The 54,641-nt window shown below is 67.2% G+C and carries 57 protein-coding genes, 1 tRNA gene and 1 pseudogene (2 of these 59 cut by a window edge); 33 read left to right on the plus strand and 26 right to left on the minus strand.

The window, feature by feature from the left end; translation table 11 throughout:
* Together PJ250_RS11515 and PJ250_RS11520 are read right to left on the minus strand one after the other, a co-directional pair.
* On the minus strand, nt 1-562 hold the 5' portion of the coding sequence (locus PJ250_RS11515) for an aldo/keto reductase (RefSeq protein WP_271644692.1). 266 nt of this gene lie to the left of the window's left edge; the window shows 562 of its 828 coding nt (coding positions 1-562); its start codon is at nt 560-562; its stop codon lies beyond the left edge, outside the window.
* A 145-nt stretch (nt 563-707) separates the two neighbouring features.
* A complete protein-coding gene (locus tag PJ250_RS11520; RefSeq protein WP_271644693.1) occupies nt 708-2,603 on the minus strand; it encodes an ATP-binding cassette domain-containing protein in 1,896 nt (631 codons plus the stop codon).
* A 44-nt stretch (nt 2,604-2,647) separates the two neighbouring features.
* Between PJ250_RS11520 and PJ250_RS11525 the strand changes: the two genes are divergently transcribed.
* Together PJ250_RS11525 and PJ250_RS11530 are read left to right on the plus strand one after the other, a co-directional pair.
* A complete protein-coding gene (locus PJ250_RS11525) occupies nt 2,648-3,163 on the plus strand; it encodes a hypothetical protein (RefSeq protein WP_271644694.1) in 516 nt (171 codons plus the stop codon).
* Nucleotides 3,160-4,482 carry a DUF6056 family protein gene (locus PJ250_RS11530; RefSeq protein WP_271644695.1) on the plus strand — a complete coding sequence of 441 codons (1,323 nt, stop codon included), beginning with the start codon at nt 3,160-3,162 and terminating at the stop codon, nt 4,480-4,482. The genes PJ250_RS11525 and PJ250_RS11530 overlap by 4 nt, the downstream gene beginning before the upstream one ends.
* An 18-nt stretch (nt 4,483-4,500) precedes the next feature.
* Here the strand turns inward: PJ250_RS11530 and PJ250_RS11535 are convergent, their stop codons facing one another.
* The 5 genes from PJ250_RS11535 to PJ250_RS11555 form a co-directional block, all read right to left on the minus strand.
* Nucleotides 4,501-5,403, minus strand: coding sequence for a phosphatidate cytidylyltransferase (locus PJ250_RS11535; RefSeq protein WP_333909524.1), 903 nt, complete (start codon nt 5,401-5,403; stop codon nt 4,501-4,503).
* A 92-nt stretch (nt 5,404-5,495) separates the two neighbouring features.
* Complete coding sequence (locus PJ250_RS11540; protein WP_271644697.1) at nt 5,496-6,101, minus strand: lysophospholipid acyltransferase family protein; 606 nt, start codon at nt 6,099-6,101, stop codon at nt 5,496-5,498.
* Nucleotides 6,098-6,730, minus strand: coding sequence for a CDP-alcohol phosphatidyltransferase family protein (locus PJ250_RS11545; protein WP_271644698.1), 633 nt, complete (start codon nt 6,728-6,730; stop codon nt 6,098-6,100). The genes PJ250_RS11540 and PJ250_RS11545 overlap by 4 nt, the downstream gene beginning before the upstream one ends.
* 86 nt (nt 6,731-6,816) lie before the next feature.
* The gene (ggpS, locus tag PJ250_RS11550) at nt 6,817-9,123 is read right to left on the minus strand and encodes a glucosylglycerol-phosphate synthase (protein WP_333909525.1); all 2,307 of its coding nucleotides are present in this window, start codon (nt 9,121-9,123) and stop codon (nt 6,817-6,819) included.
* 81 nt (nt 9,124-9,204) lie between these two features.
* Complete coding sequence (locus PJ250_RS11555; RefSeq protein WP_271644700.1) at nt 9,205-10,428, minus strand: MFS transporter; 1,224 nt, start codon at nt 10,426-10,428, stop codon at nt 9,205-9,207.
* Nucleotides 10,429-10,651: 223 nt separating this feature from the next.
* Between PJ250_RS11555 and PJ250_RS11560 the strand changes: the two genes are divergently transcribed.
* On the plus strand, nt 10,652-12,010 hold the full coding sequence (locus PJ250_RS11560; RefSeq protein ID WP_271644702.1) for a cation:proton antiporter: 1,359 nt from the start codon (nt 10,652-10,654) through the stop codon (nt 12,008-12,010).
* A 61-nt stretch (nt 12,011-12,071) separates the two neighbouring features.
* The gene (locus PJ250_RS11565) at nt 12,072-12,377 is read left to right on the plus strand and encodes an FmdB family zinc ribbon protein (protein ID WP_271644703.1); all 306 of its coding nucleotides are present in this window, start codon (nt 12,072-12,074) and stop codon (nt 12,375-12,377) included.
* Nucleotides 12,378-12,836: 459 nt separating this feature from the next.
* Here the strand turns inward: PJ250_RS11565 and PJ250_RS11570 are convergent, their stop codons facing one another.
* From PJ250_RS11570 to PJ250_RS11590, 5 genes are all read right to left on the minus strand, one after another.
* Nucleotides 12,837-14,324 (minus strand): NTP/NDP exchange transporter, encoded by a 1,488-nt coding sequence (locus PJ250_RS11570; RefSeq protein WP_271644704.1) that lies wholly within the window; start codon nt 14,322-14,324, stop codon nt 12,837-12,839.
* A 63-nt stretch (nt 14,325-14,387) separates the two neighbouring features.
* Nucleotides 14,388-15,386 carry an SDR family oxidoreductase gene (locus tag PJ250_RS11575; RefSeq protein WP_271644706.1) on the minus strand — a complete coding sequence of 333 codons (999 nt, stop codon included), beginning with the start codon at nt 15,384-15,386 and terminating at the stop codon, nt 14,388-14,390.
* 268 nt (nt 15,387-15,654) lie between these two features.
* A complete protein-coding gene (locus PJ250_RS11580) occupies nt 15,655-16,470 on the minus strand; it encodes a MipA/OmpV family protein (protein WP_271644707.1) in 816 nt (271 codons plus the stop codon).
* A gap of 38 nt (nt 16,471-16,508) precedes the next feature.
* Nucleotides 16,509-17,945 (minus strand): NTP/NDP exchange transporter, encoded by a 1,437-nt coding sequence (locus tag PJ250_RS11585; protein WP_271644708.1) that lies wholly within the window; start codon nt 17,943-17,945, stop codon nt 16,509-16,511.
* 40 nt (nt 17,946-17,985) lie between these two features.
* On the minus strand, nt 17,986-18,951 hold the full coding sequence (locus tag PJ250_RS11590) for an oxidoreductase (RefSeq protein WP_271644709.1): 966 nt from the start codon (nt 18,949-18,951) through the stop codon (nt 17,986-17,988).
* A gap of 343 nt (nt 18,952-19,294) precedes the next feature.
* On the opposite strand from PJ250_RS11590, the gene PJ250_RS11595 reads away from it, so the two are divergent.
* On the plus strand, nt 19,295-19,960 hold the full coding sequence (locus tag PJ250_RS11595) for a response regulator transcription factor (RefSeq protein ID WP_271644710.1): 666 nt from the start codon (nt 19,295-19,297) through the stop codon (nt 19,958-19,960).
* A complete protein-coding gene (locus tag PJ250_RS11600; protein ID WP_271644711.1) occupies nt 19,960-21,342 on the plus strand; it encodes a sensor histidine kinase in 1,383 nt (460 codons plus the stop codon). The genes PJ250_RS11595 and PJ250_RS11600 overlap by 1 nt, the downstream gene beginning before the upstream one ends.
* Before the next feature lie 220 nt (nt 21,343-21,562).
* On the opposite strand, the gene PJ250_RS11605 is transcribed toward PJ250_RS11600, so the two are convergent.
* On the minus strand, nt 21,563-22,264 hold the full coding sequence (locus PJ250_RS11605) for a DUF3011 domain-containing protein (RefSeq protein ID WP_271644712.1): 702 nt from the start codon (nt 22,262-22,264) through the stop codon (nt 21,563-21,565).
* 158 nt (nt 22,265-22,422) lie between these two features.
* On the opposite strand from PJ250_RS11605, the gene aspS reads away from it, so the two are divergent.
* The 20 genes and pseudogenes from aspS (at nt 22,423) to PJ250_RS11705 (ending at nt 39,042) form a co-directional block, all read left to right on the plus strand.
* Complete coding sequence (gene aspS, locus PJ250_RS11610) at nt 22,423-24,177, plus strand: aspartate--tRNA ligase (protein ID WP_271644713.1); 1,755 nt, start codon at nt 22,423-22,425, stop codon at nt 24,175-24,177.
* A gap of 54 nt (nt 24,178-24,231) precedes the next feature.
* Entirely contained in the window at nt 24,232-24,753 is a 522-nt protein-coding gene (locus PJ250_RS11615; RefSeq protein ID WP_271644714.1) for a GNAT family N-acetyltransferase, read from the plus strand.
* Nucleotides 24,754-24,824: 71 nt separating this feature from the next.
* Nucleotides 24,825-25,103, plus strand: coding sequence for a hypothetical protein (locus PJ250_RS11620; RefSeq protein WP_271644715.1), 279 nt, complete (start codon nt 24,825-24,827; stop codon nt 25,101-25,103).
* Nucleotides 25,104-25,156: 53 nt separating this feature from the next.
* Nucleotides 25,157-25,753 (plus strand): esterase/lipase family protein, encoded by a 597-nt coding sequence (locus tag PJ250_RS11625; RefSeq protein ID WP_271648605.1) that lies wholly within the window; start codon nt 25,157-25,159, stop codon nt 25,751-25,753.
* Between the two features lie 78 nt (nt 25,754-25,831).
* Nucleotides 25,832-26,566: a YebC/PmpR family DNA-binding transcriptional regulator gene (locus PJ250_RS11630; protein ID WP_271644717.1), complete on the plus strand. Its 735-nt coding sequence runs from the start codon at nt 25,832-25,834 to the stop codon at nt 26,564-26,566.
* Nucleotides 26,567-26,659: 93 nt separating this feature from the next.
* Nucleotides 26,660-27,181, plus strand: coding sequence for a crossover junction endodeoxyribonuclease RuvC (gene ruvC, locus PJ250_RS11635; RefSeq protein WP_271644718.1), 522 nt, complete (start codon nt 26,660-26,662; stop codon nt 27,179-27,181).
* Nucleotides 27,182-27,350: 169 nt separating this feature from the next.
* The gene (gene ruvA / locus PJ250_RS11640) at nt 27,351-27,938 is read left to right on the plus strand and encodes a Holliday junction branch migration protein RuvA (RefSeq protein WP_271644719.1); all 588 of its coding nucleotides are present in this window, start codon (nt 27,351-27,353) and stop codon (nt 27,936-27,938) included.
* 136 nt (nt 27,939-28,074) lie between these two features.
* Nucleotides 28,075-29,919: pseudogene (locus PJ250_RS11645) on the plus strand (potassium transporter Kup); the annotation flags it as partial.
* A gap of 46 nt (nt 29,920-29,965) precedes the next feature.
* Complete coding sequence (ruvB, locus tag PJ250_RS11650) at nt 29,966-31,003, plus strand: Holliday junction branch migration DNA helicase RuvB (RefSeq protein ID WP_271644722.1); 1,038 nt, start codon at nt 29,966-29,968, stop codon at nt 31,001-31,003.
* 52 nt (nt 31,004-31,055) lie between these two features.
* Entirely contained in the window at nt 31,056-31,487 is a 432-nt protein-coding gene (gene ybgC, locus PJ250_RS11655; RefSeq protein WP_271648607.1) for a tol-pal system-associated acyl-CoA thioesterase, read from the plus strand.
* Between the two features lie 33 nt (nt 31,488-31,520).
* On the plus strand, nt 31,521-32,294 hold the full coding sequence (gene tolQ / locus PJ250_RS11660; RefSeq protein WP_271644723.1) for a protein TolQ: 774 nt from the start codon (nt 31,521-31,523) through the stop codon (nt 32,292-32,294).
* Nucleotides 32,295-32,304: 10 nt separating this feature from the next.
* A complete protein-coding gene (tolR, locus tag PJ250_RS11665; RefSeq protein ID WP_271644724.1) occupies nt 32,305-32,745 on the plus strand; it encodes a protein TolR in 441 nt (146 codons plus the stop codon).
* On the plus strand, nt 32,735-33,736 hold the full coding sequence (tolA, locus tag PJ250_RS11670) for a cell envelope integrity protein TolA (RefSeq protein WP_271644725.1): 1,002 nt from the start codon (nt 32,735-32,737) through the stop codon (nt 33,734-33,736). Before tolR ends, tolA begins: the two co-directional genes overlap by 11 nt.
* Before the next feature lie 89 nt (nt 33,737-33,825).
* The gene (gene tolB, locus PJ250_RS11675; RefSeq protein ID WP_271644726.1) at nt 33,826-35,154 is read left to right on the plus strand and encodes a Tol-Pal system beta propeller repeat protein TolB; all 1,329 of its coding nucleotides are present in this window, start codon (nt 33,826-33,828) and stop codon (nt 35,152-35,154) included.
* Nucleotides 35,155-35,243: 89 nt separating this feature from the next.
* Nucleotides 35,244-35,759 carry a peptidoglycan-associated lipoprotein Pal gene (gene pal / locus PJ250_RS11680; protein WP_271644727.1) on the plus strand — a complete coding sequence of 172 codons (516 nt, stop codon included), beginning with the start codon at nt 35,244-35,246 and terminating at the stop codon, nt 35,757-35,759.
* A gap of 203 nt (nt 35,760-35,962) precedes the next feature.
* The gene (gene ybgF, locus PJ250_RS11685) at nt 35,963-36,787 is read left to right on the plus strand and encodes a tol-pal system protein YbgF (protein ID WP_271648609.1); all 825 of its coding nucleotides are present in this window, start codon (nt 35,963-35,965) and stop codon (nt 36,785-36,787) included.
* Between the two features lie 87 nt (nt 36,788-36,874).
* Nucleotides 36,875-37,558 carry a 7-carboxy-7-deazaguanine synthase QueE gene (gene queE, locus PJ250_RS11690; RefSeq protein ID WP_271644728.1) on the plus strand — a complete coding sequence of 228 codons (684 nt, stop codon included), beginning with the start codon at nt 36,875-36,877 and terminating at the stop codon, nt 37,556-37,558.
* Nucleotides 37,559-37,632: 74 nt separating this feature from the next.
* Entirely contained in the window at nt 37,633-38,298 is a 666-nt protein-coding gene (gene queC, locus PJ250_RS11695; protein WP_271644729.1) for a 7-cyano-7-deazaguanine synthase QueC, read from the plus strand.
* 82 nt (nt 38,299-38,380) lie between these two features.
* Nucleotides 38,381-38,456: transfer RNA gene (locus tag PJ250_RS11700), tRNA-Lys, on the plus strand.
* Between the two features lie 106 nt (nt 38,457-38,562).
* Nucleotides 38,563-39,042 carry a hypothetical protein gene (locus PJ250_RS11705; RefSeq protein ID WP_271644730.1) on the plus strand — a complete coding sequence of 160 codons (480 nt, stop codon included), beginning with the start codon at nt 38,563-38,565 and terminating at the stop codon, nt 39,040-39,042.
* 3 nt (nt 39,043-39,045) lie between these two features.
* On the opposite strand, the gene PJ250_RS11710 is transcribed toward PJ250_RS11705, so the two are convergent.
* The 3 genes from PJ250_RS11710 to PJ250_RS11720 are packed head-to-tail and all read right to left on the minus strand — an operon-like array spanning nt 39,046 to nt 40,870.
* Complete coding sequence (locus PJ250_RS11710) at nt 39,046-40,266, minus strand: site-specific integrase (RefSeq protein ID WP_271644731.1); 1,221 nt, start codon at nt 40,264-40,266, stop codon at nt 39,046-39,048.
* Nucleotides 40,266-40,646: a DUF2513 domain-containing protein gene (locus tag PJ250_RS11715; RefSeq protein WP_271644732.1), complete on the minus strand. Its 381-nt coding sequence runs from the start codon at nt 40,644-40,646 to the stop codon at nt 40,266-40,268. Before PJ250_RS11715 ends, PJ250_RS11710 begins: the two co-directional genes overlap by 1 nt.
* The gene (locus tag PJ250_RS11720; RefSeq protein WP_271644733.1) at nt 40,643-40,870 is read right to left on the minus strand and encodes a hypothetical protein; all 228 of its coding nucleotides are present in this window, start codon (nt 40,868-40,870) and stop codon (nt 40,643-40,645) included. The genes PJ250_RS11715 and PJ250_RS11720 overlap by 4 nt, the downstream gene beginning before the upstream one ends.
* A gap of 86 nt (nt 40,871-40,956) precedes the next feature.
* Between PJ250_RS11720 and PJ250_RS11725 the strand changes: the two genes are divergently transcribed.
* The gene (locus PJ250_RS11725) at nt 40,957-41,730 is read left to right on the plus strand and encodes a hypothetical protein (protein WP_271644734.1); all 774 of its coding nucleotides are present in this window, start codon (nt 40,957-40,959) and stop codon (nt 41,728-41,730) included.
* Here PJ250_RS11725 and PJ250_RS11730 read toward each other — a convergent pair.
* The 3 genes from PJ250_RS11730 to PJ250_RS11740 are packed head-to-tail and all read right to left on the minus strand — an operon-like array spanning nt 41,720 to nt 44,520.
* Nucleotides 41,720-43,738 carry a ParB/RepB/Spo0J family partition protein gene (locus PJ250_RS11730; RefSeq protein WP_271644735.1) on the minus strand — a complete coding sequence of 673 codons (2,019 nt, stop codon included), beginning with the start codon at nt 43,736-43,738 and terminating at the stop codon, nt 41,720-41,722. The two genes, PJ250_RS11725 and PJ250_RS11730, sit on opposite strands and share 11 nt — an antisense overlap.
* Before the next feature lie 6 nt (nt 43,739-43,744).
* Complete coding sequence (locus PJ250_RS11735; RefSeq protein WP_271644736.1) at nt 43,745-43,966, minus strand: hypothetical protein; 222 nt, start codon at nt 43,964-43,966, stop codon at nt 43,745-43,747.
* Nucleotides 43,966-44,520, minus strand: a complete 555-nt coding sequence (locus PJ250_RS11740) for a hypothetical protein (RefSeq protein WP_271644737.1) — start codon at nt 44,518-44,520, stop codon at nt 43,966-43,968. Before PJ250_RS11740 ends, PJ250_RS11735 begins: the two co-directional genes overlap by 1 nt.
* Nucleotides 44,521-44,615: 95 nt before the next feature.
* Between PJ250_RS11740 and PJ250_RS11745 the strand changes: the two genes are divergently transcribed.
* Entirely contained in the window at nt 44,616-45,176 is a 561-nt protein-coding gene (locus tag PJ250_RS11745) for a hypothetical protein (RefSeq protein WP_271644738.1), read from the plus strand.
* A 2-nt stretch (nt 45,177-45,178) separates the two neighbouring features.
* Here the strand turns inward: PJ250_RS11745 and PJ250_RS11750 are convergent, their stop codons facing one another.
* Both PJ250_RS11750 and PJ250_RS11755 read right to left on the minus strand, forming a co-directional pair.
* Nucleotides 45,179-45,463, minus strand: coding sequence for a hypothetical protein (locus PJ250_RS11750; protein WP_271644739.1), 285 nt, complete (start codon nt 45,461-45,463; stop codon nt 45,179-45,181).
* Nucleotides 45,464-45,465: 2 nt separating this feature from the next.
* On the minus strand, nt 45,466-45,639 hold the full coding sequence (locus tag PJ250_RS11755) for a hypothetical protein (protein ID WP_271644740.1): 174 nt from the start codon (nt 45,637-45,639) through the stop codon (nt 45,466-45,468).
* 227 nt (nt 45,640-45,866) lie between these two features.
* On the opposite strand from PJ250_RS11755, the gene PJ250_RS11760 reads away from it, so the two are divergent.
* Nucleotides 45,867-46,508, plus strand: coding sequence for a YoaK family protein (locus PJ250_RS11760; RefSeq protein WP_271644741.1), 642 nt, complete (start codon nt 45,867-45,869; stop codon nt 46,506-46,508).
* A gap of 71 nt (nt 46,509-46,579) precedes the next feature.
* Nucleotides 46,580-47,293 carry a phosphoserine phosphatase SerB gene (gene serB / locus PJ250_RS11765; protein ID WP_271644742.1) on the plus strand — a complete coding sequence of 238 codons (714 nt, stop codon included), beginning with the start codon at nt 46,580-46,582 and terminating at the stop codon, nt 47,291-47,293.
* Nucleotides 47,294-47,385: 92 nt separating this feature from the next.
* Here serB and PJ250_RS11770 read toward each other — a convergent pair whose 3' ends face one another.
* The 5 genes from PJ250_RS11770 to PJ250_RS11790 all read right to left on the minus strand — a co-directional run bounded on the left by PJ250_RS11770 (nt 47,386) and on the right by PJ250_RS11790 (nt 52,837).
* Nucleotides 47,386-48,348, minus strand: a complete 963-nt coding sequence (locus PJ250_RS11770; protein ID WP_271644743.1) for a transaldolase — start codon at nt 48,346-48,348, stop codon at nt 47,386-47,388.
* Nucleotides 48,349-48,393: 45 nt separating this feature from the next.
* A complete protein-coding gene (locus tag PJ250_RS11775; RefSeq protein WP_271644744.1) occupies nt 48,394-49,356 on the minus strand; it encodes a LysR substrate-binding domain-containing protein in 963 nt (320 codons plus the stop codon).
* A gap of 171 nt (nt 49,357-49,527) precedes the next feature.
* Nucleotides 49,528-51,117: an alkyl hydroperoxide reductase subunit F gene (gene ahpF / locus PJ250_RS11780; RefSeq protein WP_271644746.1), complete on the minus strand. Its 1,590-nt coding sequence runs from the start codon at nt 51,115-51,117 to the stop codon at nt 49,528-49,530.
* Between the two features lie 178 nt (nt 51,118-51,295).
* On the minus strand, nt 51,296-51,856 hold the full coding sequence (gene ahpC, locus PJ250_RS11785) for an alkyl hydroperoxide reductase subunit C (RefSeq protein WP_271644747.1): 561 nt from the start codon (nt 51,854-51,856) through the stop codon (nt 51,296-51,298).
* Nucleotides 51,857-52,009: 153 nt separating this feature from the next.
* Nucleotides 52,010-52,837, minus strand: coding sequence for an alpha/beta hydrolase (locus PJ250_RS11790; RefSeq protein WP_271644748.1), 828 nt, complete (start codon nt 52,835-52,837; stop codon nt 52,010-52,012).
* 79 nt (nt 52,838-52,916) lie between these two features.
* On the opposite strand from PJ250_RS11790, the gene prmC reads away from it, so the two are divergent.
* From prmC to pip, 3 genes are all read left to right on the plus strand, one after another.
* The gene (prmC, locus tag PJ250_RS11795; RefSeq protein ID WP_271644749.1) at nt 52,917-53,777 is read left to right on the plus strand and encodes a peptide chain release factor N(5)-glutamine methyltransferase; all 861 of its coding nucleotides are present in this window, start codon (nt 52,917-52,919) and stop codon (nt 53,775-53,777) included.
* A gap of 87 nt (nt 53,778-53,864) precedes the next feature.
* A complete protein-coding gene (locus PJ250_RS11800) occupies nt 53,865-54,269 on the plus strand; it encodes a hypothetical protein (protein ID WP_271644750.1) in 405 nt (134 codons plus the stop codon).
* 85 nt (nt 54,270-54,354) lie between these two features.
* Nucleotides 54,355-54,641, plus strand: the start of a protein-coding gene (gene pip / locus PJ250_RS11805; RefSeq protein ID WP_271644751.1) for a prolyl aminopeptidase. It continues 655 nt past the right edge of the window; 287 of the gene's 942 nt are visible here — the first part of the coding sequence; its start codon is at nt 54,355-54,357; the stop codon falls past the right edge of the window.

A 54,641-nucleotide genomic window follows, 5' to 3' on the forward strand; every position in this document is an offset into this window, starting at 1 on the left:
AGGCTTCGGTCAGGATGCCGTGGGTCTGGCCGTAGTCGCGCAGCGCAGCCTGCTGCAGCAGCGGGTGCAGCTCGATCTGGTTGACCACCGGCAGCACGCCGGTCTGTGCGGCCAGGTGCTCGATATCCTCGACGCGGAAGTTGGACACGCCGATCGACTTGACCTTGCCAGCATCGCGCGCGGCGATCATCGCCTTCCAGCTGTCCACGAACTTGCCATTGGCCGGGCACGGCCAGTGGATCAGGTAGAGGTCGACATAGTCCAGCTTGAGCTTGGCCAGGCTGGTGTCCAGCGCCTTGAGCGTGCTGTCGTAGCCCTGGTCCTCATTCCACAGCTTGGTGGTGATGAACAGCTCATCGCGCTTGAGCGAGGACTCGGCGATGGCCTGGCCGACGCCTTCCTCGTTCTTGTAGATGGCGGCGGTGTCGATGTGGCGGTAGCCCAGCTTGAACGCCTCGCCGACCACGCGCGCGGTCTCGTCGGCAGGCGTCTGCCACACGCCCAGGCCGAACTGCGGGATGGTGCGGCCGTCGAGCATTTCAAGGGAAGGGACGGATGACATGGCATGGCCTCGCAAGACAGTGAAAACAGACCCGCTAGTCTAGGGCCGGTTCTGTTTGCGTCATGCCAATGTCCGTGCGCGCGAACGCAACACGGCGTGCCGCCGGGTCAACACCGCCGCGCGAAGGGGCGGGCGGTGTCGGGGTTCAGCCGTCCAGTTCGCTCCAGCGGGCGTAGGCGGTTTCCAGTTCGGCGTGGAGGCCGGCCAGGGCCTCGTTTTCGGCCACGATGGTGGCGCTGTCCTGCTGGAAGAACGCCGGCTGGGCCATCGCCTCGGTGCGCGCGGCGATGGCCGCTTCCAGCCGCTCGATCTGGCCCGGCAGCTGTTCCAGCTCGCGCTGGTCCTTGAAGCTGAGTTTCTTCTTTGGTGCGGCCGGCGCCTGCGCCGCCGCCGCGTTGGCCGCGACCACCTGTTCGGTCACGCTGCGGTCGGTCTGCCTGGCGTTGCTGTCGAAGCCGGCCTTGCCGCGCGGGCGCTGGCGCAGCCAGTCGTTGTAGCCGCCCACGTAATCGCCGACGCGCCCTTCGCCTTCCAGCACCAGGGTGCTGGTGACCACGTTGTCTATGAAGTCGCGGTCGTGGCTGACCAGCAGCAGGGTGCCGGTGTAGTCGGCCAGCAGCTCTTCGAGCAGCTCCAGGGTCTCCACGTCCAGGTCGTTGGTCGGTTCGTCCATGACCAGCAGGTTGGAAGGCTGGGCGAACAGCTTGGCCAGCAGCAGGCGGTTGCGCTCGCCGCCGGACAGGCGGGTGATCGGCGCGCGGGCGCGTTCGGGCGAGAACAGGAAATCCTGCAGGTAGCCGATGATGTGCTTGCGCGCGCCGTTGATCTCGACGAAGTCGGTGCCCTGGGCGACGTTCTCCAGCGCGTTGCGGGTCTCGTCCAGCTGGCTGCGGTGTTGGTCGAAGTAGGCGATCTGCAGGTTGGTGCCCAGCTCCACTTCGCCCTGCTGGGGGACCAGTTCGCCCAGCAGGATCTTCAGCAAGGTCGACTTGCCCGAGCCGTTGGGGCCGATGATGCCGACCCGATCGCCGCGCATGATGTTGACCGAGACGTCGTCCAGCAGCACGCGCCCGGCATACGCTTGGGTGATGTGCTCGGCGCTGATGACCTTCTTGCCGGAGGACTGGGCGTTGGCCGTCTCCATGCGCACGTTGCCGGTCAACTCGCGGCGCTTGGCGCGCTCGTTGCGCATGGCCTTGAGCGCGGTCACGCGGCCTTCGTTGCGGGTGCGGCGGGCCTTGATGCCCTGGCGGATCCACACTTCTTCCTGGGCCAGCAGCTTGTCGAAGCGCGCGTTCTCCTGCGCCTCGGCATGCAGGCGCTCCTCGCGCCGGCGCAGGTAGTTGTCGTAGTCGCCCGGCCAGCTGGTGACCTGGCCGCGGTCGATCTCGACGATGCGCGTGGCCAGATTGCGCAGGAAGCTGCGGTCATGGGTGACGAAGATCAGGCTGCCCTCGAAGGACTTGAGAAAGCCTTCCAGCCAGTCGATGGCCTCGATGTCCAGGTGGTTGGTCGGTTCGTCCAGCAGCAGGATGTCCGGTGCGCGCACCAGGGCCTGGGCCAGCAGCACCCGGCGCTTCATGCCGCCGGACAGGCCGGCGAAATCCGATTCCCCATCGAGTTCCAGCCGGTCCAGGGTGGCCTGCACGCGACGGTCCAGGTCCCAGGCGTTGTTGTCCTCGATCAGGGTCTGGGCGCGGCCCATGGCCTCCATGTCCCCGGCGTGCAGGGCGTGGTGGTAGTCGGCCAGCATCTGGCCCAGCGCGCCCAGGCCTTCGGCGACCACGTCGAAGATGCTGCCTGCCGTGTCCGGGGGCACTTCCTGGGCCATGCGCGCGACCACGGTGCCGGATTGCAGGCGCACCTCGCCATCGTCGGCGTGCAGTTCGCCGGCGATGAGCTTCATCAGGGTGGACTTGCCGGCGCCGTTGCGCCCGACGATGCACACGCGCTCGTTGGATTCGATGGACAGCTCGACGTGTTCGAGCAGCAGCGGGCCGCCGACGCTGTAGTCGACGCGGGAAAGTTGCAGGAGGGACATGCGACCATTGTAGCCGGCCCCCACTGTCCCAGCGCCCAGCCTCCATGCCCCCCTTCGCGGATGCCTCGCCATTGCTGGACCGTTGGGCCCTGGCGGCCCTGATCGCCTGTGCGTTGGCGTTCCCGGCGCTGTATCTGGGGCTGTACCTGCGGGACAACGCCGCGCCGGAAGTGCGGCTGGAGGGGGCCACGGTCGCGGTGCCACCGGCCTTCCTGCACGCCACCGAAGCCTGTCGCCTAGGGCCGGAGGCGGTCTTGGTGCGCGGCTGGGTCGTGCACAAGGGGCGCGGTTGGCCGCTGACCCACAGCCGGGTGGTCATGCGCCTGGCCGAAGGGCGGGTGGTGGCATTGAAGACGGCCTGGCTTGAGCGCCCGGACCTGACAGACGCGGTCCACGCGCGCACCGGCGATACGGTGAACTATCACGCGCCGGGGTTCGCCGCCTCGCTCGACCTGGCAACCGCGGGCGTCCAGGCACAGGGCGCGCAGCTGTTCGTCGACTGGCGCGAAGGTGGCGATCGCGTGCTGCTGCCGCTGGCCTGTCCGGTGCCCGCACGATGACCCAGGCAGGCGTGCGCTGGCCGGCGTGGGGACTGGCCTGGGTGCTGGTGTCGGTGGCCTGCATCCACCTGTTCGGCGTGGGCGACGCTCCCATCGCCGACGACCGTTACTTCGCCACCATGCTGTCGCAGTACACGCTGCAGGACTATCTGGTGCATCGCTATCACACCTGGACCGGCCGCCTGCCGATCGAGGCCGTGCTGGTGGTGCTGGTCCACCACACCTGGGTGTGGCGCGTGCTCAACGCACTGATGGTGTTGCTGTTGTGCCATGCGATGGGGCGGCTGGCGCGCGTCGGCACCGGGCTGTCGCAGGACGGTGCGATGACGCTGGCGTTCGCGCTGTTCGTGTCGATGACCCCGCAGATCACCTTCGAGGCGGCCTGGTGGCTGACCGGCTCGCTCAACTACCTGTGGCCGGTCGCGCTGGGACTGTGGTCGCTGGTGCCGCTGGTCGACCGCACCCCCTGCGGCTGGCCGCAGCGCCTGGGCTGCTGCCTGTCGGCCATGCTGGCGGCGTATTGCGACCAGCTGGCCCTGGTCCTGGTGCCGCTGACGCTGGGCCTGTTCGTCTGGCGGATGCGCCAGGGGCGCTGGAATGGCTGGGACCTGGCGCAGGTGCTGCTGTTGTGCGCCAACGCGGCCTTCGCCCTGAGCGCGCCGGGCAACGCGGTGCGCTATCTGCAGGAACAGGGAATGCGCTTTCCCAACTTCGCCGACCAGGATGTCTGGGACAAGCTGCGCATCGGGCTGGGCTTGATCGGGCGGGCCTTCGCCGACCCGCGCAACTATCTGGCGACGGTGATGGAGGTGCTGGCCTTGGTGCTGCTGTGGGGCAGCCCCCTGGCGCGTGGCCTGCGCGTGGTGCTGGCGGTGGTTCTGCTCATCGCCCTGGCGCAGGTGCTGCTGTGGCTGCCAGGCGTGCCGGGCCAGCCGCTGTACGCCCTGCTGCCGGCCAGGCTGGATGGCGAGGCGACATGGCAGCTGTCCCGCTATCTGCGCAGCGCCTGGGCGGCGGGGAGCGTGGGCGCACTGGTGGTGGCCTGTGCCGTCGCGTTCTGGCCGCGTCCGCGCCAAGCGGCACGGATGGGAGGCGTGTTGCTATTGGGGCTGGCCTCGCTGGGCATGATGGGGTTCTCGCCGACGGCGTATCTGTCGGGCATGCGCATCGCCTTCCTGTGCGCGGTGGCTTTCGCCCTGGTCGGGATCCGCCTGTTGGTGCGCGTTCCCCAGGTCCATGGGGCACGCGCCGGCCAGGTCGTGGTGGTCCTGCTGCTGGCCTGGGCCAGCTGGCGCGTCGGGCAGACGGCGTTCTACTGAGGGGCTATACGGCTTGGTTTACTGGAACGCGTAGCGCACCACGTGGAAGAACACCGGCGCGGCGAAGACCACCGAATCCAACCGGTCCAGCGCGCCGCCGTGGCCTTCGATCATCGTGCCCCAGTCCTTGGCGCCCAGGCTGCGCTTGGTGGCCGATAGCGCCAGCCCGCCCAGGAATCCGCACAGCACGATGAGCAGCGACAGCAGCGCCGACTGCAGCGGGGTGAACGGGGTGACCCACCACAGCGCGGCGCCGATCGCCGCGGCCGACAGGCCACCACCGACCAGGCCCTCGACCGTCTTGGAGGGGCTGACCTTCGGCGCCAGCAGGCGCTTGCCGAACAGCTTGCCGAACACGTACTGCAGCACGTCGGACAGCTGTACCACCAGCAGCAGGTAGAACAGCAACAGCAGGTTCTGCCCTTCGTAGCCGGGGATGTGCAGCAACATCAGGGCCGGCGCGTGGCTCAGGCAGTACACGCACAGCATCAGCCCCCACTGCACCTTGGTGTTGCGCTCCAGGAAGTTCTCGGTCTCGCCCTGCAGGGCGGTCACCGCCGGCAGCAGCAGGAAGCCATAGACCGGGATGCAGATGACGAACAGCCCGTACCAGCCGATCCCGATCAACCAGTACTGCAGCGGTACGGCCACGTAAAAGCACAGGCACAGCGCCAGGTGGTCGCCACGCCGGGTGGGGGTCAAAGTAAAGAACTCGCGCAGCGCGAAGCACGACAGCAGCGCGTACAGCACCAGGGTGGCGACCTTGCCGATCAGGAAGCACACCAGCAGCACCGCGACCATCACCCACCAGGCGTTGATGCGCGCGTTGAGGTTGTCCACCACCGTGCCGGGCCTGCGTCGGCCCAGTACCCAGCCGATGGCCGAGGCCACCAGCAGCAGGGCCATCACGCCGCCGATCATCCCCCAGAACCGGGGCGGCGCCTGGGCAATCGCGGCGCTGAGGAATCCATTGAAGGGCAGGGCGTCCATGGGCAGCATCATCCTCGCGCGGGTCAGGCCTGCGGAGCGAGCGCCTGCACGGCCTCGCGGGCACGCGTCAGGAAGGCGGCCTTATCTTCGCCCGGCTCCAGGCGCAGCGCCGGGCCGAAGCGCACGGTGCAGATCAGGGGCACCGGCAGCAGGCTGCCCTTGGGCAGGCTGCGGCGTGCATTGTCCAGGTGCACGGCGACCAGCTCGACCTCGGGATAGCGATAGGCCAGGTGGTAGAGCCCGGACTTGAACGGCAGCAGGTCGCGCTCCAGATTGCGCGTGCCTTCGGGGAACAGGATCAGCGAGTCGCCGGCCTCGATCGCGTCGTACAGCGGCTGCAGAGGATCGGTGTCTTGGTCCTGGCGGCGGCGGTCGATCAGCACCACGTTCAACCCGGGCCCGGCGATCAGGCCCCGGAGCCCGCCGCCGCCCCAGTAGTCGCGCGCGGCCACCGGGCGGGTGCGGCGGCGCAGCGGCGGTGGCAGCGCCGACCACAGCGCCAGCGTATCCAGGTGACTGCCGTGGTTGGCGAAATAGACCCGCTGGCTCGGGACCGGATGGCTGCCGATCCAGCGGGGCGAGGCGCCGATCAGCGCCTTGCCGATCGCCACCAGCAATCGGTCGATCACGCCGACCCGCGCGCGCGCATGGCGCGGGCGATGGCCGCGCTGCGGGTGAGGCAGGTGGCTGCGGCGCCAGCAGCGATCACAACCGCGGCCACCAGCAGCGTCCAGCGCGTGCCATGCAGCCAGATCTCCAGCGCGCCGATCACGCACCCGGCGGTCAGCACGGCCATGCGGTGCGGCTTGGCCATGGGACCACGAAAGTCCTGGGCCAGGCCCAGCGCGCCGCCGGAGACGCGCACATAGGCGGTCAGGACTGCCAGCACGGCGCACAGCCAGCCCAGCCAGGGACGGCCGCAGGCATGGCCCAGCGCGACCAGCAGCAGGGTATCGGCGACGCGATCGGGGAACTCGTTGTAGAGCGGGCCGGTGGCCGTTCCGCGTCCGCCTTCCACCGCGACCATGCCATCGAGCAGGTTGCACACCAGGCGCAGCTGGATGCACACCGCCGCCAACAGCAGGCCCGGCGGGATGGCCACCCAGGCCAGCATCGCCGCGCCCATGGCGGCAAATACGATGCTCAGCAGGGAGATCTGGTTGGGGGTGATCGAAGACGCGGCCAGGGCCATGCTCAGGCGCCTGGCCCATCCGGTGTTGCGCGCGGCGATCGGCCGGCGGGTGTCGTCCTGACGCATGGCGCCGATGGTAATCCATGGCGGCACGCGGAAAACAAAGGGGCCGGCATGTGCCGGCCCCGTCGCAGCTGCCTGGTCGATCGCGATCAGGCGGCGTGGTGGCGCTGCTGGGCGAAGGTCCGGGCCTTCTTCTTGCCGGTGGGCCCGCTGACGGCCGGCGTGGTCGAGGCGCGCACCGCCTCCAGGAACTCCTGGCCCCAGCGATCCACGTCGTAGTACTCGACGATGTCGTAGAGCTGGCGCAGGCGGTCACCGGCCTCATCGTCGGGCATCTGCAGGGCCTGGGACAGCGCGGCGGTCAGGTCGGCCTGGTCGTGCGGGTTGGTCAGCACCGCGCCCTTGAGCTCGGCGGCCGCGCCGGCGAACTCGCTCAGCACCAGGATGCCGTTGCCGCCTTCGATGCCCTGGGTCGCCACGAACTCCTTGCCGACCAGGTTCAGGCCGTCGCGCAGCGGGGTGATCCACATGACCTGGGCGGCCGCGTAATGCGCCACCACCTCCGCAAACGGGAAGGCCTGGGCAAAGAAGCGCACCGGCGTCCAGTCCAACTGGGCGAAGCGGCCGTTGATGCGGCCCACGGCCTGCTCGATCTGGTTCTGCAGCTGGCGGTAGACGGTCATTTCCTTGGCCGCCGGCACGCAGATCATCAACAAGGTGACCTTGTTGTACAGGTGGGGATGCGACTCGAGCAGTCGCTCGAAGGCTTCCAGCTTGGCCAGGGTGCCCTTGGTGTAGTCCAGGCGCTCGACCGACAGCACCAGCTTGCGGGCGCCGATCTCGCGACGCAGCTTGTAGATGTTGTTGCGCACATCCGGATTGGACAGCACGTCCTTGATCCGGCGCAGGTCGGTGCCGACCGGATGCGCGCCCAATGCCACCTCGCGTCCGGCCACGCGCAGGCGGGTGGTCATCGTGTCCAGGCCCACCGCGCAGCCGTAGGTGAGGAAGCGCGGCGCGCAGCTTTCGCTGCGCAGCCGTTCGACCGGGGCCACGCCGCGCACCACGTCCACGAAATTCTCCACCTGGCGCGGGATGTGGAAGCCCACGTAGTCGCACGACAGCAGGCTGCCGATGATCTCCTTGCGCCAGGGCACCACGTTGAACACGTCGGCCGAGGGGAAGTAGGTGTGGTGGAAGAAGGCGATCTTCACGTCCGGGCGCATCTCGCGCAGGTAGGCCGGCACCATCCACAGGTTGTAATCGTGGATCCAAATGGTCGCGCCCTCGGCCGCCTCGGCGGCGGTGGCCTCGGCGAACTTGCGGTTGACCTTGAGGAACACCTGCCAGTCGTCCTCGCGGAACTTGGCGCGTTCCCAGAACACGTGCAGCATCGGCCAGAACGCTTCCTTGCTGAAGCGCTTGTAGAAGATGTCCACCTCCTGCTTGCTCAGCGGGACGCGCGCGGCCGTCAGGTTGGGATATTTCTCATCGACCGTGGTGTGGGTCTGGAACGGTCCACGCTTGGGGTCGTCGATGCTCCAGGCCACCCACGAGCCGGTCTGCCCGCCCTGGAAGAACCCCAGCAGCGAGGGAATGATGCCGTTGGGCGACTTTGGCTGGCGGCGCACCACCTCGCCATCTTCGAAGAACTCCTCGTAGGGCAGGCGGTGGTAGACCATCAGCAGCTCGGCCTTGCCGGTCGGCGCGGTGCGCGAGACCGGCAGGTAGGGGTCGTCCTTGGCCAGCAGCTTGAAATGGTTGATCGCCTCCAGGATGCCGCCGCAGCCGGGCTGCTCGGCGTGCAGCACATCGCTGAGCGAGCCGGTGGCCTCGATCAGCGCCGGCTCCGAGTCGCCCACGCAGACACCGCGGAAGCCGGCCATGTACATCGACAGGTCGTTGAGGGTGTCGCCGGCCACCAGGACCTTGTCGCGGGGCAGCTTGAGCTGCTTGGACAAGGCCTTGAGCGTGCGGCCCTTGTCGGTGTCCGGCGGCAGGATGTCCAGGTAGCGGTCGGCCGAGTACAGCACCGAGCAGCCCAGCTGGCCCACGGCTTCCTCGATCTGCGGGCGCAGCTGGGTCAGCGTTTCGGGATCGCAGAAGTACGAGCAGCGACGCTCCTGCGGCACGTCCTGGCGGACCAGGGCGGGGAAGGCGCGCATGGCCTGGGCCACGGTCTGTTCGCCCGGCCAGCGTCCGTCGATCTTGGACTGCAGGGGCTGCAGCGGCAGCAGGCTGTGCCCGTCGACCACGGTCGCGCCAACGTCGCAGACCACGTAGTCGGGGCGGGGGATGGCCGGGTCGGTCAGTAGCGGCATGACCGCTTCCAGCCCGCGGCCGGTGATGAAGATCAGGCAGATCTCGGGGTGTTGATCGACCAGCCGGTAGAGGCGGTGGCGCTGGTCGGGGCTGCCCGCCAGGAAGGTGCCATCCAGGTCGGTGGCCAGGATCAGTTTCGGCTCGGGCCGGGCCTGGGTGGAGCGGGGTGAGGTGTTGCGTGCGTTGGCGGTCAATTCACTCAATGGAAGTCCTCTTTATGAAGGCGAAGGGGTTTCGGTCTCGGGCATGAGTTCCAGGGCGGAAGGGGTGGTGCGCAGCATCGGGCGGAAGGGCGCCTCGAAGGCACGGTGGCGGGCAAAGCGCAGGCGGGCCAGCAGGTAGGCCGCCAAAGCCAGCAGCATCACCGCGAAGTACATCGGTAAGGCCTGCGGGCCGAAGCGCTGCATGGCGCCGCCAGCCAGGGCCGGGCCGATGGCCGAGCCGACGCCGTTGACCAGCAGCAGGCTCGAGCAGCCCGACAGCAGGTGCTCGCGTGGCAGGTAGTCCAGCATGTGGGCCACGGCGAACGGATACATCGAAAACGCCAGACCGCCGAACAGGAAGTACAAGCCGAACAGCCAGCGGTGCTCGTGTTGGACGCCCGGCAGCAGCATGCACAGGGCCACGCCGGCCGCGGCCAGCGCGACCAGTGCCAACGCCGCGCGGCGGTCGCGGCCATTGCTGATCCGGCCCAGCGGTACCTGCAGCAGGGCGCCGCCGACGATGGCGGCCAGCATGAACATCGCCACCCCGCGCGTATCCAGGCCCACGCGCCCGGCATACACCGGCGACAGGCCCCAGAAGGCGCCCATCGCCAGGCCGGACAGGGCCGCGCCGACCGTGGCCGCCGGCGCCAGCGCATAGAGCTGGCGCATGGTGAAGCGCGACATCTGCGGAATCTGCGGCTGCTCGGCCCGGGTGGCGCTGACCGACATCACTGCCGCGCAGACCAGGATGGCCGCCACGGTGAACAGCGTGGCGTGGGCCATGCCGCCCCAGCCGAACAGCACCTGCCCCAGGGCCAGCGCGGACAGGTTGATCATCATGTACAGCGAAAACACCCGGCCTCGGCGGCTGGCATCGGGCTCGGCGTTGAACCAGCTCTCGATGGTGGTGTACAGGCCGACCAGCGCGATGCCGGTGATCAGCCGCAGCACCCCCCAGGTCCAGGCATGGACCCAGACTGGATGCAGCAGCACGGCGATGGCCGCCAGCGCGGCGAAGAAGGAAAACGCGCGGATGTGCCCGATCCGGCGGATCAGTGGCGGGCCGATGAAAGTGCCGAAAAAGAAGCCCGCGAAATAGCCGGACATCACCAGTCCCAGCGTGCGGTCGTCAAAACCGGCCTCGGTCCCGCGGACCGCCAGCAAGGTACCCAGCAGCCCGCTGCCCGTCAGCAACAGGGCAACGCCCAGCATGAGAGTCGTGAGCCGCAGCATCAGTGCGACCTGCTCGGGGAAAGGGTGCCGGTCACCGCTGAAATCATAACATATTGATTCATATTGAAAAAGTGGCGTGGCCGCCGCGTCGGCGGCGCCGCGCCCGGCGCCTTGCGCGTGCTCGCGTGCCGGCGGGATCGCCGCGCCTGCACTGTCCCCGGGGCTTGCCGTGGGGCAACGCGACCTAGACCATCATGCCCCTTGCCAGGATGAAAGCCCCGTCGTGAGCCCCGAACTTGTCTATCTGCTGCTGATCTTTGGCCTGCTGGTCATCCCGCGTTTCCTGCAGCAGTTCAAGCTGCCGGCGCCGCTGACCTGCCTGCTGTTCGGGGTGGCCGCGATGCTGGTCCTGGGCCGCAAGTCGCACGACGAGGTGGTGGCCCTGCTGGCCACGCTGGGCATCTCCTCGCTGTTCCTGTTCGCCGGGCTGGAGGTGGAACTCAAGGCGCTGCGCCGGGGGCTGTGGCCGCTGGTGATCCACCTGGTCATTCGCCTGCTCACCCTGCTGGCGGTGGGCTGGCTGGGCTGGCGCTACGCGCATCTGTCCTGGCAGGCGTCCGGACTGCTGGCCCTGGCGCTGCTGACCCCCTCCACGGGCTTCATCATCGACACCCTGGGGCGCCTGGGCCTGGACGAGAAAGAGCAGTTCTGGGTCACCAACAAGGCCATCGCCGGCGAATTGCTGGCCCTGGTCAGCCTGTTCGTGGTCCTGCAGGCGGCCAATCCGCCGCTGCAGATCGCCGGCTCCTCGCTGGCGCTGCTGGCCATGCTGCTCGGCCTGCCGCTGCTGTTCGTGGCCCTGGGGCGCTGGGTGCTGCCGCATTCGCCGGGATCGGAGTTCTCACTGCTGGTGATGGTGGGCGTGATCGCGGCCTACATCACCTATTCGCTGGGCGTGTACTACCTGGTCGGCGCCTTCATCACCGGCCTGGTCGCGCGTCTGCTGCGCCAGCGCATGCCCAAGCTGGCCTCCCACGACAACCTGCACGCGGTGCGCCTGTTCGCCAGCTTCTTCGTGCCGTTCTACTTCTTCAATGCCGGCACCAAGGTGCCGGCCGGCGCGCTGAGCCTGGAGGCGCTGGGGATCGGCCTAGCGCTGACGGCGGTGGTGCTGCCGCTGCGGGTCGGGGTGATCTGCGTGCAGCGCAAGCTGATGTTCGGCGAGGCGTTTTCCACCGGCCTGCGTGTGGGCACGGCGCTGGCGCCGACCCTGATCTTCACCCTGGTCCTGGCCGGCATCCTGCGCGATCGCTTTCATGTGTCCGACGCGCTGTTCGGCGGGTTGCTGCTGTACGCGGCGCTGACCACCCTGCTGCCCTCGCTGGTGTTCCGCACCCCGTTCGACGTCGATCCGGTGGAGAACGAGCCCGAGCACCTCGCTCCGGCGGCCGGCGGAGCGGCGTCGACCCTGATGGTGCCGGGGACCTCCGAATGGCACGCCAGCCGGGCCCCAGCCGGCGGCGTGGTCAATCCCCCGCCGCCGATGCCGAGCCCGGGGGCGCAGACCGCCAGGTCAGCGCCAGAGGTCGCCGACGACGGTCCGTTGCCTGAGGACAGCGGCCGCACCGACCGTACCGCTTGATTCGGCGGCCCGCAGGCCCCACCGTTGCGACCTCTCGCGTTTGCCTGACCACTTCACTGCCATGCCGATCTACGCCTTCCAATGCACCACCTGCGGCCACAGCTTCGACCGTTTGCAGAAGCTCTCCGATGCCGACCCGGATACCTGCCCCAGCTGTGGGGCGCCCACGGTGAAGCGGCAGGTCACCGCGCCGTCGTTTCGGCTGGCCGGGGGGGGCTGGTACGAGACCGACTTCAAGAAGGACGGCGACAAGAAGCGCAACCTGGTCGAAGGAAACAGTGGTGGCAGTTCGACGCCGGCTGCCGCCACACCGGCCGCCAGTTCACCGGCGCCGAGTTCCGGTGGTTCTTCGGGCAGCAGTGACTGAATTGGCCGCGGCCGCCAGAAAGCCGGGGCCTGTCTGACCTCTTGGCGAATATCGCCAAGGGGCCGGACGCTTGAAAGAGGCAACCGGTCGGCGCGCTTCCTGGCGGCTTCGCTGGGCCAGGGCCGCGCTCCGCGGCGCCAACGTGCGGCGGCCGGCATCGTCCGGGCGATGCCAGCCACGGCCTGCGTGGAAGGTGCGCTGGTGCAGAGTCGGTTTCCGGCTGGTGCGAAGGTCTTGGACCCTCGGTCCTCGGCCGAAGCCAACGCTCTGATGGGCAAGCCGTCGGATCACTCGTTTCGTGACAAGGAAGAGATTCCCCGGGGCCTGCCTGGCGTGGGTCGATCGGTCCGGTCGGCCGTGTGCACGAGGTGCAATCCAGTGATGGCGGCCTGCATGTCGTCCCGAGTGCTGCGGGTCATGGATTCCGTGGTTCGGTCGCCGACTCGGGCGCGCATTGGGTCATGGGGCTGATTCGCGCGCCTGGACATCGAACCGTTTGCCGGGCGGCTGGGGCGTATCGATCGTCCTGGTGCCGCTCGAAGCCCGGACGCCCCGGCTCACCGTGTGTGGCGAGCGCAGGATGGAGCGGTCGTGTTGACCGCAGGAGCCGTCGGGCGTGGTGTCCGCCGATGGCCGTGCAGAGCGTCGAGCCTGTGCACGCCCCACCCACAGGGCGAGCGCCATCCATCCCAATGCCAGCGGCAGCACCGCACCGACCAGGCCGCCCATCGCCATCCCCAGCCGACTCAGCGCGCCCTCGGTCTGCGCACCGACCACGTCGCCTGCGCGATAGACGAAGGTGTCGATGAGGGCCTTGGCCTTGTACTTGTCTTCACGGTCGACCACGGTGAACAGCGCCTCGCGCGCTGGCTGGGCAATACCACGCTGCACCGCCCGGGTCCCTGCTTCCAGCAGGACCAGGCCCAGGAAGGAGCCGTAGGTCGCCAGCCCGAGGAAGCCCAACGCGGTGGTCACGGGCAGGAGCGCCAGCGTGAGGCCCAGGCCGAAGCGTTTGATGATCCGGCTGGCCAGGGTGAGCTGCAGCATCAGCACCGCCACATGCGTCCACATGTCGATCTTGCCGAGGATCGCCGTCCTCATGTCCAAGTCGTCGGCGATCGCCTCGACCATTTGCAGCCGGGTGAAATACACGAACGTCGCTATCACCGCCGTCAGCAGGACGTAGCCAGCGACGCCGCACAGATAGGGGGAGCCGAGCACCGAGCGGATGCCGGCCCAGGCGCTGCCGCCGATGCGCCCGCGCTCGTCTGAACGTGACGGTGGCCCGACGCCGTCCTCGATCGCCCGGCCCGGCGCGATCCACTGCAGCAGCCAGGCAGCCAGCATGCCCAGCAGCAGAAAGCCACTGGCGACCGGCAGCAGGCTGGACGTGCCCAGCGATGCGGCCAACACCGACGTGAGCCAGGGGCCGAAGATCGCGCCGAGCGTGCCGCCCACCGAGACCAGGGCGAAGAAGCGCTTGCCCTGATCGCTGGTGAAGTGGTCGGCCAGCAATGCCCAGAACACCATCGTCGCAAACAGGTTGAACACGTTGAACCAGACGTAGAACACCTGGCTGCTCACCGCTGCCACGCCTCCCGGCGCAAATGTCATCAGGCCCCAGAATCCCAACAGGCTCAGCGCCAGGAAGCCGTAAGTGGCGCCGATGACCTGCGACCGCTTCAGGCGACCGACCACCCATCCGAACAGCGGATTCATCGCCAGCGTCACCACCGCCGTCACGGCGATGAGCGAGCGCACGCTTTCGATCCCGTGTTCCAGGCCCAGCGCGTCGCGCGCCGGTCGCAACAGCATCAATGCCGTCAGTACGAAGAACAGGCACAGCGCGGCGGTCAGCACCTGTCCCCCTTCTCCGCGGCGGAGGTTGAACATGGCCTGCCACGGGCGTGAGCGACGCGAGGCTGTCGACATTTCGGTTCGGCTCATGGGGCCTCCCGGCCACAGTCGCGTCCGGGAGGCGGGCAGGGGAGCGCTTGGGTGAAGTGGCGATCAACGGCGCAGCGCGGGGAAGCGCACGCCGGTGATTTCTTCTGAGACCGCCCACAACTGAGCCGACGCTGCCGAGTCCTTGACGGCGGCGGGGACTGTCGCAAGGCCGAGCGGGCCGCGGATCTCGCGGTCACCGATCGGGCCGTAGTAGGCGCCACCTTGCGCCTCGGGCGCAGTGGCGGCGTACAGCGTGGGCACGGCGCCCTGGGCCGCGGTCTGGAGGTGCTCGCGCATGGCGGACCACTGACGACCCTGGGCGCTGTCCAGGCCCGGGCCGCGCGCAACCAGCTCGGTCACCGCGACACCGGGATGAGCGGCGACGCTGCGGATGCCCCAGCCAGCCGCGTCGCTACGTCGTTGCAGTTCGAATGCGAACATCAGACAGGCCAGCTTTGACTGGGCATAGGCGACCATCGGTACATAAGCCTGCGTGGACTGCAGGTCATCGAAATGGATGCCGCCCTGGTGGACGGCGATGCTGGACAGCGTGACCACGCGGGGAGCATCACTTTTGCGCAGCAGCGGCAGCAACTCGGCGGTCAGCACGAAATGGCCAAGGTAGTTGGTGGCAAACTGCAGCTCGAAGCCGTCAACGGAGGTGCCGCGTTCCGGCGGCGCCATGATCGCGGCGTTATTGATCAGGCCATCCAACCTGGGCAACGTGGTGCCAAGACGCCCGGCCAGGGACCGAACCGAAGACAGGTCGGCGAGATCGACGTGCTCGAACTGGACCTGGGCCTCGGGGACCGCCTGCCTGATCTGATCGATCGCCTGCTGGCCGCGTTGGGGGTTGCGTGCGGCGATGATCACCTGTGCGCCCGCGGCTGCCAGCGCCTTGGCGTCCTCGAAGCCCATGCCGCTGGTGCCTCCGGTGATCAGGACGATGCGACCGGCCTGGGAGGGCATGTCGGCCAAGCTCCAGTCGGATTTGGGTGGGGTCTGCGCCAGCGCGGTACCTGAAGAGAGCGCGTAGCCCAGCAGCACGCCAAAGGCGGCCAAGTGGCTGCGCCATCCGGAACGCGTTGCGCGCGTGTCGTTCGTTTGCGGTAAGTGGATCATTGGTCGGTCCTCACGGTTGGTAGGAGATGGATGCATTGAAGGAGGGGTGACATGGTTGGTGGTCTGTGTCGCGTTGGCAGCTGACGATCCGCGGCTCGGCCCTGATGTCGGTCCTGGCCAGCCAGGGGGCGGGGACGGAGCCTGCTTGGCGCCGGGCATGTCTCGGGAGGGCGTCCGCGGGATCGCGCGCATCAAGATCGAGGCTTCCTCAGAAGCGCCTGCTCAGGCCCAGGACCACGCGCCCGATCCCGTTGTTGCGATGGCGGCCAGCTCCATCGTGGTCCGACTCCAGCAGTGGGCTGTCGCTGATCTCGCTGGGCAGGAACTGGTACTCGACTGCCCCGAGCAGCTGCCATTGCGTCGATCCGATCGCATGCGTCGTCATCAGGCCGATCTTCGGAACAACCGCTGATCCAGGCGAATACGCGGTGACGCCGCGCGCAACCTCTTCGTCCAGGATTCCGAAGTAATAGCCCGCCAGATCCGAGGACATCCGGCTGGCGCCCACGTTGGCCGTGAGCGTGGCGCCGTCGAACAGCCAGGTGTATCGGTAGTCGAGGGAAATCTCGTAACCGTCGCTGGTATCGGTGATGTCATGGACGGCCTCAAGCGAGATCGCCCCCCACGTCGAGCCGAAGGTCGCGCGGAGGCCAGCGTCCAGACCATCGTGGCGATCGCTCAGCAGGCTGGCGTCCACGCCGTTGGCCAGAAGCTCCGAACGCCCCAGGTCGTGGATGTCGAAGCCGTCCATCCGGGCGGACAAGATCGCGTCGAACGTGAAACGACGGGATTGGTACAGGTGCACGCCGCCGGACGTCCCGCGGAAGAAAACGCGCGTTCCGTCATAGCTGACCAGCGGAAACGGCCGGACGCGTGATCCCTCGCCCGCATAGGGGCTGTCGATGACGGCCACGCCGGCGCCGACCGACCAGTTCCCCGAGGGTGCAGGCAGCGCTTGGGCAAACGCGGTGGCCGGAAGAGCGAGAAGTGCGAGCTTCACGAGCGCGCGTGAGGTCATGTTCATGCAGTGGTTCCTTTGGGCAAGGGTCGGAATCCCGACGGTCAGAGTTCGAATGGCCTGGGCCGCCTCGGTCGCACGGAGCGGGGCGTGGTGCGGGCCATGAGGGGGACGGGGGTGTCGCCGGCGGGGTTTGCAGGCACAGGCGCGGTGCTTTCAGGCGCTGGCGCCGCCACGCGTCGCAGTTGAGCGCGGCCGAGCCAGAGACCGAGGGCCGCCCACACCAGCGCCAGCGGAACGACCACGCCGACCAGCCCACCGACGGCCAGACCCAGCCGTCCCAGAACGCCTTCGGTCTGCGCGCCGACCACGTCGCCGGTGCGGTACATGAACGTGTCGACGAAGGCCTTGGCCTTGTACTTCTCTTCGCGGCTGACGACGGTAAACAGCGCTTCGCGCGCAGGTCGGGTGATGCCGCGCTGGACCGAACGGTTGGCTGCCTCGAGCAGGATCAGCACAGCGAATGAGCCGTAGATCGCCAGCCCGATGAAACCGAGCGCGGTGACGATCGGCAGGATCGCCAGCGCTATGCCGAGACCGAAGCGCTGAATGATCTTCCCCGTCAAGGTGAGCTGGAGACCCAGCACCGCGATCTGCGTCCACATGTCGATGTTGCCCAGGATCGCCGCGCGCGCATCCATGCTGTCCGACACCGCCGCGACCATTTGCAGGCGGGTGAAATAGATCACCGTCGCGACCACGGTCATCAGCAGGACGTAGCTGGCGATGCCGGTGAGATAGCGCGACTGGAACACCGCGCGCAGGCCCGCCCAGGCGCTGCCGCCGATGCGCTCGACTTCGCGGGGGAGTCCACCCGCCGCGACGGTGACATCCGGTCCGGTGCGGTCGGGCGCATGGCGCACGAGCCACCAGGCCGCTGCAACGGCGAGCAGTAGGAAGCCGCCGGCAACCAGGAGCAGACTCGGGGTGCCCAGTGGCTGTGCCAGTTGCGAGGTGAGCCAGGGACCGAAGATTGCGCCGAGCGTGCCGCCCACCGAGATCAGGGCGAAGAAGCGCTTGCCCTGGTCGCTGGTGAAGCGGTCGGCCAGCAACGCCCAGAACACCATGGTGACGAACAGATTGAATACGCTGAACCAGACGTAGAACACCTGTCCGCTGCGCTGGCCCACCGCTTCTGGTGCGAACGTCAGGAGCGCCCAGAAGCCCACCAGGCTCAGCACGAAGAATCCATAGGTCACGCCGATGAACTGCAGCCGCTTCAGTCGGCTGACCAACCAGCCGAACTGCGGATTCACCGCCAGCGTGACCGCCGCTGTGCCGAGGAACAGCCAGCGGATGCTCTCGATTCCGCGTTCCATGCCCAATGCGTCGCGCGCCGGTCGCAACAACATCAGCGCGGTCAGCACGCAGAAGAAGAACAACGTCGCGATCACGACCGGGCCGATCTCCTCGCGTCGAAGGTTGAACAGGTGATGCAGCAGGCGGGGACGTCGCCGCGCCGAGGTCAAGGTCTGATTCATGGGAGAAGGTCCTGATTCGGAGAAAAGCCGCGTTGCGGCATTAGTCGGCAGCGCGCGAGGGGTAGGGCGTGCCGCTGAGTTGTTCGCTGACGCGCCACAAGCGCGTGCTTGTCCGGGCATCCGTCGCGGCCTCGGGCACGCGTGCGAAACCCAGCGGTCCGCGCATTTCCATGACGCCGGTTGGTCCGTAGTAGCTTCCGCCGCGCGCATCGGGCGCGGTAGCGGCGTACAAGGTCGGCAGCGCGCCGCGCGCGGCCGGCTGCAGGATGAATCTCCCCAGGGTGCGGCGGACCACGCCGTTGTTGACCTGGAGGTTGGTGCGTGAAACCCCCGGATGGGATGCGATGCTCCGCAGGCCCCAGCCAGATGCATCGCTACGGCGCTGCAGTTCGAACGCGAACATCAGGCAGGCCAGCTTGGACTGTCGATAGGCATCGCCTGGGTCGTAGTCCTGCTCGAACTGGAGATCCTCGAAGTGAATCGCCGCGCCGCGGCGCGCGGCGATACTGGACAGGGTGACCACGCGCGGCGCGTCGGATTTGCGCAACAGCGGCAGCAACCTCTCGGTCAGGGCGAAGTGGCCGAGATAGTTGACGGCGAACTGCATCTCCAAGCCGTCCTTCGAGACCCCACGCTCCGGCGGCTCCATGATCCCCGCGTTGTTGATCAGCACATCGAGGCGGGGCAGCGTTGCATTGAGGCGCTCGGCCAGTGCGCGGCCGGAAGCCAGGTCGGCCAGGTCGAACTTCTCGTACTGCACCTGCGCGTTTGGCGCGTCTTGGCGGATGCTCGCGAGCACGTCTTCGCCCCGCTCCAGGCTGCTATGCGATGCGATCACGACACGCGCGCCAGCAGCGGCCAACGCCTTGGCGCTCTCGTAGCCAATGCCGCTGGTGCCGCCTGTGACCAGGACGATGCGCCCGTCCTGCGAGGGCATGTCGGCCAGGCCCCAATCCGGCTTGGGTTGCCCCTGGGCGATCGGGCTGCCCCCTGCGCACGCAGACAAGAGCAATGTGCCCACTGCGGCGATGTAGGCTCGCCACCTGGAAAGCGTTTTGTGCGCGGTCCCTTCGACGCCTGCGCCCGTGATGTGGGGACGTCGGGAACCGAATGCGGCGACTTCGCCGTGGCGCTTGTTCCGTTGCTTGCCGAACGGAATGGAGGGAATCACGTGCATGGGCGTTGGCGGCTGAAGAGTGGGGATGCCGCAGTGTTTTGCGCCGCGATTAATTTGCGTTTAAGGCGATTGGCGCGTGGGCGTGACTCGAAATGCGCTTTGAACGTGACCTTTAATCCGGTTTTAATCCCCGCATAGCAACATCGCCGCCCCTTCCTTTCTGGCCGCCCCCATGGATGCGATCCTCCTCGTCGAAGACGATCAAATGCTCGGCCGTGCATTGACGTCGGCGCTCAGCCAGGAAGGCTGGCGCGTCGTCCATTGCGAGGACGCGAGATTTGCGCGGCTGGCGCTGGTCGACCACGCCTTCGTCGCGGTGCTGCTCGACCTCGGACTGCCTGGCGGTTCCGGGCTGGACGTCCTGGCGACGATGCGTGATCGCTACGATCCAACGCCGGTGCTGATCATCACCGCGCGCGATCAGCTCAGTGATCGAGTGCGAGGCCTGGACGCGGGTGCCGACGACTACATCGTCAAGCCCTTTCAGCGCGACGAGATGCTGGCGCGGTTGCGCGCGGTGCTTCGTCGCAGTCGCGGCGTGGTGACCCCGGTGCTGCGATGGCGCGACGTCGAGATCGATCCGGCTGCGCGAACCGTGACCCGAGGCGGCCAGCGCGTCGGCCTCAGCGCGCACGAGTTTCGCATCCTGTTGGCGCTGTTCGAGTCGCAGGGGCGGGTACTCAGCCGGGATCAGTTGCAGGACCGTCTCTATGGCGGGGATGCCGAGATCGGCAGCAACACGGTCGCGGTCTACGTGCACCAGTTGCGGCGCAAGCTCGGCGACGAGGTGGTGGTGACAGAACTCGGCTTCGGCTATCGCGTCGGGGACGAGGGCTGATGCGCGCGCTGAGCACCCGCTTGCTGATTGCGCTGGCGTTCGTGCTGCTCGCCACGTGGGGGGGCTGGTTTGCGCTGCAGTACCGGCAGATGTCCGCGCACCAGGTCGGTGACGTCGATGGCATGCTGCGTAATGTGGCCGAGCAGTTGCTGCAGTCGCTGCCGACCGATATCACCACGGCCGGACCGCAGCATCGGTTCGAGCTGGCCGCGCCGCCCTGGCGTGCGGCCGTTGGCGGCAAGTTCGATACGCTCGCCTTTCAGGCCTGGGAACTGGGTACGCATCGCCGATTGCTCTCGTCGCGTACCGCGCCGAATCACGCGCTGGCGCCCGGGTTCGTGGAAGGTTTCACCAGGCCCGTGGTGGGCGGCGTGCCGTGGCGTGTGTACGCGGCCAGCGATGCGCAGCGCCGTGTCCAGTTCCAGGTTGGCGTGCCGGAGTCCGCGATCAAGATGGAGCTGCGGCGCTGGTTCCGTGCCAGCCTCGGTGCGGCGTTGGCACTGATCGCCCTGTTCGGCGCAGCGGTCTGGCTGGTGATCCGGTGGTCGCTGCGTCCTGTGAGGCGGGTCAGTGAATCGCTCGCCGCACGTCCATCGCTGGACCTTGCACCGTTGCCGGAAATCGGCTTGCCCACGGAGTTCGCGCCCCTGGTGCGGGCATTCAACGTGTCGATGACCCGACTTGGGCAGGCGCTGCAGCATGAACGTGAGTTCCTCGGGGAGGCCGCGCATGAGTTGCGCACGCCGTTGGCCGCGCTGCTGGCCCAAGCGCAGGTGCTGCAGCACGCGGGAAATCGCGAGGAGGCGCGCGAGGCGCTCGCCCACCTGATCGCCGGGATCGAGCGTGCCTCCCGACTGGCGCAGCAGCTGCTGGACTCCGCGCGGGTGGATGCCGCAGGGGCCAGCGCGCGTCCACAGGATGTCGATCTGGCGCTGGTCGCCGGGATGGTGGCCGACGAGTTCGCGCTGCTTGCGCAACGGGTTGGCCGGTCGATCGAAGTCGAGACCCGCCACGCGCCGGTGCGCGGGGACATCGACGATCTCGGGATCATGGTCCGTAACCTGCTGGACAACGCCCTCTGTCATGGAGGCCCCGGCACGCGCGTACGGTTGGAGACCCGGGTCGAGGGCGACGGAGACGCGCGGACTGCAATCCTGATTGTCGCTGACGATGGTCCGGGCATCCCCGAGGACCAGCGCGAGCGGGTCTTCGAGCGGTTCTACCGAGCGGAAAACGGGCACCGCACGCAGGGCATTGGCATGGGCCTGTCGCTGGTCGAACGGGTGGTCGCCTCGCATGGCGGACGGGTCACTTGCGGTGTCGGGCTCGACGGCCGCGGTTTTGGAGTGGAAATCCGGCTGTCGGCGGCGCCCGCGCACTGATCGCAGGCCGGCGGCCGATGGTGATGCGCAGGAGGGCTAGCTCGCCTCCGAGTGCTAGCTCACTCGGATCCCGACGGCGCGAACGCGGCTGCCCCGCTTCAATGGCCAGGATCCCTGGAGGCCTTAGGTCCGCGCGACCGTGGGACCGGCCGGCGGCGTCACAGGATAGAAGAGCCGGGCAGGACCCGGCGTTCTACTGTCTGGAGGCGAAAGCAGGCGCTCAGCGGGCGCCAAAGCGGGCGCGGCAGCCCTCGTCCACCCAGATCCGGCCGCCCCGGTAGGCCCAGGTCCGGCCCTCGATGCACGGGCTGTCGGACAATTGCTTGATGATCACCGGGCGCCCGTCGCGGCTGTTCCAGTCGCAGGTGTGGCGCCGGTTGTCGTTGCTGCTGCAGGTCACCGTGACGTCGCTGTGGCCCGGGTAGCCGGGGCCGCCGCCGCCGTGGCCCCGGCCCTCGGCGAATTCACCGCGGCAGCCCTGGTCGACCCAGATCGAGCCCCCGCGCTGGCCCCAGGTGCGGCCTTCCACGCAGCGGCTGTCCGACAGCTGGCGCACCAGCATGGCCCGGCCGCGGAAGCCGGCCGCGCACTCGCGGTAGCGGTTGTCACTGCTCTCGCAGCGGATCGTGCGGCCACTGTTGCCGCCCCATCCGCCGCCGGGGCCGCCGGTCCAGCTGGGCACAAAGCGTCCGCGGCAGCCGCGGTCCACCCAGATCACGCCGCCCCGTGTGCCCCAGGTGCGGCCCTCGACGCAGGGGGAATCGGATAGGGTGCGCTCCAGGCGCGCGCGCCCGTTGAAGCCGCGGCACTCTCGGTAGCGGTTGTCCTGGCTTTCGCAGGTGATCGAGTCCTGGGCATGGGCCGGCGGGGCGGCGGCGTAGACGCCCAGGGCGAACACAAGGACCGCAAACAGTCGCAACATGGCACGGCTCCGGGATGGGGCGGGTGCGGCGGACTATACACGGCGCCCTGCCGCGTTCATGTGGGCGGCGGACGGGCGATTTGCCGCGCCGCAGCGGCGGCCCCAAAATAGCCGGCTGTTCCGGCCGCGACCCGCGGCCCGCCTGGAGTTGCCTCACGATGCGTACCCATTTCTGCGGCCTGGTCGACGAGACCCTGATCGGCCAAACCGTCACCCTGGCCGGCTGGACCGACGTGGCCCGCAACCAGGGCGGCGTGTGCTTCATCGACCTGCGCGACCACGAGGGCATCGTGCAGGTGACGGTCGAACTGGACAACGCGGAGGTGTTCAAGACCGCCGCCTCGCTGGGTTACGAGGACGTGCTGCAGGTCGAGGGCGTGGTGCGCGCGCGCCATGCGGTCAACGACAGGATCAAGACCGGCAAGGTCGAAGTGATCGCCAGCGCGATCACGGTGCTCAACAAGGCCGCGCCGCTGCCGTTCCACGCCCACGAGAACCCGGGCGAGGACACCCGCCTGAAGTACCGCTACCTGGACCTGCGCCGCCCGGAGATGCAGCGCATGCAGCGCACCCGCATCAAGCTGGTGCAGGCGCTGCGCCGGCACCTGGACGCGGCCGGCTTCCAGGACATCGAGACCCCGATCCTGACCAAGGCCACCCCGGAGGGCGCGCGCGACTTCCTGGTGCCGGCACGCATGCACCCGGGCGAGTTCTACGCCCTGCCGCAGAGCCCGCAGCTGTTCAAGCAGATCCTGATGGTGGCCGGCTTCGACCGCTACTACCAGATCGCGCGCTGCTTCCGTGACGAGGCCCTGCGTGCCGACCGCCAGCTGGAATTCACCCAGCTGGACATGGAATTCGCCTTCGTGCGCGAGCGCGACGTGCAGGATTTCGTCGAGGAGATGATCCGCGCGATCTTCAAGGAGGTCGTGGACGTCGAACTGGACGCCCAGTTCCCGCGCATGACCTGGGCCGAGGCGATGCGTCGCTTTGGTTCGGACAAGCCGGATCTGCGCATCGACCTGGAGCTGGTCGACGTGGCCGAGTTGGTCAAGGACAGCGAGTTCGCCGTGTTCACCGGGCCGGCCAACGACCCTGAGGGCCGCGTGGCCGCGCTGCGCATCCCCGGTGGCGCCACGCTGTCGCGCAAGCAGATCGACGAGTACGCCGCGCATGCGGCCAAGTACGGCAGCAAGGGCCTGGCCTATATCAAGATCGACGAGGCCGGCGCGGTCAGCTCGCCGATCCAGAAGTTCTTCAACGAGGCGCAGTTCGCCGCGCTGATCGCGCACCTCGGCGCCGGCAACGGCGACCTCGTGTTCTTCGGTGCCGGTGCCTATAACAAGGTGTCGGACTTCATGGGCGCGGTGCGGCTGAAGGCCGGCAAGGACTTCGGTCTGGTCGCCGATGGCTGGCGCCCGCTGTGGGTCACCGATTTCCCGATGTTCGAGTGGGACGAGGAGGCGCAGCGCTACGTGGCCCTGCATCACCCGTTCACCGCGCCGGCGGTGGATTCGATCGACGACCTGCGCGCGCACGCCAAGACCGCGGTGTCGCGCGGCTATGACATGGTGCTCAACGGCAACGAGATCGGCGGCGGTTCGATCCGTATCCACCGCCCGGAGATGCAGAGCGCGGTGTTCGAGCTGCTCGGCATCGGCGCGGAAGAGGCCAGGGCGAAGTTCGGCTTCCTGCTGGATGCGCTGAACTACGGCGCCCCGCCGCACGGTGGCATCGCCTTCGGCATCGACCGCATCGCCGCGCTGATGGCCGGCACCGAGTCGATTCGCGACGTGATCCCGTTCCCGAAGACCACCGGCGCTCAGGACCTGATGACCGACGCACCGTCGCCGATTCCGGACGCACAGCTGGCCGAGGTGCACGTGCGCGTGCGCGAAACGCCCAAGGCCTGATCGGCCACCCGCGGGCCGCCTCGTGTGGCCCGCGCTTGCTCAGGACCTCCCACCATGTCCGTGACCATTCGCCAGGCCGGTCCCGACGACGCGCATACGCTGTCGGCCCTGGCCGAACGCACCTTCGTCGAGACCTTCGGCCATCTCTACCCGCAGGCAGACCTGCGCGGTTTCCTCGATGAGGCCTACGCGCTGGAGCGCATGCAGATCGTGCTGGGGCATCCGCGTTACGCGATCTTTCTGGCCGAGGATGACGGCGTGGCCGTCGGGCATTCGGCCGCCGGTCCGTGTGGATTGCCGCATGACCAGGTGCAGCCCGACGATGGCGAACTCAAGCGGCTCTATCTGGTGAATACCCATCAGAACAGCGGCATCGGCACGCGTCTGTTCGACGCGACCCTGGCCTGGCTGCTGCGCGATGGGCCGCGCACGCTGTGGGTCGGGGTGTGGTCGGAGAACTTCGGCGCGCAGCGCTTCTACGCGCGGCACGGGTTCGAGCGGGTGGGGCAGTACAAGTTTCCGGTCGGCGAGATCCTGGACGACGAGTTCATCCTGCGACGCCCGGCACAGGGTTGAACGCCGGGCGTGGTTGAGCGCGCGGCGTGCATGGGTCATGCTGCGGTTCACTTTTCAAGGAGGAAACGGCGATGTCGATCGCGCGCGTGGTAATGCTGTCCGGACTGGTGGTGGGGAGCGTGATGGTGAGCGGCTGTGGGCATCAGATGCTGCGCTGTAGTGCCGCCTCGGGCAGTTGGGCCATCGGCCGGGTGGCCGATCAGTCGGTGCTGGACCGCATCCAGGCCGAAAGCCACGCCAGCCAGCTCCGCACGCTTGCCGACGGCGAGACCTCCGGCGAGATCGGCATGGATCGGGTGACCGTGCACGTCAATGCACAGAACCTGATCACCGCGGTGACCTGCGACTGAGCCCGGGGCGCGCCAGTCCCGGTTCGGCGCGCGAGGCGGACCGTCCCCGGGTCCTGGTGCTGCATGGCATCTGGAATGCCGACCTGTGGGTGCGCCCGCTGGCGCTCCGTCTGAGCCAGGCTGGCTTCGATGCGCGGGTGTTCGGCTATCACAGCATCAGCGGCGGGCCCTCGGTGGCCATCGCGCGGCTGGCCGCGCGCCTGCGCGGCGGCCCGCCCACGCATCTGGTCGGGCATAGCCTGGGCGGGCTGATCGCCCTGGAAACCCTGCGGCGCCAGCCCTGGCTGCCGGTTCCGCGGCTGGTCTGCCTGGGGTCGCCCCTGCGCGGTAGCGCGACGGCCAAGGCCCTCCAGCAGCGCGGATGGGGCGGCGTGCTGGGACGCAGCGCGACCCTGCTGGATCGCGGCTGCCTGCCGTGGCCGGGCCCGACCGAAGTGGGCATGGTCGCCGGCGACATCCCGCGTGGGCTGGGGCGGGTCCTGGCGGAGCTGGGCGAGGATTCGGACGGGACCGTGGCGCTGGAGGAAACCCGCCTGCCGGGCCTGACCGACCATTGCGCCGTGCACGCCAGCCATACCGGTCTGGCGTTTTCCCCCGTGGCGGCGGCGCAGGCAGCCTGCTTCCTGCGCGAAGGCCGATTCAAGCGCTGAGTCGGCAGGGGCCCGGAGGCGCTCGGCATTCGGGTAAAATTATCGCTTCGTCACGGTTTAAACGAACGGAAGTGCGTCATGGGGCGAGGCCCTTCGATCGAAGCCCGCAAGAATGCCAGCGATGCCAAGCGCGGCAAGATCTTCACCAAGATCATTCGCGAGATCAGCGTGGCGGCGCGCGGTCCCGGCGGCGGCGACCCGGCCAACAACCCGGCGCTGCGCACCGCCATGGACAAGGGCCTGGCGTCGAACATGTCCAAGGACGTGATCGAGCGCGCCATCAAGAAGGCCACCGGCGAGTTGGAGGGGGTGGAATACGAGAACGTGCGCTACGAGGGCTATGCCCCCGGCGGCGTGGCGGTGATCGTGGACTGCCTGACCGACAACCGCGTGCGCACCGTGGCCGATGTGCGCCATGCCTTCTCCAAGTGCGGCGGCAACATGGGCACCGAGGGCTCGGTGGCATTCATGTTCAAGCGCCTGGGCGTGCTGACCTTCGCCCCGGGTGCCGACGAGGACCAGGTGACCGAGGCGGCGATCGAGGCCGGCGCCGACGACGTGGTGGTTTATCCAGATGATGGTTCGATCGACGTGCTGACCGCGCCGGAGGTGTTCGAGGCGGTCAAGGTCGCGATGGAGGCCGCCGGGCTGACCCCCGACCACGCCGAGGTGGCCATGCGCGCCGATACCGATACGGCGGTCGAAGGCGATGTGGCCAAGCAGGTGGTCAAGATGCTGGACATGCTCGAGGACCTGGACGACGTCCAGAACGTCTACCACAACGCACGCCTGGACCAGGACGCCTACGCGTGATGCCGGCGGCGGGACGGCCCCGGCGCGGTCCCGATGGCATGGTTCCTGCGTGAATCCCGACGTTCGCCGCCACGCAGGACCCGGATTTCCCTCATGACCCGCATCCTCGGCATCGACCCGGGCAGCCAGCGCACGGGGATCGGCATCATCGATGTCGATGCCCAGGGCAGGACCACCCATGTCTACAACGGGCCGCTGCTGCTGCTGGGCGAGGGCGGCTTTCCGCAGCGGCTCAAGCGCCTACTGGTGGGCCTGGCGGCGCTGATGGAGCAGTGGCAGCCCGACGAGGTGGCCATCGAGCAGGTGTTCATGGCCCGCAACCCGGATTCGGCGCTCAAGCTGGGGCAGGCGCGCGGGGCGGCGATGGCTGCGGTGGTGATGCGCGACCTGCCGGTGCACGAATACGCCGCCTCGGAAATCAAGCTGGCCGTGGTCGGTCGCGGTGGCGCACAGAAGGAACAGATCCAGCACATGGTCGGAATCATGCTCAACCTGAAAGGCAAGCTGCAGGCCGATGCGGCCGATGCGCTGGCCGTGGCCATCACCCACGCGCACGTGCGCGCCACCGCCGCGCGGCTGGGCGTCAATGCGCGCCAGGCCTGGAGCCGCAAATGATCGGTCGCCTGCGTGGGATCCTGATCAGCAAGTCACCGCCGTGGGCGATGTGCCGCGCTTGCGAGGCACTGCCTCGCGCGGCGCTGAGCGCTCGGCCATGGATGGCCGGGCTGGGCGGTCAACGTGCGACGTCGTGTCGCCATGGACGGCAGCAGCCGGAGGTGCGGTCATGATCGGTCGCCTGCGTGGGATCCTGATCAGCAAGTCACCGCCGTGGCTGATGATCGAAGTGGGTGGCGGCATCGGCTACGAGCTGGAGGCGCCGATGAGCACCTTCTACGACCTGCCCGAGTTGGGGCGCGAGGTCACCCTGTTCACCCATTACGCGCAGAAGGAGGACAGCGTCTCGCTATACGGCTTCATGCGCGAGGGCGAGCGGCGTCTGTTCCGCGACGTGCAGAAGGTCACCGGCATCGGCGCCAAGATCGCCCTGGCGATCCTGTCGGGGGTGAGCGTGGACGAGTTCTCGCGTCTGGTGCAGGCCGGCGATGTGACCGCGCTGACCCGCATCCCCGGCATCGGCAAGAAGACCGCCGAGCGCATGGTCGTGGAACTGCGCGACCGCGCCGCGGCCCTGACCGGCGGCCCGGCCACGCCCGGGCAGGCGCCGGCCGATCCGCAGTCCGAGGCCGTCATCGCCCTCCAGCAGCTGGGTTACAAGCCCGCCGAAGCCCAGCGGATGGCGCGCGATGTCACCGCCCCGGGCGACGACGCCGCCGACATCATCCGCAAGGCCCTGCGCTCGGCGCTGCGCTGAACACGCGCGCCGTGCAGGCCATCCTCACTTTTCCAGCAGTAGGCTAGCGACCGCCATGTCCACCGCGACCCCCACTTCGTCGGCTGCCGACAGCGCCCCGTCCCATCACGGCCACGGCAACCAAGGCCTTCCCGGTCTGGTGCTGGGCGCCATCGGCGTGGTCTTCGGCGACATCGGCACCAGCCCGCTGTACACGCTGAAGGAGGCGTTCTCGCCACACTTCGGCCTGGTCGGCAATCACGACACCATCCTGGGCATCCTCTCGCTGGTGTTTTGGGCGCTGGTGATCGTGGTGACGGTCAAGTACGTGACCATCATCATGCGCGCCGACAACGAGGGCGAGGGCGGCATCATGGCGCTGATGACCCTGGCCCAGCGCACGCTGCCCAAGGGGTCCAAATCGGCCTACGTGGTGGGCATCCTCGGCATCTTCGGCGCCTCGCTGTTCTTCGGCGACGGGGTGATCACCCCGGCCATTTCGGTGCTCTCGGCGGTCGAAGGCCTGGAAGTGGCCGCGCCGGGCCTGGAGCACTGGATCGTGCCGATTACCGTGGTGATCCTGCTGTTCGTGTTCATGGCCCAGCGCTTCGGCACCGAAAAGGTAGGCAAGGTCTTCGGGCCGGTGACCACCGTGTGGTTCCTGGCGCTGGCCGCGCTGGGCATCTGGAACATCCTGGACGCCCCGGAAGTGCTGCGCGCCTTTAACCCGGCCTGGGCGATCAACTTCTTCATCACCCACGGCTGGCACTCGGTGCTGATCCTGGGCGCGGTGGTCCTGGCGGTGACCGGTGGCGAGGCGCTCTATGCGGACATGGGCCACTTCGGCGCGCGCCCGATCCGCTACGCCTGGTACAGCGTCGTCCTGCCGTGCCTGATGCTGAATTACCTGGGCCAGGGCGCGCTGGTGCTGCAGGACCCGGCCGCGGTCAACAACCCCTTCTACGAAGGCGTCCCGGAGTGGGCGCTGTACCCGATGATCGTGCTGGCCACCATGGCCACCATCATCGCGTCCCAGGCCGTGATCACCGGCGCGTTCTCGGTGGCCCGCCAGGCCATGCAGCTGGGCTATATCCCGCGCATGCAGGTCAAGCACACCTCGCACGACACCATCGGCCAGATCTACGTGCCGGGGGTCAACTGGACCATGATGGTCATGGTGCTGGCGGTGGTGCTGGCCTTCGGCAGCTCGACCGCGCTGGCCACGGCCTACGGCATCTCGGTGTCGATGACGATGCTGATCGACACCCTGCTGCTGGTGCTGGTGGCGCGCGCGCTGTGGCCCAAGTGGCGCAAGTGGGTGCTGCCGCTGTGCATCGTGTTCTTCATCGTGGACCTCGGATTCGTGATCGCCAACGGTGCCAAGTTCTTCGACGGGGCCTGGTTCCCGCTGGCCCTGGGCCTGCTGGTGTTCACCATGCTGCGCACCTGGCGCCGCGGCCGTGAGCTGCTTGGCGCGGAGATCCGCAAGGACGGCATTGCCCTGGACAGCTTCCTGCCCGGCCTGATGCTGGCCCCGCCGGTGCGGGTGCCCGGGACGGCGGTGTTCCTGACCGCGCAGACCGGCATGGTCCCGCATGCGCTGCTGCACAACCTCAAGCACAACAAGGTGCTGCACGAGCGCAACGTGTTCTTGACCGTCTACACCTTGCCGCTGCCGTACGCGCCGGCGGACAAGCGCCTGAAGGTCGAGGAGATCGGCGACGAGTTCTACCGGGTGATCGTCAAGTTCGGCTTCATGGAGACCCCGGACGTGCCGCTGGCGCTGATGCGCAGCTGCGACCGGGGCGGGCCGTACTTCGACCCGATGGACACCACGTTCTTCGCCAGCCGCGAGACCATCGTGGCCAGTGCGCGTCGCGGCATGCCGATTTGGCGCGACAAGCTATTCGCGGCCATGCACCGCAACGCCGCGCCCGCGACCGGCTTCTTCCGGATCCCGGGCAACCGCCTGGTCGAGTTGGGCGCGCAGGTGGAGATCTGATGCGGGAAGGCTGCGCCGCGCAGGTGGCGCATGCGACCATAGCCGCATGAGTGACCGCATCATCGCCGCCGACGCCACCCGCGAGGACGACGCCCTGGAGGCGTCGATCCGGCCCAAGCGCCTGGCCGACTATCTGGGCCAGGCGCCGGTCCGCGAGCAGCTGGACATCTACATCCAGGCGGCCAAGGGGCGCGGCGAGGCGCTGGATCACGTGCTGATCTTCGGCCCGCCCGGCCTGGGCAAGACCACCCTGAGCCATGTCATCGCCAACGAACTGGGCGTGGCCCTGCGGGTGACCTCCGGGCCGGTGATCGAGAAGGCCGGCGACCTGGCCGCGCTGCTGACCAACCTGCAGCCGCACGACGTGCTGTTCATCGACGAAATCCATCGCCTCTCGCCGGTGGTGGAGGAAGTCCTGTATCCGGCGATGGAAGATTTTCAGCTGGACATCATGATCGGCGAGGGCCCGGCTGCCCGCTCGATCAAGATCGACCTGCCGCCGTTCACCCTGATCGGGGCGACCACCCGTGCCGGCCTGCTGACCGCGCCCTTGCGCGATCGCTTCGGCATCGTCCAGCGCCTGCAGTTCTACGACACCGCCGAGTTGACCCGCATCGTGCGCCGCTCGGCGCAGATCATGGACATTCCCTGCGCGCCGGAAGGCGCGGGGGAGATCGCGCGGCGTTCGCGCGGCACGCCACGCATCGCCAACCGCCTGCTGCGGCGGGTGCGCGATTACGCCCAGGTCCGTGCCGACGGGCACATCGACCAGGCCGTGGCCAGTGCCGCGATGGAGATGCTCAAGGTCGACCCGGAGGGCTTCGACGAACTGGACCGGCGCCTGCTGCACACCATCGTGGAGAGTTTCGACGGCGGACCGGTCGGCGTGGAATCGCTGGCCGCCGCGCTGAGCGAGGAGCGCGGCACGCTGGAGGACGTCATCGAGCCGTACCTGATCCAGCAGGGCTTCCTGGTGCGCAGCGCGCGTGGGCGCATGGCCACGGCCAAGGCCTACCGCCATCTGGGACTGCCTGGGCGCGCGCCCGATCCCGGGCCGGCGGGGATGACCGAGTCCCTGTTCTGAGCCTGCGCCCCGCTTCCGTTGCCCCTGGAGTTTCCCCTTGACCGATCCCGCAATGACCACGCCCCACGTTCCTGACGCATTCAGTTGGCCGACACGCGTCTATTGGGAAGATACCGACGCCGGCGGGGTGGTCTATCACGCGCAGTACGTGGCTTTCCTGGAACGTGCGCGCAGCGAATGGATGCGCGCGCGCGGCCAGATGCAGGAGCAGCTGCGCCGGGAACACGATCTGGTGTTCGTGGTGCGCGCCATGCAGCTGGAGTTCCTCAAGCCGGCCCGCCTGGACGACCTGCTGCAGGTCTCGGCCGAGCTGCGCCAGGTCAAGCGCGCCAGCGTGGTCTTCGCCCAGACCATCCGGCGCGACGACCAAGTGCTGCTGACCGCGCAGGTCAGGGTGGCCGCAGTCTCGGCCACGGCCTTCCGCCCGGTGGCCATGGACGAGGCGGTGTATCGAGAATTCAAGTCGTTGGAAGTTGCTGGCTAACCCTTTACCGCATAGAACACCGAGGAAAGACGGATGATTGGATTGCTCCTGGCGTTGCAGGACACCGTGGCCGAGACCCTGCCGCCGGATGCCGCCAACACGGCCGCCCAGGCCAGTGCGCAGGCCGCCCACACCAGCATCAACTACCTGCAGCTGCTGCTGACCGCCAGCCTGCCGGTCAAGCTCATCGTGCTGTTGTTGCTGACCGGCTCGCTGGTGAGCTGGGTGATCATTTTCCGCAAGGCGGGCGTGTTCAAGCGTGCCAACCGGGACGCGGACGAGTTCGAGGGCCGGTTCTGGTCCGGTGCCGATCTCAACAAGCTCTACTCCTCGGCGACCGACCGGGGCCGCGTGGTCACCGGCCTGGAATCCATCTTCGAGGCCGGCTTCCGCGAGTTCGCCCGCCTACGCGACAAGCGCCTGACCGACGGCCGCCTGCAGCTCGAGGGCGCCCAGCGCGCCATGCGCACCGCCTACGCGCGCGAGATCGACGCGCTGGAGCGCAATCTGGAGCTGCTGGCCAACATCGGTTCGACCGCGCCGTACGTGGGCCTGGTCGGCACCGTGTTCGGCATCATGGTGACCATGCACGACATGCTCAACAGCGGCGAGCAGGCCGGCATCGCGGCCGTGGCGCCGGGCATTTCCGAGGCCTTGTTCGCCACCGCCATCGGCCTGTTCGTGGCCATCCCGGCGGTGTGGGCCTACAACCGCTTCACCACGCGTGTCGAGCGCATCTCGGTGCGTTACGAGACCTTCGCCGACGAGTTCAGCTCCATCCTGCAGCGCCAGACCGGCGAAGGCTGAGGAGTCGTCCATGCAATCGGCCATTTCGCGCCATCGCAAGCGGCGCAAGCTCAAGTCCGAGATCAATGTGGTGCCCTACATCGACGTGATGTTGGTGCTGTTGATCATCTTCATGGTGACCGCGCCCATGCTGACCCTGGCGGTCAACGTGGACATTCCCAAATCCACTGCACGCTCGGTGGACAGCAAGGCGGATCCGATCATCGTCACCGTCGACGGCGACGGGCGCCTGTTCCTCAAGCTGCAGGATGCGCCGATCGCTGAATACAGCGACGAGGAGCTGCTCGACCGGCTGCGCGCTTTCCATGAGCAGAACAAGGACGTACCGGTGTTCCTGGCCGCGCCCGGCGAGGCCAACTATCAGCGCGTGATCGACGCCACCGCCATCATCTCCAAGGCGGGGATCGAGAAGGTCGGCCTGATGAGCAAGCCAGGCGGCAATGCACGCTGAGGCTCCGCATCTGGATCAGCGTGATCCGCGCGACCGTCCCGGCGCAGCGGTGGTCTTTGCCGTGGGCGTGCACCTGCTGGTGCTCGCCCTGATCATCCTGGCGCCGTATCTGCACTGGGACAAAGACCAGGCGCAGGCCGCCGCCGGCTCGCCGGCGATCGAGGCCACGCTGATGTCGGCCACCGATATTCGGGCCGCGCAGCAGGCCATGCGCGAGGCGTCCAAGATCGAACCCAAGCCCGAGCCGCCCAAGCCCGTGCCCGAGCCGGTGGCCGAACAGGACACCGTGCCGCCGCCGCAGCCAGTGCCCGAGCCCAAGCCGCAGGATTCGCCCGTCCCGCAACAACAGCAAGCCCAGGAGCGCGTTCCTGATCCGGACCAGGTCAACCAGGAGGAAGCCAGTAAGTTGGCCATCGCCCAGGAGAAGGCCGAGAAGGAGCAGGAGGCCAAGCGCCGTCAGGAGCAGATCGACCTGACAGAACGCAAGCGCCAGGAAGAAGCCGAACGCAAGCAGCGCCTGGCCCAGCAGCAGGAAGAGGATGACCGGCAGAAGAAGCTCGCCGCCATCCGCGCCCAGCGCGAGCAGGCCGCTAAACAGGCCAAGCTGGCCGAGCAGAAGCTACGTCAGCTGGCCGATGCCCGGGCCCAGCAGGCCTCGCAGCAGGCCGCCGCCGCGCCGTCCTCGCCGGGGCAGAACGGGGTCGACGAAGGGCTGCTGGCCAAATATGCCGCGGCGATCCAGAGCGCGGTGGTGCAGCAATGGACGCGCCCGGACAGCGTGGCGCTGGGCACCAAGTGCGTGGTCGAGATCACCCAGCTCCCGGGGGGTGAGGTCATGGAGGCCCACGTCCGCTCCGGCTGCCCGATGGATGCCGCTGGCCAGCGCTCGATCGAGGCGGCGGTGCTCAAGGCCCAGCCGCTTCCTTATCGGGGCTTCGAGTCGGTGTTCCGGCGCAAGCTGATCTTTACCTTCGAGGCCAGTGATCGCTGAGTTCACGCTGCCTTGGCGTTCATGATTGCGAAAATGTTCACGTCCCGGCTGTTATCCCTAGCGGCCTTTCTCCGAACGCCCTGGCTTTCATGAAGAAACTGTCCCACTGGTTGCTCGCCCTCTTCGTCCTGCTGTTGCCGGCCATTGGCCAGGCGCAGGAGCAGGGCCTGGAGATCAACATTGTCGGCGGCAACGCCTCGGCCCTGCCGATCACGGTCGTGCCCATGCCCTACCAGGGCTCGGGCACGCCGCCCACCACCGACGTCTCCCAAGTGGTGCGGGCGGATCTGGATCGCTCCGGCGCATTCCGCACGCTGCCCGACGCCAACATCGTGGAGAAGCCCACGCGCGGATCGGAGATCAACTACCCGACCTGGCGCGCGTTGAAGCAGGACTACATCGTCGTCGGCCGGGTGCTGGATGGCGGCAACGGGGCGTATCGCGTCGAGTACGAGCTGTTCGACGTGGCCAAGCAGCAGCGCCTGCTGGGCCTGGCCATGACCGGCCGTGCCAACGCGATGCGCGACGTGGCCCACCAGATGGCTGACGCCATCTACGAGAAGATCACCGGGGTGCGCGGCGCCTTCTGGACCCGGATCGCCTATGTCACCCAGACCGGCCTGGGCAATGCGGCGCGCTATGCGCTGATGGTGGCCGACTCGGATGGCTTCAACCCGCAGACCATCGTGCGTTCGGCCGAGCCGCTGCTGTCGCCGTCGTGGAGCCCGGATGGCCGCAAGCTGGCCTATGTCAGCTTCGAGCGCGGGAACTCCTCGATCTATCTCCAGGACATTTCCACCGGTGCACGCGAGCTGATCGCCAGCTTCCGTGGAATCAACGGCGCGCCCTCGTTCTCGCCCGATGGCCGCAGGCTGGCACTGACCCTGTCGCGCAGTGGCAATCCGGAGATCTACGTGATGGACCTGGGCAGCAAGGCGCTGACCCAGATCACCAACCAGTACGGCATCGATACCGAGCCGACCTGGAGCGCTGACGGCAGCACCATCTACTTCACCTCCGACCGCGGCGGTCGCCCGCAGGTCTACAAGGTGTCCGCAAGCGGTGGCGGTGCCCAGCGCGTCACCTTCGAGGGTAGCTATAACGCCACCCCGACGTTGTCTTTCGACGGCAAGAAGATCGCCGTGGCCCAGGGCAGCGGCAACACCTATCGCATCGCCATGATGGATACCAGCACCGGCTCGCCGCGCTGGACCACACTTTCGCCCGGGTCGCTGGATGAGTCCCCGAGCTTTGCCCCCAACGCCTCGATGATTCTCTACGCCGCGCGCGAGGGTGGGCGAGGGGTGCTTTACGCCGTCTCCGTCGACGGCCGCGTTCGCCAGCGTCTGGTGCTGGCGCAAGGTGATGTCAGGGAGCCGGCGTGGGGTCCTTACAGGAATGCCACGCCGCAAAAATAATGTTTAAGCCCCATTTCGCTTTTTTAAGATTGCGTTAAACTAATCCAGCTTGTATCCACCACCCCGGATTTGCGTAACTAGGAACCCACATGAACACCACTCTCCGCGTCTTTGCTCTGTCCCTGATGTCCGTGGCCGTTCTGGCCGGTTGTAAGAAGAACACGAAGGAAACCCCGCCCCCGCCGGCCGTCGAGCCGCCGCCGGCCATGACCCAGCCGACCGAGACCTCCGGCATGTACGGCCCGAGCGATCTGGATACCGACGCTTGCCTGCGCCAGCGCGTGGTGTACTTCGACCTGGACCAGGATTCGCTGAAGCCGGAGTTCCAGGCCATCATGGCTTGCCACGCCAAGTACCTGCGTGACCGTCCCTCGGCCCGCATCAACCTGGAAGGCAACGCTGACGAGCGTGGCTCGCGCGAGTACAACATGGGCCTGGGCGAGCGTCGCGGCAACGCCGTCTCCTCCGCCCTGCAGGCGGCCGGTGGTTCGGGCAGCCAGCTGTCGGTCGTGAGCTACGGCGAAGAGCGTCCGGTCTGCACCGAGTCGACCGAAGAGTGCTGGGCCAAGAACCGTCGCGTCGAGATCGTGTACACCGCGAAGTAATCGACCGATGACCCGGGCCGCCGCTAAAACGGCGGCCTAGAGGGCCGGTGCAGGGCGCGCAGCAGGACATAACCTGTCTGCCCGTTCCGGCACCGGCCCTTTTTCATGAAACGTCGTGATTCAATGGCGTTTCCCGTGGAAAACCGCAAATCCGTCACGTGAGTGCCATGCGTCCAACTCGATTCCTCATCCTGCCGGTCCTGATGTTGTCGCTGGGACTGGCGCCGGCTGCCTTCGCGCAGCGTCAGAGCCTGGCCGATCGCGTCGCCGCGCTCGAAGCGCAGGCCAACAACACCCAGGGCAATCTGGATCTGCTCAACCAGATCAACCAGCTGCGTAGCGATCTCACCAACCTGCGCGGGACCGTCGAGCAACTCCAGAACGAGAATGCCGAACTCAAGCAGCGCGCCCGCGACCAGTATCTGGACCTGGATGGCCGGATCGGCCGGCTAGAAGGTAATGGCGGCGGCGCTGCTCCGGCCGCAGCGGGCGGCGATGCCCCCATGGCGCTGCCGAGCCCCGGCGGTGCAGGGGCCTCGGCTGCCGCCGGTCAGGGATCGAATCCGGCATCGGCTGCCGGCGCCTCGGCCGAACCTGCGCCCGTGGTGCATGGCGATGCCGGTGCCCTGGCCCAGGCGGGTGACGAGCGCACCGCCTATGGCGTGGCCTTCGATGCGCTCAAGAAAGGCGAATACGCCGACGCCGCCAATCTGTTCACCAGCTTCCTGCAGCTCTATCCCAGTGGCGTATACGCGCCCAACGCGCTGTACTGGCTGGGTGAAAGCTACTACGTGACCCAGAACTACCAGATGGCCGCCGATCAGTTCCGCGCCCTGCTTTCGCGCTACCCGACCCACGACAAGGCGCCCGGTGCGATGCTCAAGCTGGGTCTGTCGCAGTACGGACTCGGCAAGGTCAACGATGCGCAAGGCACCCTGCAGTCGGTGATCAGCCAATACCCGAACACCGACGTGGCGCGCACCGCGCAGGACCGGTTGCACTCCATCCAGGTCGGTCAGATGCACTGATGCATGCCGGCGGAGGCTTCCGCCATGCCACGCTTGTCCAAGCGCCACTGCGAGGTCTGCGGTGGCGCCTTGTTTTAGGAAATTCCGATGAACGCCGTTGCCACCCCCAGCAAGATCGAACAGTCCGCCGCCGACCGGCTGAAGATCACCGAGATCTTCCTGTCGTTGCAGGGCGAAGCCGATGCGGCCGGATGGCCAACGGTGTTCGTGCGCCTGACCGGCTGTCCGCTGCGCTGCCAGTACTGCGACACCGCCTACGCCTTCCACGGCGGGACCTGGTGGGAGATCGACGACATCCTGGCCGAGGTCGCGCGTCATGGCGTGCGGCACGTCTGCGTGACCGGCGGCGAGCCGCTGTCGCAGAAGCGCTGCATCGGCCTGCTCAAGCGCCTGTGCGATGCCGGCCATGACGTGTCACTGGAGACCTCCGGCGCGATCGATGTCTCGCAGGTCGATCCGCGCGTGTCGCGCGTGGTGGACATCAAGACGCCGGCCTCGGCAGAGCAGCACCGCAACCGCTGGGAGAACCTGCCGCTGCTGGCCGCGCGCGACCAGGTCAAGTTCGTGCTGTGCGGACGACAGGACTACGAGTGGGCGCGCGAAGTGGTGCGCGAACACGCACTGGACCGGCGTTGCGCGGTGCTGTTTTCCCCGTCCAAGGACGAACTGTCTCCGCGCGACCTGGCCGACTGGATCGTCGAGGACCGCCTGCCGGTGCGCTTCCAGATGCAGCTGCACAAGCTGCTGTGGAACGACGAGCCCGGGCGTTAGGCGAGGCATCGCGGGCGTCGGGACGCTAGGCTATGCGTTCCCCGGCCTGTCTCGCCGGCAAGAAGAACACCCCCATGAAGAATGCAGTAGTCCTCGTTTCCGGCGGCATGGATTCGGCCGTCGTCCTGGCCATGGCCAAGGCCCAAGGATTCACACCGTATGCGCTGAGCGTGCAATACGGCCAACGCCACACCTCCGAGCTGGACGCCGCCGCGCGCGTGGCGGCCGAACTGGGCGCCGCCGCCCACAAGACGGTCAACGTCGACCTGCGCAGCATCGGCGGCTCGGCCCTGACCGATGACATCGACGTGCCCGAGGCGGGCGGTGACGGCATCCCGGTCACCTACGTACCGGCGCGCAACACCATCATGCTCTCGGTGGCCCTGGGCTGGGCCGAGGTGTTGGGCGCGGCGGACATCTTCTGCGGCGTCAACGCGGTGGATTATTCGGGCTATCCGGACTGCCGGCCGGCCTTTATCGAGGCTTTCCAGGCCTTGGCCAACCTGGCCACCAAGGCGGGTGTGGAGGGCGCGGGCATCCGCGTCCACGCCCCGCTGCAGTTCATGAGCAAGGCCGACATCGTGCGCGAGGGCGTGGCCCTGGGCGTGGACTTCGGCAGCACCGTGTCCTGCTACAACGCCGATGCGGACGGCAAGGCCTGCGGGCACTGCGATGCCTGCCGTCTGCGCGCGGCAGGCTTCGCCGACGCCGGCGTGCCCGACCCGACCCACTACGTCTGAAGGCGTGTTGTCCGCAAAGGGTCGCATCGTCGGCCCGATGCGGTAAAATCCCCGGCCCGGCGCAATGCCGGGCGCAGCATCCGGGCCGTTAGCTCAGTCGGTAGAGCAGAAGACTTTTAATCTTTTGGTCGAAGGTTCGAATCCTTCACGGCCCACCATGCAGAACAATGACTTAAGGTGCCATTTCGGCGCCTTTTTTCTTGGCTCCGTAGAATTCTCCGTAAAAACACGACCTCAAGAAGCACTCACCTCGCAGCATGAGACATGGACGTGCCGAACTTCCCAACTGACAACCTTTACAAGTTCATGGCCATATTCGGCCTGGTGCTCTTCATCTTCGGTCTCGCTTATCCATTGAAGGTTATAGAGGCAGATGAGCAGCTTGGATTTCAGGCTCAGCTTGCAGTAGACCAAGTCACTGTTCAGCTACGTGACCTTGGGGACTCGATTGACTTCGCGAAGCAAAGGCCGAAATCAGACGCAGCGACCCAAGAGTTACAGCAAAAGCTGGCGGATGTTGCGTTGGCGAATGCGAAGTCCGGCAACCTGATCGAGGCGAAAAAGAGGTCACGCCAATGGGCAAAGATTTATCTCGCCGGCTGCGCTCTCATTGCGATCGCTGGTTGTGCCTTGAGCGGCTTGGGCTTTTGGTTGTGGTACCACAGAGTTCAACGGCACCTGGACGCTGAGTTGGCGAAGAACGCGAAGCTGGCCACGCCACCCAAAAAAAAAACCGCGAAATAGCTTCTACCCTTCGTACAACCCCGCCGTAGCTGCGGGCTCCACAACCTGCAGCTCATGGTCGTAGGTGTCGGTGGTGCGGGGATCTTTATGGCCGGCGGCGTCGCGCTTCACGGCCTTGGTGCCCTTGGTGTCGGTGATGCCGCGGTGCTTTAGGCCGTGCAGGGTGAAGTACTGCTCGGGCTGGATGATGCCGGTGTCCGGATCCATCGCGGCGGCCATCAGGCGCTGCCAGGCGCTGTCCAGGCCGGACTTGGTGAGCGGGTTGCCTGACTCGGTCAGGAATATCCGCCGGTCCTCGGGCCGGAGCGGTGTCACTAGGCTCCTGTTTTTAGGCTTGGCCAGGACCGCCTTGCGCAGATCCAGGGCCGCCTGCCAGGAGGCCCTGAGCCGCGGCGTCCACCTGGTCACGTTGTCGAAGCTGCCCTTGCGCCGGTTTGAGGCGATGCCCTCGTCGGTCGCGTTGGCGTCAGTCAGCGTCAGCACCTCGATGCCGCGCAGCCGGCACTGCAACGCGATCTCCATCAGCGGGGCCAGGTAGGGCGAGACACTGCCCACCGTGTGTGGCTTGAGCTGCCCGCGCTCGTGCGCGAAGTGGATCACGGCCAGGTACGCGTCCAGCGCCGGCATCTTCTTCTGCCGGCGCTCCTTCGCCTGGCGCACGCCCTCGGCCGGGTTGGTCTTGCACTCGCCGTGCAGGCGTCCCCAGTTGAACAGGCGGCTGAGGTAACGCTGCAGGTGGTTGGCCTTGCTGGGTTGGCCAGGCACGTCGTCGCCGGCGCCGGGCTTCGATTCGGGCTTGCCCTTGGCGATCAGCTCGACCAGCCGCTGGTACATCGGCGGTTCGGTCCGGTCGACGTGCAGCTGATCCATGGTTAGGTTGCCCTTCATCCTGATCCGGCGCACGTGCTCGGCGCTGGTCCGGTAGCTCTTCTGCGTGCCCGTGGCCAGCGCCCGGAACTCGGTGCTGTCCTCGAAGGCGGTGATGACCCGACCGATCGTGCCCTTGGGGTCTTTGCCGGCGCGCTGCTCGGCGATCTCGTGCAGCTCGGACAGGCGGGCATTGCGCGTGGCAACGGTCTTGCGCGCGGGGCGACCCTCGCGCATCTCGATGCAGAACCAGCGGCCGCTACCGCTGGCATCCCAGTAGATGCCCTTCGGCACCAACAGGTGGTCGACGTGGGGCGGGAAGTTGTCCGCCCGGGTGCGCTTGCGTCCCCGCGCCATCAGGATAGTCCCATCATGCCCTTGGCAATGGCGCCGGCCACCTCGCCGAGCACGCTTAGCGATACGCTGCCGCCAGCATCGGCGACTTTGCTCTTGGTCTTAGCCCAGATCGTGTCGCTGCGGATTGCATCAAGGAATTCGTGCCCCTTCCAAGTGATGGTCCCGATCTTGATTCTGCTTGGCAAAAGACAGAGATCCTCCACGTACTGGCGCGTCAACGCATCGATGAGACCAGCATCCATTAGCAGCCTTATGTGCTCGGCTACAACCGCGGGATCAGCATCCTCGGGGCAGATCTCACTTCCCGAAAATGGGGGGCCGGGCGGCCGGTCCTCGATCGCTAGAAGCAGCTGGCGAATGAGCTCGTTGTCTCGCTTCATCCGATGAGATCCTCCGCTGAATACGTCCGTTCCTGGTTCGCGGCCTGGCCTAGGCCGATCGCCGCATTAAAGGCGTCCACGGTGGTGATCAGGCCGCCCTTGCCGTCATAGGTATACCGCAGCTTGATCCTGATCGCCCACGCCTCGACAGTGGCCAGCGTCGGCCGGCCACCGGGCTTGCAGAGCTCCTGCAGATCAGTGAACTGGAGGACGGTGCCGATCATGAGTCAAAATTGAGAATTAGCAGGGAGGGGATATGGCAATAAAGGCGACCTTGAGCTTTGGGAGGATTGGCTCGCTCGCGGTGGGAATGATCATCGGCGCCGTGTTTGTCGGTTACGGCGTCTCGAGAGTCGGCGGCGCGGTTGCGACGAATGCGTCCGTCTTCGTGGCGGCCCTGGCCGTGATTGCGGCGGTGGTCGCGGGACTTGTGCCTTGGCACCTCGAAACCATGAAGCGACAGGCCAAGGCTGAAGTAATCGCGCTTCGTCTTGTTGATGACCTGGCTAGCGCCCTTATCAACGCACGAGAGGTTGCCGACGGAATAGGTCATGTCGCAGAGACGAAAGACCCTGAGCGGGTTCAGCTCTCGGCAAGTCGTCTGATGATGTCCCCACCAAATAACGTCGACGAGCTTTTTCAGCACTTGGAGGCATTCGACAGCAAGAGCCTTCCAGTAATCGCGAAAGGGGCGATGTGGGCGATCAATATCTACACTGCTGTGCTCAACCTCAAAGAGATTCCCATCGATGAGATCGTCCTCCACGCCAAGTTCCAGGCGGCAGAGTTGAAGCCGCCTTTGGAAGGTCGTGAGCTTGATGAAGCCATCGATCGCCTTGCTGTTGACGAAATAGTTCACTTCGCGCGCGTTACCGCTGATCGAGCACAGAAGGCTGTACCCGAACTCGAGGCTGCAATCGCGGCTCTCGGACGTTATGGCGCTAAACCGTTGGTTCGGCCCAACTACCACGACCGATTCACAGAAAGTCCAATCCACTTCGTGGCGACGAGAGTCAAACAGGGGGACTGGCCGCCGAGCGACTGTGAGCCGTGGAGTCACAAGAACTTGGCTCCTAAGACTTAGGTTTGGTATTTACGCTGGAAGATGCTGCTTGGTTGGGCTTCTTCCCCAGTGCAGCCTTCGAGACGTTGGTGGGCTTCTTCTTCGCCGCGGTCTTCTTGGCCGCCTTCCTGGCCGGCGCCTTCGGCTTGCCGTCGCTAGCGGCAGCTGCGGCCTTCGTGGTGGGCTTGCCGTAGCCGGGCCCGCGCAGCTGCTTGGGCAGCCAGCCGGTGCCGGTCAGCAGCTTGGTGGCCTCGGCGACGCGCTCGTCCTTCTTTAGCTTGTCGAGCTTCTCGCCGAGCTCTTTGCCCTTGGTCTCGCTGACCGCCTTGACGACCAGGGCGCGCGGGGCGCGGCTGATGAAGTCGTCGCAGGATACGTTCCAGTGCTCGGCCATGTCGAAGCCGATGGCCTGGTGCAACAGGTCGGCGTTCTTAATCGCGCCCTTGTTCGCGCTGGTGCTGCTGAAGGACAGAGCCACAAGGATGGCGTTGAGGTCCTGCAACTTGGGGGTGGGCAGTGCGATCAGGTGCGGCAGCAGCTTGTCGCCCTTGGAGAGTGCCTTCAGGGAGTCCTCGGCGGCTTTCAGCCGCTGCTGGATCGGGGCGCTGAGCGACTTGCTGACGCCGGTGGCCGGCGCTAGGTTGTCGCCGCGCCAGCCCAGGATGCGGCCGTCCCACTCGTGGTTCCGCATCTGCAGGGCGCAGTGCACGGAGACGGCCAGCGCCAGATGCGGATCCGCGGCCAGGTGCGCGCGGATCACCTCGCTGCGGTGCCCGGCCAGGGTCAGCTCGGCGGCGGCGCTGAGGTCCAGCTTGGGCGGCTTCGGCTGGTCGCCGCCCGGCAGCGCGCCTGGGCTGCCCTCGACGGCGCCGCTGGTGGCCACCTTCTGGCCGGGCCGCAGGCGCGCGTATTCCAGGCGCAGACCGCCCGCATCGCCGATGCCCACCAAGACGCCCGCCACTGCCTTGACTGAGTCCGGCCAGGCCTGATCGGCATGCTGCTTCAGGCCCAGACGTTCGTCTTCGAGGCGCTCAGCTTCCTGGCCGAGCTGGTCTTCCTCTTCCTCGTCCAGGTCGTCTGCGTCGATGTCCTCGATCTCACGTAGGCGGGCGTCGATTGCATCCATGCGGGCCTGCACCTGAGGCGAAAACGCGATGGGCTGGTCGGCCGGTGCGGGCACCTGCGGAAACTTGGCGACGGCCTCGTAATCCATCGTCAGCATCGGCTCCACCCAGCTCCAGCCGTCAGCGCGCAGGGACTCCGCCTTCGCCTCCAACTTGTCCATGGCCAGCTTGTCGACCAGCGCCGGATCGGCAAGCCAGCGGTGGGTGTTGAACAGGTCGTGGGTGAGCGCGCCGCCGGCGGCCACGTATGCATCGATCCCCACGAACTTCGCGATCTTCGCGGAGTCGGGCACGGCCTGCCGCGTGATGCGGTCGCGCAGCTCCCAGGCGTTGCGCTGGTAGTCGTGCATGGCGCTGAACCACGCCTGGCGCTGCAGCTCGTGGTTGTCGGTCAGGGCCAGGGCCTGCAGCTGCTCCAGGCGCATCTCGCCATTGCGGAACAGCTCAAACAGCTCGGGCCGCACGTTGGCCAGCTTCAGGCGCTGGCGCACGAACAGCTCGGTCACGCTGAAGCGCGCGGCGATGTCGGTGAGCGACTTGCCCTCGTCGACTAGCGTTTTGTAGGCCACCACCTGGTCGGCCGGGTGCATGTCGGCACGGATGGTGTTCTCGGCCAGGCTGGCCTCGTCGGCCACGTCGCTGCCCACGATGCTGCAGGTGGGGCCGCCGGCCAGCTGCTCGGGCAGCGCGTTGGCGGTGCGCAGCTGCTGCAAGGCGGTGAGACGGCGGCCGCCGGCGACCACGTCGAAGAGGCCATCGTCGGCGCGCGTGACGACCAGGTTCTGCAGCAGGCCTTCGGCCCGGATGCTGGCGGCCAGGTCGTCCACATTGTTACCGCCGGTGCGGCGGGCGTTGCGCGGGGAGATCCGCAGCTGGTCGAGCGGGATCTGCTGGATGTTGGACATGCGGTGCTACTCCTGTGTCTGGGTGGTTTCCGCCTCGGCGGAATGCAGATGGACGCGTGTGCGCTCCAGCAGTTGGGCGGGGCGCTGGTGGTCGGGCAGGTCGTGGGCGAAGGCGACGAAGTCGCTGAGCAGGCAGTTGGCACGGCGGAGTTTCTTGCCGGTCTTTTGGCTGCTGCGGCTGCGGTCGCGTAGTAGCCGCTTGCAGGTGTCCAGGTCGGGCACGTGCATCAGGCGGTACTCCGGAACCGGCGCCCCGCCAGAATGGTCCTCACCGGCTCATCGGGCTGGCCGATCTTCTTGAGCGGCTTGGAGACCACGCCATTGGCCAGCTTCTCGATGTGTCCACCGTTGGCAACAAAGTCGGCCACCTGGGCCGCCAGGATGTCGCCCGGGCTCGCCTTGACCGGCTGGCGCATGTCCGCACGTGGGTAGCGCTTGCGCGGCCGCTTGGGCACCACGGCCGGCGGCGCCTCGGGCACCGTCGGGCGGGGCGCTGGCACTTCCGGGGTTGTCGGCGCCGGCGGCCCAGCTGGCGTGACTGGCCGCGCCTGGCGGCCGTACTGCAACGGCGTCTTGCCCGGAGCGAAGTAGCGCCGCATGCCCTTGTCGTCCAGGCGGCAGATGGCCTCGCCCTTGCTGGCAATCGCATCCATCTGCGCGCGCACGTAGGCGGCAGTCTCCAGCGGGAACACGTTGTCGTTGACCTGGCGCTCGCTGGCGCCATTCCTGCGCTTGACCAGGTAGGCGACGACCCGGCCGTGCTCGGTTCTGAAGCGGGTCACTGGAGTGCACCTGATCGCGCTTCACTGGACTTGAATGAACTATCTTTCCGGTCGACACCTGGATCGCAGAGGAATTGGCCGGCATGGCAATAGAGATGACCGAGCACTCCATCCAAATGGACGTTGCACCAGAGCTTTTGCCTTTGATGAAACTGATTCCGTCGCTTGCTCCTGAGCTTGGCAAAGAGAGCGATAGAGGATGTGCACTGCTCGTTGGGTGCATCTTGGAAAAATATCTGCGTGCGTCGATCGCGCAGGCCATTGCCATTCCCAACAAGGCCAGCCATTTCATGGGTCGGGGACAGATCGGGAAAGGGATCGAAAGTGCCGAATGTCTGGGGCTTATCTCCGCAGTTGACGCAAAGGCACTCAAAGCGACTATTCAAATTCGGAACGACTTCGCCCACGTCGCGGAGCCGGGAAAAAGCTTCAGTAGCCCTGAGGTGGAAAAGGCTGTTGTCGGCCTCTATTCGATCTATCGCCATGGCGACCACGCCGCCGTTCTCCAGGCGGGCGCAAGGCAGGCCTATGTGTCCTTTTCCCTGTCCTTGTGCTCCTTGCTGCTTGCAAGGGCCGATCAGATCACGCGCCGCGCTCCACCGGCTGACCTGAAAGAGCTGACAGATCGCATGTTCTTTTGGTGGTTCAGGGATTGACTTCACGCGGCCTCTGCCTTCAGCTGCTCGGCCAGCTTCAGTCCGGAATCGGTCAGCGTGGCGCGGCTGGGGCAGGCCTCGTTGTCCAGGGTGACAAGGCCGTTGCATTCCAGTGCCAGCACGGTGCGCTTGGTGATGGTCTCGATCGTCTGCGGGCCACTGCGCTTCACCGGCTGCAGGCTGGGCATGAAGCCGCCGGCGCTGCGCTTGAGCGTGTGGTTGGCGCTGTCCAGGGCGGACAGCAGGGCGACCCGCTGCTTGGGCGGGACAAGGATGGCGGTGTGCATGGTCAGGCTCCATTGCTGGCCATGGCCAGCGTGATGAGGGCGAAGGCGGCCACCGCGAGCCATCCCAGCGCGCCGACCGACGCACGGGACCTGCGGTAGAGGAAGTCGGGCGTGGTGTGCTGGATGCTTTCCAGCGCGCCCAGGGCGATGCAGCGGCGTACAGCACGCTTGCGCATGACGGTCTCCGGTTGCAGTTGGGTCAGGGGACGCCGGCAGCTATCGCTGCCTGGCACTCGGCAACCGTGCCGGCTCCGTCTTGGAGCGGCGTCAGGGCTATCGCAGCTGACGCGGCGTTGACAGCGATCGCACCGCGGCGCGACGCTGCATGCGTACAGGCCCTGGGCGACGACCTCCTTCGATGATTTACAAATTGCCGCGTTGGGTCTGGTTCGGGAGCTGGGTCATGGCTTTTACCGCCGGCATCGTCAATGTCGTGGCGCTGCTGGGGTTCGGCCATCAGGGCGTGAGCCATATGACCGGCATCACCTCGGAGATGGGCGCGCGCGCGGCCGCGGTCGATCTGAAGGGACTGGCGCAGCTGGCTGGCGGTGCGTTTTTCTTCGTCGCCGGCAGCGCGGTCAGCGGCGCCTTGATCGGCGATGTCGCCCTGCAGCTGGGGCGGCGCTACGGGTTGGTGCTGGTGCTGGAAGCCTGCATGCTGCTGGCTTCGGTACCGCTGATGACCCGCGCCTCGATGTGGGGCCTGTGGCTGGCCGCTTGCGCCTGCGGCCTGCAGAACGCGATGGCCACGACCTACAGTGGCGCGGTGGTGCGCACTACGCACGTCTCGGGCATGTTCACCGACCTGGGGCTGGCCATCGGTCATGGACTGCGGCGCATGCCGTTGCCGTGGCGCCGGCTTTCGCTGTGCGTGACGGTGATCTCCGGCTTCCTGGTCGGCGGTCTGGTGGGGGCGCTGGGCTTCCACCGCTGGTCATACGTGGTGCTGGTTGCGCCGGCGCTGATCTGCCTGGGCCTGGCCTGCGTGTACGCGGTCTACGCGCGGCGCATGGTGGAGCCGGCTCCTTCGGAAGGGAGCGCTTAGCCCTATCCCGTGGCGGCCGAGCTCATTACGCTTGCAGGCCCCCGATCCGCGTCCGGTGCGCCTGTTCGTCCATGACTGATTCCCATGCATCCGTTCACGGCCTGCACTTGCGTCGCGATGTGCCGCTGCCGCCGTTGGGACACTTTGGCCTCATCGCCTTCGACATGGACTCGACGTTGATCACCATCGAGTGCATCGACGAGATCGCCGATGCCGTGGGCATGAAGGACCAAGTGGCGGCGATCACGGAGGCGACCATGCGCGGGGAGATCCCCGATTTCCGCGAAAGCCTGTTGCGCCGCGTGGCGCTGCTCAAGGGCGTGCCGGTCGGCGCCCTGCAGGAGGTGTACGACACGCGCCTCCAGCTCACCGCAGGTGCCGAGGCTTTGGTAGGAGCCTGCAAGGCGGCCGGGTTGAAGGTCCTGCTGGTGTCCGGCGGCTTCACCTTCTTTGCCGAGCGCCTGCGCGAGCGGCTGGGGCTGGATTACGTACGCGCCAACCTGCTCGAGCAGGTCGATGGAGTGTTGACCGGACGTGTGCTGCCGCAGGTCTGGGGCGATGTCTGCGATGGCGCGGTCAAGCGCGCGACGCTGCTGGACGTGGCCTCGCTGCTGGGCCTGGCGCCGGATCAGACCATCGCCGTGGGCGACGGCTCCAACGACATCCCGATGATGCAGGCCGCCGGACTGTCGGTGGCCTTCCATGCCAAGCCCAGGGTGCGCGAGGTGGCGGACGTGGCGATCGAGACGGGCGGACTGGACCGCTTGCTCACGGTGCTGGGCTGACGGCGTCGCGGATCGTCGCTTGCCGGAACCGCAATGAAAAACGCCGCCGGGCGCGAACCCGGCGGCGTTTTCGTCTCCGCGCGGCGCGTGGCTCAACCGGCCAGGCGGTCGGCGATGGTCTTGCGCACGGCGGCCAGGTCGTCGGCGAAGGCCTTGATGCCGTCTGCCAGCTTCTCCTTGGCCATCGGGTCGGCTTCGACGTCGCGGGCGAACTGCTCGGCGGTGATCGGCGGCACAGTCGTGTCCTCGGCCGGGGCGGGTGAGAGCTTGCGCGGCAGGTCGCCGTGGTCGGCGTCCAGCTTGTCCAGCAGGTCCGGGGAGATGGTCAGGCGATCGCAGCCGGCCAGCGCTTCGATCTGGTCGGTGGAGCGGAACGAAGCGCCCATCACCACGGTCTTGATGCCGCGGCGCTTGAAGGTGTCGTAGACGCCGCGGACGAACTTGACGCCCTGGTCGTCGTCGATCGTGGCTGGCGCCTGGTCGTGGGCCTTGTACCAATCCAGGATGCGGCCGACGAAGGGCGAGATCAGGAACGCATCGGCCTCGGCGCAGGCCAGGGCCTGGGTGGGATTGAAGATCAACGTGCAGTTGCAGTCGATGCCCTCGGCCTGCAGCTGGCGGCAGGCTTCCACGCCTTCCCAGGTGGAGGCGACCTTGATCAGGATGCGGTCCTTGGACACGCCCGCTTCGGCGTACATGGCGATGAATTTCTTGGCCTTGGCCACGGTGGCGGCGGTGTCGTGGGCCAGGTCGGCGTCGACCTCGGTGGAGACCCGGCCCTCGATCAGGCCCGAGAGTTTGACGCCCACGCCGACGGTCAGGCGATCGACCACCTCGGCCACTAGTTCGTCGGTGACCGCGCCCTGGCTGCGCGCCCAGGTGATCTGCTCATCGATCAGGTCGGCGTAGCCCGGCAGGTCCAGGGCCTTCTTCACCAGGGTGGGGTTGGTGGTGCAGTCCACCGGCTTGAGGCGCTTGATCGCGTCGAAGTCGCCAGTGTCGGCCACGACCACGGAGAGGTCGCGAAGTTGTTCGAGTTTGCTAGGGGAGGTCATGGTATCGATCCGTTGATTCAGTCGTGTCGGGTAGTGAACAGGCTCTCACGCGCGACGTTGCGTCGTCGTCGATGTTTTCTTGCGGGCCGGCGGCGCAGATGCCGCGGCGGGGTCGAGCAGGTGCGGGGGCAGATCGCGGAAGACCTGCGCCAGCTGGGTGAGGAAGGCCGACATGGCCGAGCTTCTGCGCCAGACCATGGCAATGCGCCGGCTGGGATGGGAGTCGCTGAACCCCAGCAGGTGGATGTTGTCCGAGCGCGCCACCGGCGGTTTGACCGCCAGGGTCGGCAGCAGGGTCACCCCGACGTCGGCGGCAACCATCTGGCGCAGGGTTTCCAGGCTGGTGGCGCGGAACTCGGATTTCTCGTTGGCGCCGGACAGGCGGCAGACCTCCAGCGCCTGCTCGCGCAGGCAGTGGCCGTCCTCCAGCAGCAGCAGCTTTTGGTCGTTCAACTCGGCCAGGGTCAGGCTGCCGCGGCTTGCGAGTGGGTGATGCTCGGGCACGGCCAGTACGAACGGTTCCTCGAACAGGAACTCCACATGCAGCTGATCCTCGTCGATGGGTAGGGCCAGCAGGCCTGCATCGAGCCTGCCTTCGCGCAGGCGCTGCAGCAGCACGTCGCTCTTTTCCTCCACCAGCAGCAGTTCCAGTTGGGGGAAGCGTGCGCGGATGGCAGGAACCACGTGCGGCAGCAGGTAGGGCCCCAGGGTGGGGAAGATGCCCAGCCGCACGGTGCCGGCTTCGGGATCCTGGCTGCGGCGGGCCGCCTCCTTCATCTGCTCGACCTCGGCCACGATGCGACGCGCGCGCTCGGCGGCATCACGCCCGGCCGGCGTCAGCATCACCTTGCGCGGCGCGCGCTCGACCAGCGAGACTCCCAGCTCTTCTTCCAGCTTCTTGATCTGGGTCGACAAGGTGGGCTGGCTGACGAAGCTGGCCGCGGCGGCGCGGCCAAAATGCATGTGGTCGGCCAGGGCGACCAGATATTTGAGGTCACGCAGATTCAAGCGAACGCATCCGTGTTGGAAGGCACGGCCATCGGAGCCGTCGATCCATTCAACGCCTTTTGCGCGGTTCGATCAATCGATGGGAGGTAAACGGGGCCAAAAAAACGCCCGCCGGCATGACCGGCGGGCGAGGTGGCGGGCTCGCGGGGGAGGGCGCTGCGAGCCCGATGCTCAGGCCGCCTCGGCGGTGCGGACCTCGGCTGGCGCGCTGTGGCGGATCAGGTGGTCGAAGGCGCTCAACGCGGCCTTGGAGCCTTCGCCCATGGCGATCACGATCTGCTTGTACGGCACCGTGGTGGCGTCACCGGCAGCGAACACGCCCGGCACGTTGGTCGCGCCGCGCTCGTCGACGATGATCTCCCCGCGCGGGGACAGGGCCACCGTGCCCTTCAGCCACTCGGTGTTGGGCAGCAGGCCGATCTGCACGAAGATGCCTTCCAGTTCCAGCCTGTGACCCTCGTCATTGGTGCGGTCGGTGTAGGACAGGCCGGTGACCTTGCTGCCGTCGCCATGCACCTCGGTGGAGAGCGCCGAGACGATGATGTCCACGTTGGGCAGGCTGCGCAGCTTGCGCTGCAGGACTTCGTCGGCACGCAGCTTGTGGTCGAACTCGATCAGCGTGACGTGCTTGACGATGCCGGCCAGGTCGATGGCCGCCTCCACGCCGGAGTTACCGCCGCCGATTACCGCCACGCGCTTGCCCTTGAACAGCGGGCCATCGCAGTGCGGGCAGTAGGCCACGCCCTTGTTCTTGTACTCGTTTTCGCCGGGTACGTTCATCTGCCTCCAGCGCGCGCCGGTGGACAGGATCACGGTCTTGCCCTTGAGCGCAGCGCCATTGGCCAGCTCGATGCTGATCAGGCCATCGTCACCGGCCGGCACCAGCTTCTCGGCGCGCTGCAGGTTCATGATGTCCACCTCGTACTGGCGTACGTGCGCCTCCAGTGCGGCGGCCATCTTCGGACCTTCGGTCTCCTGTACGGAGATGAAGTTCTCGATCGCCATGGTGTCCAGCACCTGGCCACCGAAGCGCTCGGCGGCTACACCCGTGCGGATCCCCTTGCGCGCGGCGTAGACCGCCGCGGCCGAGCCCGCCGGACCACCGCCGACGATAAGGACCTCGAACGGCGCCTTGGCCGAGATCTTCTTGGCGTCGCGCTTGGCCGCACCAGCGTCCAGACGTCCAACGATCTCTTCCACGTTCATGCGGCCCTGACCAAAGGTCTCGCCGTTGAGGTAAACGGTTGGCACCGACATCACCTGGCGCGCCTCGACCTCGGTCGGGAACACCGCGCCGTCGATGGCCACGTGCTGGATTTTGGGATTGAGCACCGCCATCAGGTTCAATGCCTGGACCACGTCCGGGCAGTTCTGGCAGCTCTGCGAGAAATAGGTCTCGAACTTGTACTCGCCCTCCAGTGCCTGGATCTGCTCAATGGTGTCCTGTGCGGTCTTGGACGGATGACCGCCCACTTGCAGTAGGGCCAGCACCAGCGAGGTGAACTCGTGGCCCATCGGCAGGCCGGCAAAGCGCAGGTGGATGTCGTGGCCCGGCGAGTTGATCGCGAACGAGGGCGTGTGCACGTCGGCATCGCGATGCTCGACTAGCGAAACCTTGTCCGACAGCAGCACGATGTCGCTCAGCAGCGCGAGCATTTCCTTGGAGGTCGCCGAATCGTCGACCGAGGCGACCAGTTCCACCGGGCGCGTCAGGCGCTCCAGGTAGGCCTTGAGCTGGCTCTTGAGGGTGTCGTCCAACATGGGGGGCATCTCCAGATGACAGGAACGGGCGGCCGGCCCGGGATCAGGCAGGCGCATGGAAAAACAGAGCAAAACGCAAACCGCGCGAAAGAAACAGGGCGCCGCGTGGGTTCCGGTTTGCCGCCGTGCGCCTCCCTCCCTCCCGCAAGAGGGAGAGAGGCGCGAGTCGAGCCGGCGTTTAGATCTTGCCGACCAGGTCCAGCGACGGGGCCAGGGTCTTGGCGCCTTCCTTCCACTTGGCCGGGCACACTTCACCCGGGTGGTCGGCGACGTAGATCGCGGCCTTGACCTTGCGCAGCAGCTCGGTCGCGTCGCGGCCGATGCCTTCGGCGGTGATCTCGATGCCCTGGATCACGCCCTGCGGGTCGATGATGAAGGTGCCGCGGTCGGCCAGGCCCATCGGACGCAGGATGTCGAAGTTCTTCGAGATCTGGTGGGTCGGATCGCCGATCATGGCGTACTTGATCTTGCCGATGGCATCGGAGGTGTCGTGCCAGGCCTTGTGCGAGAAGTGGGTGTCGGTGGACACCGAATAAATCTCCACGCCGAACTTCTGGAACTCGGCATAGTTCTCGGCCAGGTCTTCCAGTTCGGTCGGGCACACGAAGGTGAAGTCGGCCGGGTAGAAGACCACGACAGACCACTTGCCCTTCAGGTCGGCGTCGGACACTTCGATGAATTCGCCATTCTTGTAGGCGGTCGCCTTGAACGGCAGGATTTCGGTGTTGATGATGGACATCAGTCTTCCTTTTGTTGAGGGAGGGTTGAAAGCGATGGGTGCATCGTACGCACCGCGCTTCTATTTCTCAAATCGATTGCCAGGATTGAATCGATAGTTTTTATCAATCAATCTGGTTGCCTTCATCGTAGGCTCGCGGATGTTTCAGCCTGGTCACGGCGCCCGCAGAAACGCGGCGATGCGCTGCAGCAGGGCCGGGTCGCGTTCGGGCTTGTAGAGATCGATCAGCGGGGTGAAGTGGCTGCCGCCGGGAAGATGCAGCACCTGCACCGCGTCGCCCTGGGCGCGCAGGCGTGCGGCCAGGGCGTCGGTCTGGCGCGGCGCGACGATCTTGTCGTCGGTGCCCGCCACCAGCAGGAACGGGGGTTCGTCACCATCGACGAACCCGATGGCCTGAGCTTGCGGCCATTGCGCCGGCGGACCGAACACATCGACCAACTTGCCGCTGATGCTGAAGTCATACGGTCCAGACAAGCCGATGACGCCGGCGATGGCCGACAGCGGTACGCCCTCGGCCTCCAGGTAACGCGCATCGGTGCCCAGCAGCGCGGCAATCTGCGCGCCAGCCGAATGCCCGGCGATGAACAGGCGCGCCGGATCGCCGCCATAGTCCCGCGCATGGCGTCGGGCCCAGGCCACGGCGCGGGCGCCGTCGTGCATGAAGCCAGGGAACGGGGTCTGCGGACCCTTGCGGTAGTCGGCCACCATCACCACCGCGCCGGTCGAGGCCAGCCGCCGTCCAATGAAACGGTATTGGTCCCGCGCGCCGTGCTGCCAGCTGCCGCCGTAGAAGAACACCAGCACCGGCGCATCCGGAAGCGGGGTGGCGGGGCGATAGATGTCCAGCGAGAGCCCATGCTGAGCGTCGTAGACCACGCTGGTATCGGGCGCGGCGACGCCACGGTTGGCGATGGCGAAAACCACGCTCTGGCAGCCGCCGAGGATCAGGGCGGCCGATGCAGCCAGGACGAGACGGAACAACGAGGCACAAGCGTTCAATGCAGGCTCCAGAAGTGGGCGGGGAAGCGGGCGCCGCCATCCAACGGCTACCATTGATTGGATGAATACGCAGTCACCCCTGCGCCTGGATGCACTGGCGCGCCGCGGCGCCGCGCAACTGGCCGGTGTCGATGCCCGTTACGAGGCCGAGTTGCTGCTGCTGCACGCGCTGCAGCGCGACCGCGCGTGGCTGTTCGCGCATGGCGCCGATGCGGCCGATGAGGTGCTGCAGGCCGCCTACGCCGCGCTGGTGGCACGGCGGGCAGCGGGCGAACCGATCGCCTACATCACCGGGTCGCGCGGGTTCTGGACGCTGGACCTGCAGGTCACGCCGGCCACGCTGATTCCCCGGCCCGAGACCGAGCGGCTGGTCGAACTGGCGCTGGAGCGGCTGCCAGCCGACATGCCGCTCCAGGTGGCGGACCTGGGGACCGGCAGCGGCGCGATCGCGCTGGCCATTGCCAGCGAGCGTCCGCAGGCGCGCGTGGTGGCCACCGACGCCAGTGAGGCCGCCCTGACGGTTGCCCAGGGCAATGCGCGTGCGCATGCATTGGACAACGTCGCATTCGTGCAGGGCGACTGGTTTGCGCCGCTGGCCGGTCAGCGCTTCGACCTGATCGCCAGCAATCCGCCCTACATCGAGGCCGGCGACGCGCATCTGTCCCAGGGGGATCTGCGCTTCGAGCCGGCCAGCGCGCTGGCCTCTGGCGCAGATGGGCTGGATGACATCCGCCGCATCGTCGGGCAGGCGCCGGCCCATCTGATCGCAGGCGGATGGCTGCTGCTGGAGCATGGTTTGGATCAGGGCGTCGGGGTACGGGCGCTGCTTGAAGAAGTCGGCTTTGTCGAAGTGCAAACCGCACAGGACCTGGAGGCGCGGGACCGGGTGACGCTGGGGCAATGGAACGGGCAGGCAGGCTGAGGCGCCGGGTGCAGGAACGCCTGAAGATGAGCGAGGTCGGGTGGAAGGTCCCGATGTGGCGGCGGCTCCTGCTGTTCGTCAGGGCAGGTGCTGAGCTGGCTGTGCTTCCTGGTGCTCTGTCTGCTGTGCGTGCAGGGCTTGTCTCTGGCCTTCGCACGCCACGCGATGCCGGTCCATGTGTTCGTCGCCGCTTGTCTTGGGACCCTGCCTTCGCTGTATGCCGCACCGCCATGCGTGTTCCTCATGGACGCTGGCCACTGGGCGCGGGTCGCGCCTGGCTTTCCTGAGGCGGTGCGGGTTTACGGCTACGTGCCCGCATCGGGGGACCCAGACAATGCACCGCTGGTCTACCGGCACCGTCTGCCGCGCTGGGCCCGCTGGGAGGAAAACGCGATCTTGATTGTGCCTAGCCATGGCGGCAGGGTGACCGTGCAGGCGCCCAAGGCCGTGGCTGGGAAGCTGCGCGCCCGGCTGTTGCGCATGCTGGCGTGAACGCGGTCGCGCGCGGCGGGTGAGCCGCGTGCAGCCAAGCCTGGAGATGGGCCGATACAATGGCGTTTTTCCGCAGGAACACCGCATGCGCACGCTCTACCCCGCCATCGAGCCCTACAACACCGGCACGCTGCAGGTCGACGATCGCCACGTCCTGTATTTCGAGGAGTGCGGCAATCCGCAGGGCAAGCCGGTGGTCCTGCTGCACGGTGGCCCGGGCGGCGGCTGCAGCCCGAAGATGCGCTGCTTCCACGACCCGGCCAAATACCGCATCGTGCTGTTCGACCAGCGCGGCTCGGGCCGCTCGCGTCCGCATGCGGACCTGGTCGACAACACCACCTGGGATCTGGTGGCCGACATCGAAAAACTGCG

It is taken from the genome of Pseudoxanthomonas sp. JBR18, assembly GCF_028198165.1.
Classification (GTDB): domain Bacteria; phylum Pseudomonadota; class Gammaproteobacteria; order Xanthomonadales; family Xanthomonadaceae; genus Pseudoxanthomonas_A.

Bases quoted from the DNA above. Each gene is read 5' to 3' on its own strand.
- PJ250_RS11520 (WP_271644693.1), bottom strand. From the start codon at position 2,603: ATGTCCCTCCTGCAACTTTCCCGCGTCGACTACAGCGTCGGCGGCCCG.
- PJ250_RS11525 (WP_271644694.1), top strand. From the start codon at position 2,648: ATGCCCCCCTTCGCGGATGCCTCGCCATTGCTGGACCGTTGGGCCCTG.
- PJ250_RS11530 (WP_271644695.1), top strand. From the start codon at position 3,160: ATGACCCAGGCAGGCGTGCGCTGGCCGGCGTGGGGACTGGCCTGGGTG.
- PJ250_RS11535 (WP_333909524.1), bottom strand. From the start codon at position 5,403: ATGATCGGCGGCGTGATGGCCCTGCTGCTGGTGGCCTCGGCCATCGGC.
- PJ250_RS11545 (WP_271644698.1), bottom strand. From the start codon at position 6,730: ATGCGTCAGGACGACACCCGCCGGCCGATCGCCGCGCGCAACACCGGA.
- PJ250_RS11555 (WP_271644700.1), bottom strand. From the start codon at position 10,428: ATGCTGCGGCTCACGACTCTCATGCTGGGCGTTGCCCTGTTGCTGACG.
- PJ250_RS11565 (WP_271644703.1), top strand. From the start codon at position 12,072: ATGCCGATCTACGCCTTCCAATGCACCACCTGCGGCCACAGCTTCGAC.
- PJ250_RS11570 (WP_271644704.1), bottom strand. From the start codon at position 14,324: ATGAGCCGAACCGAAATGTCGACAGCCTCGCGTCGCTCACGCCCGTGG.
- PJ250_RS11580 (WP_271644707.1), bottom strand. From the start codon at position 16,470: ATGAACATGACCTCACGCGCGCTCGTGAAGCTCGCACTTCTCGCTCTT.
- PJ250_RS11585 (WP_271644708.1), bottom strand. From the start codon at position 17,945: ATGAATCAGACCTTGACCTCGGCGCGGCGACGTCCCCGCCTGCTGCAT.
- PJ250_RS11595 (WP_271644710.1), top strand. From the start codon at position 19,295: ATGGATGCGATCCTCCTCGTCGAAGACGATCAAATGCTCGGCCGTGCA.
- PJ250_RS11600 (WP_271644711.1), top strand. From the start codon at position 19,960: ATGCGCGCGCTGAGCACCCGCTTGCTGATTGCGCTGGCGTTCGTGCTG.
- PJ250_RS11605 (WP_271644712.1), bottom strand. From the start codon at position 22,264: ATGTTGCGACTGTTTGCGGTCCTTGTGTTCGCCCTGGGCGTCTACGCC.
- aspS (WP_271644713.1), top strand. From the start codon at position 22,423: ATGCGTACCCATTTCTGCGGCCTGGTCGACGAGACCCTGATCGGCCAA.
- PJ250_RS11615 (WP_271644714.1), top strand. From the start codon at position 24,232: ATGTCCGTGACCATTCGCCAGGCCGGTCCCGACGACGCGCATACGCTG.
- PJ250_RS11620 (WP_271644715.1), top strand. From the start codon at position 24,825: ATGTCGATCGCGCGCGTGGTAATGCTGTCCGGACTGGTGGTGGGGAGC.
- PJ250_RS11630 (WP_271644717.1), top strand. From the start codon at position 25,832: ATGGGGCGAGGCCCTTCGATCGAAGCCCGCAAGAATGCCAGCGATGCC.
- ruvC (WP_271644718.1), top strand. From the start codon at position 26,660: ATGACCCGCATCCTCGGCATCGACCCGGGCAGCCAGCGCACGGGGATC.
- ruvA (WP_271644719.1), top strand. From the start codon at position 27,351: ATGATCGGTCGCCTGCGTGGGATCCTGATCAGCAAGTCACCGCCGTGG.
- ruvB (WP_271644722.1), top strand. From the start codon at position 29,966: ATGAGTGACCGCATCATCGCCGCCGACGCCACCCGCGAGGACGACGCC.
- ybgC (WP_271648607.1), top strand. From the start codon at position 31,056: ATGACCACGCCCCACGTTCCTGACGCATTCAGTTGGCCGACACGCGTC.
- tolQ (WP_271644723.1), top strand. From the start codon at position 31,521: ATGATTGGATTGCTCCTGGCGTTGCAGGACACCGTGGCCGAGACCCTG.
- tolR (WP_271644724.1), top strand. From the start codon at position 32,305: ATGCAATCGGCCATTTCGCGCCATCGCAAGCGGCGCAAGCTCAAGTCC.
- tolA (WP_271644725.1), top strand. From the start codon at position 32,735: ATGCACGCTGAGGCTCCGCATCTGGATCAGCGTGATCCGCGCGACCGT.
- tolB (WP_271644726.1), top strand. From the start codon at position 33,826: ATGAAGAAACTGTCCCACTGGTTGCTCGCCCTCTTCGTCCTGCTGTTG.
- pal (WP_271644727.1), top strand. From the start codon at position 35,244: ATGAACACCACTCTCCGCGTCTTTGCTCTGTCCCTGATGTCCGTGGCC.
- ybgF (WP_271648609.1), top strand. From the start codon at position 35,963: ATGTTGTCGCTGGGACTGGCGCCGGCTGCCTTCGCGCAGCGTCAGAGC.
- queE (WP_271644728.1), top strand. From the start codon at position 36,875: ATGAACGCCGTTGCCACCCCCAGCAAGATCGAACAGTCCGCCGCCGAC.
- queC (WP_271644729.1), top strand. From the start codon at position 37,633: ATGAAGAATGCAGTAGTCCTCGTTTCCGGCGGCATGGATTCGGCCGTC.
- PJ250_RS11705 (WP_271644730.1), top strand. From the start codon at position 38,563: ATGGACGTGCCGAACTTCCCAACTGACAACCTTTACAAGTTCATGGCC.
- PJ250_RS11710 (WP_271644731.1), bottom strand. From the start codon at position 40,266: ATGGCGCGGGGACGCAAGCGCACCCGGGCGGACAACTTCCCGCCCCAC.
- PJ250_RS11715 (WP_271644732.1), bottom strand. From the start codon at position 40,646: ATGAAGCGAGACAACGAGCTCATTCGCCAGCTGCTTCTAGCGATCGAG.
- PJ250_RS11720 (WP_271644733.1), bottom strand. From the start codon at position 40,870: ATGATCGGCACCGTCCTCCAGTTCACTGATCTGCAGGAGCTCTGCAAG.
- PJ250_RS11725 (WP_271644734.1), top strand. From the start codon at position 40,957: ATGATCATCGGCGCCGTGTTTGTCGGTTACGGCGTCTCGAGAGTCGGC.
- PJ250_RS11730 (WP_271644735.1), bottom strand. From the start codon at position 43,738: ATGTCCAACATCCAGCAGATCCCGCTCGACCAGCTGCGGATCTCCCCG.
- PJ250_RS11735 (WP_271644736.1), bottom strand. From the start codon at position 43,966: ATGCACGTGCCCGACCTGGACACCTGCAAGCGGCTACTACGCGACCGC.
- PJ250_RS11745 (WP_271644738.1), top strand. From the start codon at position 44,616: ATGACCGAGCACTCCATCCAAATGGACGTTGCACCAGAGCTTTTGCCT.
- PJ250_RS11750 (WP_271644739.1), bottom strand. From the start codon at position 45,463: ATGCACACCGCCATCCTTGTCCCGCCCAAGCAGCGGGTCGCCCTGCTG.
- PJ250_RS11755 (WP_271644740.1), bottom strand. From the start codon at position 45,639: ATGCGCAAGCGTGCTGTACGCCGCTGCATCGCCCTGGGCGCGCTGGAA.
- PJ250_RS11760 (WP_271644741.1), top strand. From the start codon at position 45,867: ATGGCTTTTACCGCCGGCATCGTCAATGTCGTGGCGCTGCTGGGGTTC.
- serB (WP_271644742.1), top strand. From the start codon at position 46,580: ATGACTGATTCCCATGCATCCGTTCACGGCCTGCACTTGCGTCGCGAT.
- PJ250_RS11770 (WP_271644743.1), bottom strand. From the start codon at position 48,348: ATGACCTCCCCTAGCAAACTCGAACAACTTCGCGACCTCTCCGTGGTC.
- ahpF (WP_271644746.1), bottom strand. From the start codon at position 51,117: ATGTTGGACGACACCCTCAAGAGCCAGCTCAAGGCCTACCTGGAGCGC.
- ahpC (WP_271644747.1), bottom strand. From the start codon at position 51,856: ATGTCCATCATCAACACCGAAATCCTGCCGTTCAAGGCGACCGCCTAC.
- prmC (WP_271644749.1), top strand. From the start codon at position 52,917: ATGAATACGCAGTCACCCCTGCGCCTGGATGCACTGGCGCGCCGCGGC.